The following is a 57,671-nucleotide window of genomic DNA, read 5'->3' on the forward strand; positions in this document are numbered from 1 at the left end:
CCGCAGAGGTCATGGAGTCGCTGTCGCCGGCGCAAAACGTCGTCAAGATCGTGCTCGACGAGCTCACCGAGATGCTCGGCTCCACCGAGAGCAAGCTCGTCTTTAGCAACCGTATTCCCAACGTCATTATGCTTGTGGGCCTGCAAGGCTCCGGTAAGACCACGGCGGCTGTTAAGCTGGCCTACCTGCTCAAGAAGCAGGGCCGCTCGCCGCTGCTCGCCGCGTGCGACGTCTACCGCCCTGCCGCTGCCGACCAGTTGGCAACGCTTGGCGGCGAGATTGGCGTGCCGGTCTTCCGCGGTGACGGTGCGCATCCGGTCGACATTGCCACAGGCGCCATCCAGGAGGCCGTCGACCACCTGCGCGACGTGGTCATCGTCGATACCGCCGGTCGCCTGCAGATCGATGAGCAGATGATGCAGGAGGCCGTGGACATCAAGAAAGCCGTCAAGCCCGATCAGGTGCTGATGGTCGTCGATGCCATGACCGGCCAGGATATCGTCAACGTGGTCTCGACCTTTGCCGAGCGCACCGACTTTGACGGTGTGATCATCTCCAAGCTCGACGGCGATGCCCGTGGCGGCGGCGCGCTTTCCGTGCGCCAGGTGACCGGCAAGCCCATCAAGTTTGTGAGCATGGGCGAGAAGCCCGATTCGCTGGAGCCGTTCTATCCCGATCGTATGGCCAAGCGTATTTTGGGCATGGGCGACGTCGTCGGCATCATCGAGAAGGCCCAGGAGGCAGCCGATGCCGAGCAGCTCGAGGCTGCCGAGCGCATGCTGCGCGAGGGCTTCACCATGAACGATATGCTCGACCAGATGAAGGCCGTTAAGAAGATGGGCGGCATGAAGGGCATTCTGGGCATGCTTCCCGGTGGCCAGCGCGCGCTCAACCAGATGGGCGGCAACCTGGACGAGGGCATCTTCGATAAGAACGAGGCCATCATCATGTCGATGACCAAGGAGGAGCGCCTGCGTCCCTCCATCATCAACGGTCAGCGCCGTGCCCGCATTGCCAAGGGAGCTGGCGTAACCCCAACCGAGGTCAATAGCCTTATGAAGCAGTGGGGCGAGATGAACAAGATGATGGGCCGCATGCGCACGATGGCCAATCAGGCACAGGCCGGCGGCAAGAAGGGCAAAAAGGGTAAGAAGGGCAAAAAGATGCGCATGCCCAATATTCCCGGCCTGGATGCCATGGGCCTGGGCGGCATGGGCGGCCTGGGAACGGGCGGCCCCAAGTCCGATATGGATCTGCTGCGCCAGATGGAAGCGCAGATGCGTAATAAAAAATAGCGACTGGCTGAGTCGTGTATGGCGAAGGCCGCCCGGATGGTATTCCAGGCGGCCTTCGTCGTTGGTGCGTTATTTGTTGTGTGAGCAGGCACGTGATGGCATCGATTGCCTGCCGCTAGTGGCAGCCGCAGCCCTCATGGCCCTCGTGCTCGTGATGGCCGTGGCAGCCACAGGACTCGCCATGCTCATGGGAATGCTCGTGGTCATGGCCGTGGCAGCCGCACGTGGCCTCGCCGTTCTGTGCGAGCGTGCCAGCGATAAGGGCTTCGACGCACGCATCGCAGCTGCCCTGGGCTCCCGCATAGACGGTGATGCCGGCTTGAGCAAGCGCGTTGATAGCGCCACCGCCGATGCCGCCGCAGATGAGCGTGTCGACGCCGCCGTTGGCGAGCAGACCCGCCAGCGCGCCATGACCGGTGCCACCGGTGCCCACGACCTGCTCGTCGATCACCTCGCCGTCCTGGATGTCGTAGATCTTGAACTGCTCGCTGCGGCCAAAGTGCATAAAGATGTTGCCGTTGTCGTACGTCGTTGCCACCCTCATAGTGTCAACCTCCTTTGCTGGCCATGCGGCCGTCGTCGTGGTAATGGGGGAGTACGCGATGTTGCCACCTTCGATACTCAGCGCGCGCCCGTTGACCAGCGCGTTTGCCACCTTGCGATGCGCGCGGCTGCCGATGGCCGCCACGGTGGCACGAGCGATGCCCATGTGCTGGGCGACAGCCTCCTGATTGAGGCCTTCCAGGTCGCACAGCCGCAGCACCTCGAGCTCGTCGACCGTCATGTCGATGGCGTCTCCGCTGGCAAGGCCATCGGGGGTAAAACCGCGATATTCGGGAATAATCCCAACACGGCGCAATTTTTTGCGTCTTCCTGCCATATACACTCCAAATCTGACATATGTCAAAAATAGGATAGCGCACCTGCGGACCAGCGCAAGGCATTTTTGGCATATGTCAGAAAAAGGCAAAGCCGTTGCGACTGAGAGTGAGCTGCCGTGCATTGCGTGTGCCGGCCCAAGTGTCCCATCCGATGCTGTGCGCCTGGGCTACAATAAAAATTGCTTATAGGCGACTGACAGGAGGGTCAATGAGCAAAGCTGATCAACAGTTTGTAGCCATGTGCCGCGATATCTTGGACCATGGCACCACCACCGAGGGCCAAAAGGTCCGTCCGGTGTGGGAGGACGGCACCCCTGCCTATACCATTAAAAACTTTGGCGTTACGGCGCGCTACGACCTGCGCGAGGAGTTCCCCGCGCTCACGCTGCGCCGCACGGCGCTTAAGTCTGCCATGGACGAGATCCTGTGGATCTATCAAAAGAAGTCCAATAACGTCCATGACCTCCACAGCCATATTTGGGACGAGTGGGCTGACGAGACCGGCTCCATCGGTAAGGCCTACGGATACCAGATTGGCCAGAAGAGCCATTATGCCGAGGGCGACTTTGACCAGATGGACCGCGTGCTGTACGACCTTAAGCATACGCCGTATAGCCGTCGCATCATGACGAACACCTATGTGTTCAGCGACCTGTCCGAGATGCACCTGTATCCGTGCGCCTACAGCGTGACATATAACGTGACGCAGCGCCCGCAGGATGACAAACCGACGCTCAACATGATTCTCAACCAGCGCAGCCAGGACATTTTGGCCGCGAACAACTGGAACGTGTGCCAGTACGCCATTCTGCTCATGATGGTTGCGCAGTCCGTCGATATGATTCCCGGCGAGCTGCTGCACGTGATTGCCGATGCTCACATTTACGACCGTCATGTCGATATTGTCCGCGAGCTTATCGAGCGTCCGCAGTTTGCGGCGCCTAAGGTAACGCTGAGCCCCGACGTGCATGATTTCTATGCGTTTACGACCGATGATCTGATCGTCGAGGGCTATGAGCACGGTCCGCAGGTCAAGAACATTCCTATTGCGGTGTAGGTGGCGCTTATGACGTGTAAGCTTTCTGTCATCGTCGCCGTGTGTGACGACTGGGGCATTGGCTGCGAGGGCGACATGGTAGTGTCCAATCGCGCCGACATGCGCCATTTTGTTGCGTGCACCAAAGGCTGTCCGGTCATCATGGGACGCAAGACGCTGCTGAGTTTTCCCGGGGGGCGTCCGCTCAAGAACCGCCGCAATATCGTGCTCACGCGCGACGTGGACTTTGCTCCCGAGGACGTCGATGTGGTGCATAGTATTGATGAGGCGCTCGCTGCGGTTGCCGATGAGCCCGTTGCGTGGGTGATTGGTGGCGGCGATGTCTATCGGCAGTTTTTGCCGTATTGCGTCGAGGCCGAGGTCACGCACAACCATTGCGTGCATGTCGTGGATACGTACTTTCCCGATTTGGGAACCGATCCTGCGTGGGAGATTGCGCAGCGTAGCGGGGTCGCAACGATTGCCGCCGGTGAGGGTGACGAGGGCGTCGATTATGAGTTCGTGACGTATCGTCGCATCGAGGCGTAAAACCGATTATCCCTTCGGTATTATCGGGATGAAATGAATGACGGGGCGGCGCATGGCGTTGCCCCGATATTTGTATAGGTGCTGCAAAGAAAGGTGCGGGCTGGCTACTATGACTGATGCCGTTGAGGTGCTGCGAATCGATTCGCTCGAGGACGAGCGGCTCGATGCCTACGTGCGACTGACGGAGCGTGAGCTACGTTGCGTGCTGGAGCCGCAAAAGGGCATCTTTATCGCAGAGAGCGCCAAGGTCATCGAGCGTGCGGTACGCGCCGGCTACGAGCCGGTGAGCTTTCTGTTGGGCGAGCGCTGGCTCGATCAGATGATGCCGCTGTTTGGGCGTCTGGCCGTTCGCGACGGTGAGGGCCCGGTTCCCGTGTTTGTTGCCTCGATGGAGCTCATGGAGCAGCTGACGGGCTTTAATGTGACGCGCGGCGCGCTGGCGGCTTTTCGTCGCCCGCGGCAGATTCCGGTCGATGAGTTTCTCGGCGGCGTCGCTGAGGCGGCAGGGGAGCGTCCGGTGCGCGTGTGCGTGCTTGAGGGCATTGTCGACCATACCAATGTGGGCGCGATTTTCCGCTCGGCTGCCGCATTGAATGTTGACGGTATTTTGGTCAGCCCTACGTGCTGCGATCCGCTGTATCGTCGTTCCGCCCGTGTGAGCATGGGCACGGTGTTTCAGGTGCCGTGGACTCGTATTGGCAGCGAGGCGCGCGTATGGCCGCATGATGGCCTGGCGGCGCTGCACAATGCCGGGTTTTCCTGTGCCGCCATGGCGCTGACGGACGACTCCGTTTCGCTGGACGACCCTGCGCTGCGCGAGATTGACCGTCTGGCGATCTTTATGGGCACCGAGGGTGCTGGCTTGGGCGCCAAGACCATTGCCGGCTGCGACCGAGCCGTGCGCATTCCGATGGCGCACGGGGTCGATTCGCTCAACGTTGCTGCGGCGAGCGCCGTCGCCTTTTGGCAGCTGTGCCCGCACGTGAGCAACGAGTATCACTACCAGCCGGGTTTGTATCACTAGGCAGATATTCCGCACCGCGCTCTGATTCGGGGCGTTTCGGTAGCCGCCAGTCGGTGCTAAGCTGGTTTTGACTTTGGTTTTAAATTGCTAATTTGTTGTTTGACGTATACGAGTGGGGAGGGCGTGTGGCTAAGAAATCTACGGCTATCGATGTAACGCAAGGTGTCATTTGGCAGCAATTGCTGTCGCTGTGCGTTCCCATCTTTTTTAGTTCGTTTTTCCAGCAGGCTTACACGCTTATCGGCACCTATATCGTCGGTCAGTTTGGCGGCAAGCTTGCGCTGGGCGGCATTCAAGCCACGATGGTGCTCACGGAGCTCTGCATTGGTTTTTGCGTTGGCGTTGGCGCCGGTTGCGCCGTTATCACGGGGCAGTTTTTTGGCCAGCACGATGACGAGCGCTTGAGCCGTTCGATCCATACAGCCATGACGCTTGCGCTCGTGGGCGGTATCGTCGTTTCCATTCTTGGCATAGTGCTTGTCGAGCCCATGCTCGTTTTGATGAATACGCCGCACGAGCTTCTCGCCGAGGGCGTAGCCTATGCTCGCTGCTATTTTGCCGCCATGTTTGCGGCGCTGCTGCTCAATATGGGTACCGCGCTGCTGCGTGCCGTGGGCGATACGCGTGGCCCTGCCGTGATTATTGCTTCCGGCTGCCTCGTGAACGTGGTGCTCGATATCATTTTTGTTGCCGTGCTGCATTTGGAGGCCTTGGGTTGCGGTATCGCGGTGGCACTGACCATTTGCTCTAATGCCACGATGATTGTGATTCGCATGATGCGTGCTCCGGGCGCATGGCGTTTGTCGATATCCAAGCTCGGCATCGATCGCGGTATTTGCAAGAGCATGCTTTCGTGCGGTTTGCCGCTGGGTTTTCAATCGGCGGCGTATTCGATTTCCAACGTTCTGATTCAGGTATCGGTCAACTCGTTTGGTGCCGATGTTACGACGGCGTGGGGTCTTTCGGGCCGTCTCGACGGCATCATCTGGATGGTGACCGAGGCGCTCGGCGTATCCATCACCACGTTCTCGGCGCAGAACTTTGGCGCGCGCAATTACGAGCGCATGCGCAAGGGCTACCACACGTCGCTCGTGCTGTCGTTTTTGCTCATCGGCGGTCTGTCCGGTGTACTGTTGGTGTTCTCGGGTCCCCTGTCGCGCCTGTTTGTCGATGATGCTTCGATTTCGGGTTACACCACGACCATCATCCATTTCATTGCACCGTTCTACGCGATCTTCTCGATTATCGAGAACGCGTCGGGCTCCATCCGCGGCGCCGGCGTGAGCTTCCAGCCCATGGTTCTCACCATCTTCGGTACCGTCGTCCTAAGGGTAATCTGGGTGTTTGCGATTATGCCCTTTGATCCGTCGCTCGAGCATCTACTGCTGGTCTACCCCGTAACCTGGCTCATCACCGCAACCATGTTCACCATCTACCACCACAGCGGCAACTGGCTAGGCCGCGCCACCGCCTAGCCGGCACTTGGGGACGTTCCTTTTCTGCCGGCACAAAGGGACGCTCCTTTTCTGCCGGCACTTTGGGACACTCCTTGTGAAGCAATTTCGCCTTTTTCGGAGACTCTGTTTGCCGTGCCCTTGTAAACTGTCAAAACGGGCTCAGCAAATTAGATCGTCCGCGCCTATCAGATGTTGCCCGGTGGGTTTTTGATGGGAGGGCGATATGCCAAGAACTGGTCGAGTCGTTTCGTTAACGGGCTATAACCACATTATCGCGCGTGGAAATGGCGGCATTTGCATCTTCGAAGACGATGAAGATCGCTATCGGATGCTTACACTGTTCGAGGGTAAACTTGTCGGTAATGGCGTTGGCGTTACCGCATGGTGTCTCATGTCGAATCATTTTCATCTTATGGTCGACGATCCTCATGGAAATATATCTTCGTGCATGAGTGGCGTTCTTACGTCGTATGCGATGTATTTCAATCGCAAAACAGACCGAGTTGGGCACTTGTTCCAAGATAGATTTACTAATATTCCGGTCGAGAATGACGTGCAAGCAATTTCGCTTGCTGACTATATTCATATGAACCCGGTCAAGGCGGGCATTTCCGCCGTTGATACATATCGTTGGTCCAGTTACCGAGCATACGCTTACGGCTATGATGGATTTGGATTTTGTGACCCCGGGATTGTTTTGGATCTCGTGGGTGGATCTCTTGAGTATCGGCACTATCTTGCCGATCGAATTGACCAAGCGCCCTACGATGCTGAGCCTCGACCGCGCATTCTGGATGATGAGGCTCTTGAGGTCGCCAAAAGCGTTGCCGCCCCTATATCACTTCCCGAGCTTGTTTCCTTGAAGCCATCTGAGCGAAAGCCCATTCTCTGCAAAATGAGAAGAGCGGGTCTCACGATTAATCAAATAGTGAGGGTCGTTGGCATCGGTCGTACGTCAGTTGTTTCTGGTACGGCAGGTTGGAAGAAGATTTAGGTTACTGGATTGGTGACGGCGCAGGAGCGTCTCCAACTGCCGGCAGAAAAGGAACGTCCCCAACTGCCGGCAGAAAGGGAACGTCCCTAAGTGCCGAATTAGTATTCGATGCCTTGGCGGGCTAGGAGGCCTTCGTCGAAGTAGTGTTTGACAGGGCGCATTTCGGTTACCAGATCGGCAAGGTCGGCGAGGGGCAGCAAGCCTCGGCCGGTCAGTACGAGCTCCGTGGTGTCGGGCTTCATCGCGATCAGCGCTTCGACATCTTTGCGCGTCACAAAGCCCCGCCGCATGGCTTCTCCCAGCTCATCCAAGATCAACACGTCGACCTGGCTAATCTGCTCGCGCGCCAGCTCCATGATTTGTGCGGCACAGGCTTCGGGCGTGTCGCGGTCGGCTTGTACGATGCGCAGACCCAAACGGGGCGCCGCATCATGCTCGGCGCAGTGCAGCTTCTTCGCAAACTGCAGCATAAGCACGTTAAGTCCGTAGCCCGTCGCGCGCAAGGCGAGCCCCAACGCAGCCGTTGTCTTGCCCTTGCCGTCGCCCGTATAGATTTGAACCTTGCCGACTTCCAGTGATGCCATCTCTGTCCTTTCGTGCCCGGCGTCGGTTTATCGCCGTTCGGGTTGGGTATTCTAAAAACATTATCAACCCCAGTAGATGGAGTTCAAGCAGATGGAGATGGATGACAACAAACGTAGACGGAATATGATCCTCTACGTGCTCATCGCCTTCGTCGTCTACCTCGTGCTCTCGACCGTTCTGTTCCCCAACATCGGTCACACGCAGCAGATTACGAAGACCGATTACTCGACGTTTGTCAAAGCGCTCGATAAGAAGAGCGTTGACAAGGTCGAGTACAACACGGACGATTACTCGATTTATTACACCAAGAAGGGCGAGGACGAGAACATTGCCTACAAGACGACCGGTGTGCCGAATGACGCGGGCTTTACCGATCGCGTGCTTGAATCTGGCGCCTCGCTTGAGTCGGTCGTTCCCGATAAAAACTCGGGTTTGATGACCTACTACCTGCTCACCCTCATTCTTCCCATGGTGATTTTCTTCCTGATTGGCTGGTGGCTCAACCGCCGCATGAAGAAGGCCATGGGCGATGACGGTCCGTCGATGAACTTTGGCGGCGGCGGTTTTGGCGGCGGCGGACTGGGTAAGTCCGGCGCGCGCGTGATCGCCTCCAAGGACGTGGGCGTGACCTTTAAGGACGTCGCCGGCCAGGAAGAGGCCAAGGAGTCCCTCAAGGAGGTCGTCGACTTTCTGGAGAAGCCGCAGCGCTACGAGGAGATCGGCGCCAAGCTGCCGCGCGGTGCTCTTCTTGTTGGCCCTCCGGGTACCGGTAAGACCCTGCTTGCCAAGGCTGTTGCCGGCGAGGCGGGCGTGCCGTTCTTTAGCATTTCGGGCTCTGAGTTCGTTGAGATGTTTGTTGGTCGCGGCGCTGCTAAGGTGCGTGACCTGTTTAAGCAGGCCAAGGAAAAGGCCCCGTGTATCGTCTTTATCGATGAAATCGATACCATCGGTAAGAAGCGCGATGGCGGCGGCTTTAGCGGCAACGACGAGCGCGAGCAGACGCTCAACCAGCTGCTGACCGAGATGGACGGCTTCGATAACCACAAGGGCATTGTCGTCCTTGCTGCCACCAACCGCCCCGACAGCCTCGATCCGGCCTTGCTGCGCCCCGGCCGTTTTGACCGCCGCATTCCCGTCGAGCTGCCCGACCTGACCGGCCGTAAGAACATCCTCGAGCTCCACGCCAAGAGTGTGAAGACCCAGCCACCGATTGATCTGACCGCGATTGCCCGCGCTACGCCCGGTGCCTCGGGCGCCGACCTGGCCAATATCATCAACGAGGGCGCCCTGCGCGCCGTTCGCGAGGGTCGAAAGCGTGCAACCCAGGACGACTTCGAGGAGTCGGTGGAGGTTGTTATCGCCGGCCAGCAGCGTAAGTCCACGGTGCTTTCCGACCACGAGAAGCAGGTTGTTTCCTACCACGAGATTGGCCATGCCATTGTCGCTGCCCGCCAAAAGGGCTCTGCTCCGGTCACCAAGATCACCATCGTGCCGCGCACGAGCGGTGCTCTTGGCTATACCATGCAGGTCGAGGAGGACGAGCGTTTTCTGACCACGCGCCAGGAGGTGCTCGACAAGCTCGCTGTCTACTGCGGCGGACGTGCTGCCGAGGAGCTCATCTTTGGTGAGATGACGACCGGCGCGGCCAACGATATCGAGCAGGCCACCAAGCTCGCCCGCAACATGGTGACGCGTTTTGGTATGTCCGATGAGTTTGGCATGATGGCGCTCGGTACCGTTCAGAACGCGTACCTCAACCAGGACACGTCGCTCACCTGCGCTCCCGGTACGGCCGAGCGCGTGGACGCGATTGTCGCCAAGCTGATCGAGGATGCGCACGATCGCGCCCTGCAGATCCTCAAGGAGAACAAGTTTAAGCTTCACGAGCTGGCTCGTTATCTGTACAAGAAGGAGACGATTACGGGTGAGGAGTTCATGAACCTCCTCATGCGTGAGAATCCGCTGATGCCAAAGCAGCAGTAAAGCCGCGGCCGAGCCAGTGATCGCCGACGCCCCATTTGAGCAGCTTTCTCAAATGGGGCGTTTTGCTTGAGAGGGATGGAAATGAAGATCGTGGTGAGCGCCTGCTTGATGGGCGAGAACTGTAAATATAACGGGCTTGACAATTACCATCGCAAGCTGGTCGAGGCTTGCGAGCGTACGGGGACCGAGGTCCTGCTGGTGTGCCCCGAGGTTTTTGGCGGTCTGCCTACGCCGCGCAAGCCGTCCGAGATTGTGGACGGTGAGGTCCGCACCTGCGAGGGCACCTCGGTCGATCGCGAGTTTCGCCTGGGTGCTCAACGCGCGCTCGATATGTGCGAGCACTTTGGCGGCCCGTCCGAGATCGCTACGTGCGTCCTTCAGGACCGTAGCCCCTCGTGCGGCGCGGGCCGCATCTACGATGGTACATTCAGCGGCGCACTCACTGCGGGTAACGGCGTTTTCGTCGACCTGCTCTTGCGTAATGGGTACCGTGTTATCCCAGCGAGTGAATTTGATCCCAGCATGCTGGAGCAATAAAAAACCACCACAAAGGTGCCTGTCCCCCTTGTGGTGGTTTTGGTAGGTTAGGCGAGGAGCGTGTGACCGTAGGCGTTGGCCGCCCGGTATTTTGCTCCAAGAGAAAATCCACAGCCGCGAGATTTTTCGAACGTATAAAACCAGTGTTGAGGGTTTTTTGCCGGCGTTGACCGTGCTACTATACAGCGCATAAGCGTTGATGGGGACGAGTAGTCGGCCATCCGCATGCTACAGAGAGCGGGGAGCGCTGAGAACCCGTGCATGCAACCGATGAAAATCACCCCGGAGCTGCGGTCCCAACGGACGCGCCGCACAGGCACGTCTTAGTAGACATCGCCGAGATGGTCGTCGATACAGGCCAGCCGAGTAACGGATGCGAGCGCGTGGCGACGCGGGCGAGGGCATCTAAGCTGGGTGGTTAAGCGAAGAGCTTTTACGGGCAGTCTGCCCGTTTTGTGGCGCTTCGTCCCAGCTTGTAGGGACGGGCGCTATTTTTGGTGCCCAGAGGGCGTGTGCGCCCACGACATGAAAGGGGTACCGTGGCAAACGAGTACAAGCAGACGATGAATCTGCCCAAAACCGGATTTCCCATGCGTGCCGGTCTTTCCAAGTCCGAGCCCAAGCGACTCAAGGACTGGCAGGACAACAAGGTCTACGAGCAGGTTTTGAAGAAGAACGAGGGTCACAAGAAATTCGTGCTGCACGACGGCCCTCCGTACGCCAACGGCCCGATCCACATCGGCCACGCCATGAACAAGATCTCTAAGGACATGATCAACCGTTACTGGATGATGCAGGGCTGCGAAGTTCCCTATGTCCCCGGTTGGGACTGCCACGGTCAGCCGATTGAGCACAAGGTCGAGGAGAAGCTCGGCACCGAGAAGTTCAACCAGACCTCCACGGCTAAGATTCGCGAGCTTTGCAACAAGTTCGCTGTCGAGAACATCGAGTTGCAGAAGGCCGGCTTCCGTCGCCTGGGCGTGCTCGGCGATTGGGACAACCCGTATCTGACGCTCTATCACCAGCATGACGCCGCCGACATCGAGGTCTTCAAGGCTATGTTCGACAAGGGCATGATCTATCGCGGCCACAAGCCGGTTCATTGGTGCAAGCACTGCCACACCGCACTCGCTGAGGCCGAGATTGAGTACTCCGACGAGACGAGCCCGTCCATCTTCGTGCGCTTTGAGATGACCTCCAAGCCCGCTGGCCTCGAGAGCTTCGATGGCCCGGTCGACTTTATCATCTGGACGACCACGCCGTGGACCATCCCCTCCGATCAGGCAGTTTCCCTAAAGCCCGGTGCCGCCTACGTCGCCGTTGAGCACGACGGCCGCGCCGAGGTCATGCTCGAGGACCTGGCTCCCAAGTGCTGCGAGGAGTTTGGCTGGGAGTACACCCCGGTCACGGTCGACGGCAAGCCCTATGTGGTTCCCGCCGAGACCTTCCACCACATCCACTACAAGCAGCCGATCTTTGACGGTGTTGAGGGCGTGGCGCTGCTGGCCGATTACGTCGGTGTCGATGACGGTACCGGTATTGTCCACAACTCGCCCGGCCACGGTGTCGACGACTACTTTGCCTGCCTCAAGGAGGGCATCACCGACATCTGCATGCCGGTCGACGACGACGGTAAGTTCTACACCGGCGAGGAGTTTGGCACCGGTGGTCCCTTCAGCGGTATGGACACCGACGAGGCTAACCCGCACATCATCGAGTTCCTGCGCGAGCGCGGCACCCTGGTCCTCGAGAAGAAGATCACGCACAGCTATCCGCACTGCTGGCGCTGCAAGCACCCGGTGCTCTTCCGTGCTACCGACCAGTGGTTTGTCTCGATGGACAAGACCGGTCTGCGCGAGCAGGCTGGCAAGGAGGTCCGCGAGAACGTCAAGTGGTATCCGGCCCACGCCGCCAACCGCATTGGCGCCATGGTCGAGCAACGCCCCGACTGGTGCATCAGCCGTCAGCGCAACTGGGGCGTGCCGATCCCCAGCTACACGTGCGCCGACTGCGGCGAGAAGGTCATGAACGACGCCACGCTCGACGCCGTCATCAAGCTCTTCCACGAGAAGGGCTCCGATGCTTGGTTCACCGACGCTCCCGAGAGCTATCTGGGCGAGGCCTGCGTCTGCCCCAAGTGCGGCGGCCATCACCTCAAGGCCGATAAAGACATCCTCGACGTATGGTGGGACTCCGGCGTGTCTTGGAAGGCCGTCTGCGAGTATCGTCCCGAGCTGGAGTACCCGGCGGACGTCTACCTCGAGGGTTCCGACCAACACCGCGGTTGGTTCCAGAGCTCGCTGCTCACCTCGGTGGGTGCCAACGGCCATGCTCCGTACAAGGCGGTCGTCTCGCAGGGCTTTACCCTCGACGGCCAGGGCCGCAAGATGTCCAAGTCGCTCGGCAACGTCATCGACCCCAACAAGGTCTGCGACGAGATGGGCGCCGACATCATCCGTCTGTGGGTTGCCTCCGTCGACACCAGCTCTGACGTCTCCATCGACCACGAGATTCTCGCTCGTACGTCCGATGCCTACCGTCGTTTCCGTAACACGCTGCGCTTCTTGCTCTCCGAGCTCGAGGGCCAGTTTGAGCCCGAGACCGACGGCGTCGCCTTTGCCGACCTGCTGCCGCTCGACAAGCTCATGGTCGCCCGTCTGACCCAGGTCCAGGCCGAGGTCGACGACGCCTACGCTAGCTACGAGTTCCCGCGCGCCTACCGTGCGCTCTACGACTTTGTGGTTACCGAGCTTTCCAACGTGTACCTTGACGCCCTGAAGGACCGTCTGTACTGCGACAAGCCCGGCTCGCTCGAGCGTCGCAGCGCCCAGACCGTGCTGGCCGAGCTCTTCTCGATGCTCATGCGCGACCTGCAGCCGATCCTGTCCTACACCGTCGACGAGGCCATGGCCTATGCGCCTGCTGGCTGCGTCGATCACCAGAAGTACGCTGCGCTGCTCGATTGGTACAAGTCGCCCATCACGGTCGACGAGGCCAACGAGTTTGAGGGCGTGCTTGAGGCTTCGCTCGAGCTCCGTGGCGCCGTGACCAAGGCCCTTGAGGATGCCCGCTCCGCCGGCACCTTCACCAAGAGCCAGCAGGTCCGCGTCAAGGCGGTCGTTCCCGCCGAGATGTATGCGCTGCTGACCGGTGATAAGGCCGTCGACTTGGCCGAGTTCTACATCGTCTCCGATGTTGAGCTGACCCAGGGCGAGGAGCTTTCCGTTGCCATCGAGGCTGCCGAAGGCGAGTGCTGCGACCGTTGCTGGAACTACCGCACCACCGTCGGCGAGTACAACGGCCACGCGCACATCTGCAAGCGCTGCGCAGAGGCCCTGTAGGTTACGGCGTTTTACCAAACGCCGTAACCGGCCGACGCTGCGCGGGCCGCATTTGGACAATCTGCCGTTCAATTTCAAGGGCGCGACCGAAAGGTCAGCGCCCTTTCATTTCGCGGCACCTTGTCTCAAATGCAGCCCGCTCGCTGATTTTTGTTCTACCTGCGGTGTTTTAATGATGTGACAAAGGGACTGTCCCTTTGTCACATTGGTGGATATGTCGTGCGGTTTGCGTATGGCAATATAAGATGGTTACTTGCACAGAACGTAACTTGAGCTTTTGAGGGTAGGGGATTGATTTGGGTCGTACTGCGGATATGACGCCGTCTTTGCGTTGGCGGCTGGGTATTGCTGGTGGGGTGGCGCTGGTTGTGCTACTTGTTGACCAGCTGACCAAGCTTGCGGTTCGTGCCGTGGGCGATGCCCTGCATATGACCGTTATCCCTGGCGTGATCGATTTTGTGTTTGTTCGCAATATCGGAGCTGCGTTTAGCATGGGCGAGGGCCATGGCGTTGCGTTCGCTATGCTGGCGCTTGCGGTCATTGCCGCCATTGCCGTGTACTTGGTTCGTGCGCCTCAGCTTGCTCGCCTGGAGGTCGTGGGTATGGCTATGGTCGCGGGCGGTGCTATCGGCAACGCGATCGACCGTCTCGCCTTTGGGTTCGTGACCGATTTTATTGCCACCACCTTCATCGATTTCCCCGTCTTTAACGTTGCCGATATCGGCATTACGGTCGGTGTCGTGCTGGCACTCATCGGCTACATGTTCTTGAGCCCCGCCGCTCGCGAGGTCGATGCGACCGCCGAGCTCAACGCTCGTGACGAGGCCCGCGCCAAACGCAAAGCCAAGCAGCGTGGGGAGCGTGCCCGCAAGATTCGCGATAGGAATGAGCGATAATGGCCGATATCCATATTCTTGTTGCCGACGATGCTACCGGTCAGCGTCTCGACGCCTATCTGGGTGCCAATGACGGCTGCCCTACGCGCTCTGCCTGCGCGCATCTGATCGAGGGCGGTGCCGTTGACGTCAACGGCGAGACCTGTCTCTCCAAAAAGTACGCCGTGCGAGCCGGCGACCGCATTTCGGTCGATTTGCTCGAGCCGCACGACCCGGCCGACGTGATTCCCGAGGCCATTCCCCTCGATATTCGCTACGAGGACGACTATCTCATTGTGCTCTCCAAGCAGCGCGGCCTGGTGTGCCATCCTGCGCATGGTCATGAGAGCGGTACGCTCGCGAATGCCCTGGTCTATCACTGCGGCATCGACCATCTGGGCACCGTGCAGGGCGAGGATCGCCCCGGCATCGTGCATCGCCTGGATCGCGACACTTCGGGCCTTATGCTTGCGGCGAAGGACGACGACACCCAGCGCGCGCTCCAAAATCTTATCCGTACGCGCACGCTCGACCGCCGCTATATTACGCTCGTTCACGGACATATCGCTATGGATGAGGGCACCATTAACACCGGCATTGCCCGTTCTACGCGTGACCGTGTCAAGATGGCGGTTTCGGACGATCCTTTCGCGCGTCAGGCCATTACGACCTTTAAGGTCCTCGAGCGCTTCGATTCCACGCGTTTTGACGACGGCTATACGCTCGTCGAGTGCCACCTGTTTACGGGCCGCACGCATCAGATTCGCGTGCATATGCGCCATATCAACCACGCCTGCGTGGGCGATCCGCTCTACGGCAAGTGCGATGCACACGCCGATCAGGGTTTGACCAGGCAATTCCTTCATTCCTGGCGCGTCGCATTCGACCATCCCGTGACGGGGGAGCGCATTGAGTGCCGCGACGAGCTGCCGTGGGATCTAGCTGCGGTTCTTGACGACCTGGCCCCGCGCTCGCTTGGTCGCACCGCTGCCGGCGACGAGATCGTTCCTCAGCTCGGTCTTCTCGAAGCCTAGTCGGTATTAGGTGGTTTCTTGAACGCCCCTAGCCTGCGGTATGATATACGGTTGTTTACGTAACGCGTTCCTGGGAGCCTGCATGCTCGCCTTTTTACAAACCAACACGCCCATCGTGATCTTTAACCAGATTGTGGTTACGCTGCTCACGGTCTGCTTTCTGTACCAGGTCGTCTTCTTTGTCATTGGCGCCCTGCGCGGTGAGGTTGCACCTCCCAAGGCCAAAAAGCTCCATCGCTATGCCTTCTTCATTGCGGCGCATAACGAGGAGGCGGTAATTGCCAATCTCGTGCGCTCCATCAAAGACCAGGACTATCCGTCCGAGCTTATCGAGGTCTTTGTGGTCGCCGATGCCTGCACCGATAACACGGCGCAGCTCGCTCGCGAGGCTGGCGCCATCGTCTATGAGCGTAACGACCTGGCCCGTAAGGGTAAGAGCTGGGTCATGGACTTTGGTTTTGACCGCATTCTTAACGAGTATCCCGATACCTTTGAGGGCTACTTTATTTTCGACGCCGACAACGTTATCTCCCGCGATTACGTCTCCAAGATGAATGACGCCTTTGACCAGGGCTTCCATGTGGTCACAAGCTACCGCAACTCCAAAAACTTTGGTAGCTCGTGGATCTCGGCTGCCAACGCCACTTGGTACCTGCGCGAGGCGCGTTTCCTCAATAACGCACGTAATATCTGCAAGACGTCCTGCGCCGTATCGGGTTCGGGCTACCTTATCTCGGCTAGCGTTATTGAGGGCATGCACGGCTGGCAGTTCCATACGCTGACCGAGGATATTCAGTTCACCACGTTCTGCGCTATTCACGGCATTCGTATTGGCTATGCGCCGGCGGAGTTCTTTGACGAGCAGCCCGTGACGTTTAAGGCGTCCTGGAAGCAACGTATGCGTTGGACCAAGGGCTTTTACCAGGTGTTCTTTACGTATGGTAAGCACCTGGTCAAGTCGACCTTCCGCTATCATCGCTTTGCCGCATATGACATGTTTATGACCATCGCTCCGGGCATGCTTCTGTCCCTGATTTCCATGCTAGCCAACGCGACGTTCCTTATCGTGGGCGGACTCTCGCACGGCTTCTTGGCTACCGAAGTCGAGATGCAGGCTTGTGCCGCCTCGCTCATTATGACCTTCGCGATGATGTACCAGACTTTCTTTATCCTGGCGCTGCTCACGACCATCTTTGAGTACAAGCACATTCACTGCGCTCAAAAGTGGCGCCTGGTGACCAACCTGTTTACCTTCCCGATCTTTATGTTCAGCTATATTCCCATCACGGTGGCCGCACTGTTCCTAAAGGTCGACTGGGTCCCGACGCAGCACGCCGTCAGCGTTACCCTCGACGAGGTCATGCAGGGCGCTAAATAACCACCACCAAAACCACCACAAAGGGGACAGGCACCTTTGTGGTGGTTTTTGCTTTTGAGCAGCTGTTCATGGAGGTGCATGATGTTCTATATCCCATTTTGGATCTGCGCCTTTGCCGGTGCGGTGGTTGATGCCCGCGAGCGGCGGTTCCCGAATGAGCTTGCCGGTGCGTGCGTGGTGGCGGCGTTTGCGGGCGTTTGGCTCGACGTCGGTTTGAGCACAGCGCTTGACTACGCGGGTCTAGCCGTCATCATGTATCTTGCTCTCGTGCTGACTGAGTCCCTCTGGCGTCGTCTTCGCCAAACCCCGGGCATCGGCATGGGAGATGCCAAGGCGCTCTTCGCGCTTTGCACGCTCGACCCCATGGGTGGCATCGTGGCATTTGCCGCCGCGCTCCTGGCCCTTGCCCTCTCCTGCCTCATCACAAAATCGCGCTCCCTGCCATTGCTCCCGTTTTTGGTGCCGATTTTTGCCATAATCGAGGTCGTGGGCTGTACATTGTAACCGATTGCGCATCCTTCTTAAGGAGCATGCCATGGCAACTAATCAAGAAACGGCCGTCATCAAGGCGCGCATGGACCGTATTCCCTCGGCGTTATCGCCCGAACTTGTCGAGCGCATTGCCGCCGATCGTGCTTCGGGCTATGTCAGTCCGTATCGTTGCAACGACGACCAGGTCATTCGTCGTGTTGATCGCGTCGCCGACAAAGGTACGCTTATGCGTCCAGCGTTTATGCGCGATACCGAAAAGATACTTCATCTTCCGGCGTACACCCGGTATGCAGGCAAAACGCAGGTCTTCAGTTTTCGCAGCAACGACGACCTGTCGCGCCGCGGTCTGCACGTGCAGCTTGTTTCGCGCATCGCACGCGATATCGGCCGCGCCTTGGGGCTCAACTGTGATCTGATCGAGGCGATTGGCCTGGGCCACGACTTGGGACACACGCCCTTTGGCCATGCCGGTGAGCGATTCCTCAACGATATTTACCACGAGCGTACCGGTCGCTTCTTTTTCCATAACGTGCAGTCGGTGCGCGTGCTCGATGCCCTGTATGGCCGCAACGTATCGCTTCAGACGCTCGACGGCGTGCTATGCCATAACGGCGAGTACGAGCAGCGCGTGTTTGAATTGTCGGATATGGGCTCCTTTGACCAGTTCGATCAGACGGTTGAGGACTGTATCGCCACGGGCTATGGCGCTATTGAGCACCTGCGTCCCATGACGCTCGAGGGCTGCGTCGTTCGCATTTCGGACATCCTCGCCTACGTCGGTCGTGACCGTCAGGATGCGATCGCGGCGGGCCTGCTTTTGCCCGACGCTTTTGATGATGGCCGGGGCGGTGCCTACAACAGTTGGATCCTCACGCACGCTTCCATCGATATCGTCGAGCACAGCTATGGCAAGCCGCGCATCGAGATGAGTGAGGACCTGTTTGAGGAAATCCGTCGGGCCAAGCGCGAGAACTACGAGAAGATCTATAGCAAGGGCGGCATCGAAGGCGACTCCGAAGCGGAGCTGCGCGAGGCGTTCGAAAAGCTCTACGACCGTTGCCTGCGGGATTTAAACGAAGGCGACGAGTCTTCGTACATCTTTAAGCATCATATTTCTCGCATTGAGCAGCAGCTTTCTTACTACGATCGCGTGTATGCCTGGCAGGACGACAAGGATCAAGCCGTGGTGGATTATATCGCGAGCATGACGGACGGTTATTTCTGCGAGCTTACGAGCAAGCTGTTCCCGGGTTTAAAGTTTCCGCACCGCACCTATATTAACGAACGGTAGTTCGTATCCTTTCGGTATACTGTTGGTCAACAACGATTTTGATTGATGCACGGGATGGCTATGGACGACCTTTTTTCTGCCTCGACGCGCGAGCGTTCCTTTAGAAATGCGCCGCTCGCGGTGCGCATGCGCCCCAATTCGCTCGATGATTACGTGGGCCAGCAAAAGGCCGTCGGTAAGGGCTCATGGCTGCGTGCCGCGATTGAGCACGACGTGCTGTCGAGTGTGATTCTGTACGGGCCGGCCGGTACGGGCAAGACGACGCTGGCCCACATTATCGCCAACCATACCAAGAGCGAGTTTGTCGAGGTCAGCGCCGTCACGGGTACTGTGAAGGATCTGCGCCGCGTGATTGACGAGGCAAAGACGCGCCTGAATACCTACGACCGTCGCACCATCCTGTTTATCGACGAGATTCATCGCTTTTCCAAGTCGCAGCAGGATGCCCTGTTGCATGCAGTCGAGAATCGTACCGTCATTATGATCGGCGCCACGACGGAGAATCCGTACTTTGAGGTCAACTCGGCATTGCTCTCGCGTGGTCGCGTGGTGGAGCTTGAGCACCTCAAAGACGAGGATATCGCCACGCTTATCGAGCGTGCGCTCGAGGCGCCGCAGGGTCTGAACGGCAAGTTCTCGGCCGATGAGGATACGGTTAAGACCATCTGCACGCTGGCCGCCGGCGACGCTCGCTCGGCGCTCACGACGCTCGAGCTTGCGAGCGAGATTGCCGTCACGCGTCCCGATACCGAGGGAACGCCAGCGCCTGCGGCGGGGGAGCGCTATCCCATTACCGTGGATGACGTGAAGATTGCCAATCCGCGTCGCGGTTTTTCGTATGACAAAAACGGCGACATGCACTATGACATTATCAGTGCGTTCATCAAGTCCATGCGCGGCAGCGACCCCGATGCCACCATTTATTGGCTCGCGCGCATGATCGATGCGGGCGAGGATCCTAAGTTCATCGCCCGCCGCATTATGATTCAGGCTTCTGAGGACGTTGGTAATGCCGATCCGCAGGCACTTTTGGTGGCGCATGCTGCCTTTAAATCTGCTGAAGTTATTGGCTATCCTGAATGTCGCATTAACCTGGCACAAGCTGCGCTCTATGTGTGCTTGGCGCCTAAGTCCAATGCGTGCGAGGCCTCGATCGATGCGGCGCTAGCCGATATCCACAGCAGTGGTCTTCGCGAGGTGCCCAGTTACCTACGCGATCGCCATCGCCCTGGTAGCGATGAGTACGGCGTTTACAAGTATCCGCACGATTATCCCGAAGGCTGGGTCGATCAGCGCTACTTGCCCGACGGCCTGGAACATGGTGCCTTTTGGCAGCCTGCCGGCCGCGGTTGGGAAGAGTGGCGTGTGGAGCAAAGCGAACGTGACCGTAGCGGTAACGCGCCCAAGTAGGTCATCGGCACCTCGCACATTCCCTTTGGGTATCTTTCCCCTTCTTTGGGGTACCATGAACAGCGTCTGTATTTCGATTTTTCCGGGAGGCTTGTATGAGTCCCATTCAAATTGCCCTGCTGGTGCTTGCCATTGCCGGCGTGTGGGCTATCGCTGAGCTCGCGCTCACGCTGCGCAAGACCCGCACCGTTGTCGACTCGCTCGATAAGACCGTAACCGACCTCAACAACACTATCGCCGAGGCGCAGCCGGTGGTGGCAAAACTCGACGGCGCTGTCGACGAGCTTGCACCGGCACTTGCCCAGATTGAGCCGCTGCTTAAGTCGAGCAAGACCGCCGTTGACGCCCTGACGTCCAACCTCGTTGAGGTTGAGGCCGTCGTTCGCGACATTTCCGAGGTCACGGGCAGTATGGCCGAGGCCAGCAACGCCGTGTCGAGCGTGACCGATTCTGCCGCCGGTGCCGTGCAGAAGCTGTTCGATAAGGTGAAGGCACCTGCAGCTGACGCCGAGCGCAAGCTCGCCGCTGCCGCTGCGGAGGCCGAGCAGCCCACCGAGCGCGTCCTAATTGGCGAGGACGAGGCCGCCGATGGCGCAGATGCGGCTCACAAGTCTGTAGCCAGGCCGGCTCAGTATTACACCTATACGCCCGCCGAGACCTCTGAGGAGTCCTGAGATGAGTAGCGAAGCAACCTGCCCCATCACGCTTACCGTTGCCGGCGACCCGCGTCTCGCTCGCCTTGTGCGCATGACGGCGGCCAACGTTGGTGCCCTGTGCTCCATGTCTGTCGATCGCATCGAGGACATCCGCATGGCTGCCGAGGAAGCCTTCATCTTTGGCTGCACGGCTGTTGATTCCGACGATATCTCGATCAAATTCGATGTCGACGAATCGCACGTGGGCATGACCTTTACCTTTGGCGATCAGGCGACTGTCGATGAAGACGACCAGGCTGCGGTGTATGCCGAGCTCATCCTTGCAAGCGTGTGCGACTCCTACGAAAAGACCGCGGCGCCCCTGACGCTTTCCCTCGACCTCAAGGCGGATATCTAATATGACCGAACGTTCCCGGAGCGGCAAGACCGCTTGGGATAAGGAGAAAACCCGCGAGCTGTTTCGCCGCTACAAGGAGACCGGTGATCCGGACGCCCGCGAGCAGCTCGTCATGTCCCATATGAACCTGGTAAGGTTTCTTGCCAACAAATTTAAGAATCGCGGCGAGCCACTCGATGACCTTTTGCAGGTCGGCTATCTGGGTTTGCTCAAGGCTATCGACCGCTTTGACCCTGAACGCGGACTTGAGTTCACGACGTTTGCGACACCCACTATCCTGGGTGAGATCAAACGCCATTTCCGCGACAAGGGCTGGAGCGTACGCGTGCCGCGTCGTCTGCAGGAGCTCTCGGCCAAGGTCAACCAGGCTACTGACAAACTTACCAACGAGCTGCAGCGTTCGCCCAAGGTTGAGGAGATCGCTGAGTATCTAGATGTGACTGTCGACGAGGTCCTCGAGGCTATGGAATCGTCTTCGGCCTATACCTCGGTGCCTATCGAGGCTCCCGGTACATCTGATTCCGACGATTCGCCTTCGATTCTCGACCGTTATGCCGACGAGGACAATGAACTCGACTTTACCGATGACCGCTTGGTGATTGAGGAGGCCATTCGCGATTTCTCGCCGCGCGAGCGCGAGGTGATCGAGCTGCGCTTCGTGAAGGGCATGACCCAGATCGAGATCGCCAAGAAGCTGGGTATTTCTCAGGTGCAGGTTTCGCGTCTGCTGCGCCGCACGCTTAAGAAGATGCAGGACAAGATCGACCCCGACGGAGTGATGATTCGTTCATGAGTGAGCGCCCCCAGCAAACCGATCGCGCGCTGCGCGGCACCCGCATTCTGACGCTGCGCATTTGGGCTGTTGTCGGCTGCATTGTTATTGCTGCTGTCATCTTTAACCTTATGGGCATCCTGGCACCGGTTATCGAGTTTCTCGCCGTCGGCTCCATTATTGCTTTTGTGATGTCCCCGATCACCAACTGGCTCGAGCATCACGGCGTCGGACGTGGCCTCGGTTCGCTCATCGCGCTCATTGTGGTTGTTGCCGTGCTCGTCGGCGTCGTCTGCATCCTCTCGCCTATTTTGCTCGGTCAAATCATGGAAGTCCTGAGCCGCCTGCCCGAGCAGCTTCGTGTTGCGGGTGGCGATCTCAACGAGATGCTCTCGCACGCCAAGACGCTCAACAACACTCCGCTCAAGGAGTATCTGGACGACAATCTTTCTTCGCTGGTTACCGTAGCGTCCAAGTACGTCTCGCAAATCGCTGCCGAGCTCGGCCGCGGTGTGTTTCCGCTCATTACCAACACGGCCTCGCAGCTGTTCGTCATCTTCCTGGGTCTGGTGCTTGCCTACTGGCTTGCCTGCGATTATCCCCGCATGCACCACGAGGTCTGCACCATCATCGGACAGGAAAAAGAGACCTCGTACCGCTTTATGGTTGCCATCCTTTCACGCTCGGTCGGCGGCTATATGCGCGGCATGGTCGTGACGTCCATCTGCGGTGGCTTCCTTGCCTTTATCGGTTTTATGATCATCGGCCATCCGTATGCGGCGCTCATGGCTATCTTTACCGGCATCATGCATTTGGTTCCGGTCGTCGGTCCCTGGGTGAGCGCAGCAATCGCTACGGTACTCGGCTTTATGTTCAGCCCCATGTTGGCGTTATGGACGCTCATCGTGACGATGGTCGCACAAAACGTCACCGATAACGTGATTTCGCCTAAGGTCATGCAGAGCTCGGTGCAGGTGCATCCCGTCATGAGCCTTACGGCCCTCGTTATCGGTTCGGCACTCATGGGTCCCATCGGCATGGTTATCGCTATTCCGCTGTGCGCGGCCCTCAAGGGTATCTTCGTGTACTACTTCGAGAATGAGACCGGCCGCCAGCTCGTGGCCTATGACGGCGCCGTGTTTAAGGGCACGCCGTACCGCGATGCCGATGGCAACCCGGTCGCCGCCTACGACGCGCTTGGCGACGATACGTTCATCTACGAGTCCGAACTCATCGGCAACGAGACCGCGCCCGAGGCCCAGGCAATGCCCAAGCCCGAGCTCGATAATCCCTGGATTAAGCTCTCAGGCCTGCAGCCCGACGCGACCGGTTTTTTCAAGAACCCCTTCGCCAGGGATGACGATTCCAATACGGACGACACCAAAACCGGCATCGACGGCTCCATGGACGATTCGGATGCTAAATAGGTCCCATTAACGTTTCTTGAAGTTGTAAATGACAAGAAACGCGATCAAAGCGATTGATAAGGGGCCAGCCACATAGAAAAAGATGGCGTCAATTGCGCTTAGGGTGTAATACGCTTTATCGCCAGATGTTACTGCGTACAATGCGTAGCCAAATCTCGGCTGGTTCACATACCAGCTCGAGTAAGCGAAGATTGCTAAAAGGGCTACTGAGGTTAGTGCATTCACGACAAACCGTTTGCTATTCATCGATCGCTCCTTCCGGACGATTCTTATATGAAATTTTACCGAAATCATTTTTTTTCAAAGTATTTGACAGACCTAAATAACGTGCACTTTCGCTGGAGGGTCGCTGTTTGGCGGCCCTCTTTTTTGCACAGGCGCGGTGGGATGGTAATATCGTTACGTTTGAACTGTTTCGATGTGAAACTGAGGAGATTCCCTCTATGAGTGCTGACTACCCGTCAATGACTACGGCCGAGATTCGCTCCAAGTTCCTCAACTTCTTTGAGGAGCGCGGTCTTAAGCTCTATCCTTCTTCGTCCCTCGTCCCCGACGATCCTTCGCTGCTGCTTGCCAACGCAGGCATGAACCAGTTTAAGGAGTACTACCAGGGCAAGAAGACCATGAAGGAGATCGGCGCGATCTCCTGCCAGAAGTGTGTCCGCACCAACGACATCGACTGCATCGGTGAGGACGGCCGTCACCTGTCCTTCTTTGAGATGCTCGGCGACTTCTCCTTTGGCGGCATCTCCAAGCAGCAGGCCTGCGCTTGGGCTTTTGAGCTCATCACCAAGGAGTTCAAGCTGCCGCTCGACCGCCTGTACTTCACCGTCTTTACCGAAGACGACGAGACCCACGATGTGTGGCGCTCTCTGGGCGTTGCCGAGGATCACATCTCCCGCCTGGGCGAGGACGACAACTTCTGGGCCGCTGGCCCCACCGGCCCCTGCGGTCCGTGCTCCGAGATCTACTTTGACATGGGCGAGGAGGTCGGTTGCGGCAGCCCCGACTGCAAGCCTGGCTGCGACTGTGACCGCTTCCTTGAGTTCTGGAACCTCGTGTTTACCCAGTACGACCGCCAGGAGGACGGCTCCATGCCGGAGCTGCCGCACCGCAACCTCGATACGGGCATGGGTCTGGAGCGCATGGCCGCTATCATGCAGCACAAGACCGCTAACTACGACGGCGATCTGATGCAGCACCTCATCAAGCTCGGTGAGAAGATCAGCGGCAAGACCTATGACGCCGACGATTACTCCGGTGCCAGCCGCTCCCTGCGCATCATCGCCGACCACTCCCGTGCCGTTGACTTTATGATCTCCGACGGCGTCCTGCCCGGTAACGAGGGTCGCGAGTACGTCCTGCGCCGCCTGCTCCGTCGTGCCGTGTTCCACGGTCGTCTGCTGGGCATCGAGGGCGCCTTCCTGACCAAGTTTATCGACGAGGTCAACGCTCAGATGGGCGAGGCTTATCCCGAGCTGCTCAAGAACGTCGCGCTCGTTAAGGGCATCGTCGCCTCCGAGGAGGAGCGTTTCTCAACGACGCTCGACAACGGCCGCGTTTACCTGGACGAGGCCCTGGCCGCGCTCGCCGACGGCGCTGTCCTTCCGGGCGATGTTGCCTTTAAGCTTCACGACACCTTTGGTTTCCCCATTGACCTGACTGTCGAGATCGCCGGCACCGCCGGTCACGACGTCGACATGGATGGCTTTACCGCTTGCATGGAGGACCAGAAGGCCCGCGCTCGCGCCAATGCCAAGGGCGACGCCTGGGGCAGCTTCAACGACGTGTGGGTCGAGCTTTCCGACAAGGTTGCCGCGACCGAGTTCGACGGTTACGACAACGATGTGATTGAGGGCGCCAAGGTTGTCGCCATCGTGCGCAACGGCGAGTCCGTCGAGTCCGCTGCCGCCGGCGAGGATGTTGAGGTCGTGCTCGACCGCACTCCGTTCTACGCCGAGATGGGTGGCCAGCAGGGCGACGCCGGCAAGCTTTCCGCCGAGGGCGTTGTTCTGACTGTTGCCGACACCAAGAACCACAATGGCCTGTATGCTCACGTCGCGCACGTTGCCGAGGGCACGCTGACCGTCGGTGCTACCGTGACCGCCGCGCTCGACGCCGAGCGCCGTGGTTTCCTGCGCCGTAACCACACCGCCACCCACCTGCTCGACGCCGCGCTTAAGCAGGTCCTAGGCGAGCATGTCTCCCAGGCCGGCTCGCTGGTGACGCCCGAGCACCTGCGCTTTGACTTCACGCACTTCGAGGCTCTGTCTTCCGAGCAGCTCAAGGCTGTCGAGGACCTGGTCAACCAGCAGATTTTCGCTTCCAAGCCGGTCGTGACCCGCGTCATGGGCATCGATGAGGCCAAGGCCGCCGGCGCTGTCGCCCTGTTTGGCGAGAAGTACGGAGACGTCGTCCGCGTCGTCTCCGTGGGCGCCGAGGATCAGCCGTTCTCCCGCGAGCTCTGCGGAGGTACGCATGCCGCCAATACCGCCGAGATCGGTCTGTTCAAGATCATTTCCGAGTCCTCCACGGGCTCGAACGTCCGCCGTATCGAGGCCGTGACCTCCAAGGGCGCTCTCGATTACATGGCCGACCGCCTGGCGCTCGTCGACGCTGCCGCCGCTGCGCTCAAGTGCCACGTCGACGAGGTTCCCGCCCGCGTGGAGAACCTGCAGGCCGAGCTGCGCGAGACTTCTAACAAGCTCAAGAAGGCTCTGACCGGTGGCTCCTCCGACGCCATTTCCAGCGCCATCGACGGCGCTGTCGAGCTGAATGGCTACAAGCTCGTCGTCGCTGAGCTCCAGGGTCTCGAGGCCGCAGACCTGCGCAACGTCTGGGATACCGTGCACCAGAAGGTTGCCGGCCCCGTCGCCTGCGTAGTTGCCAGCGTTACCGAGAAGGGCACCCCGGCCCTGCTCGCCGCCGGCTCCGATGACGCTGTGAAGGCCGGTTTCCACGCCGGCAACGTGATCAAGCAGATCGCGGGCCTGGTCGATGGTCGCGGTGGCGGTCGTCCCAACATGGCCCAGGCCGGTGGCAAGAACGCTGCCGGTATCGCCGATGCCCTCGCGGTCGCCAAGACCGCGCTCGGCGCCTAAGAACCTAAGTAGTCGCTGTGGTCGCGCTCGCGCTGGACATAGGGGAGACTAGGATCGGTATTGCCGTCTCAAGCCGTGATGGCAAGATGGCAATGCCTGTCAAGGTGCTTCCGGCTGCCGAGGTCACCGGTATGGCCAAGACGTTTCGCTACCTGGTCGAGGACTATGAGCCCGATATCCTGGTAAGCGGGCGTCCCTTGACTATGGCCGGTGAGCCCGGCCCTCAGGCCGAGCGCGTCGCCGCCGTAGCGCAAAAGATTGCCGACGAGCTCGAACTTCCGCTGGAGTTTGAGGACGAGCGTCTGTCCTCGCAAGAGGCCAAGCGCATCTTGCGCGAGCAGGGACTCAACGAAAAGCAGATGAGGGGCAAGATTGACATGATTGCCGCTAGCCTGTTTTTGCAGACGTGGCTTGATCGTAAAAACGAGGAGGTCTCGCATGCCTAGCGCTTCCGATCCGCGCCAGCCGATTCGTACACGACAGCCTGTGCCGCGCCCTACCCAACCTGGCCAGCGTCCGGCACAGCCGACACAGCGCGCAGCTCAGTCTGCCGCGCGCCCGGTGCAGTCCTCCTCTCGTTCGGCCCAACCTGCTCAGCGGACGGGTCAGCAGCCCACTGCTCGTACGGCCCAGCCTGCAGGCGGTACCCGCTTTAAGCAGCAGGCACCTATCCAGCGAACGCAGGCCCCCCAATCGCATTCGCATCACGCTCATGGCTCGCACGGCGTTGCTCCGGCCACGCGATCGAGCTATAACACGCACGCCCGCCGTGGTTCCCAAAAGAAAAGCTCCCCGGTGCCTATGATTATCGGTGGCGTCGTCGCCGTGCTTGCGCTTGTCGCGATCGTGTTCTTTGTCGTGCCAGCCGTCAAGGGCTTCTTTGCCGGCGAGGATTCGAAGGTCACGGCTGGTCAACAGGTTACGGTGACCATTCCCGACGGTGCTTCGGGCGATACGATCGCCTCGATTCTTTCCGAGAATCATATCGTCGAAAATCCCAAGGATTACTATGCGGCGGTAAAAAAGCTCAGCGCCGATATGTCGCTTAAGCCCGGCACTTATTCGTTCACCACGCTCATGGATACGACTAAGGTGGTGCAGCAACTCATGGAAGGCCCCAACGCGGGCTCCAATGCGCTGACGATTCCCGAGGGCTTGACGGTCGATCAAGTCGCCGGCCGTGTGGCCCAGGCCTACGACAGCATCTCTAAGGAAGACTTCCTCAACCAGGCCAAGGCCTCCAACTACGTGGACGATTATAGCTTCCTTAGGGGTGCTGCAAACGATTCGCTCGAGGGCTTCTTGTTCCCCAAGACCTATTCGCTGGGCGATTCGCCGACGGCCGATGAAGTGATTCGCGCCATGCTCGATCAGTTTAAGACCGAGTACAAGTCGCTTGACTTTGCCAGCTGCGAGGCCAAGATCAAGGAGCGCTACGGTGTGGAGATGTCCGATTACGACATCGTTAACCTTGCCTCTATCGTTGAGCGCGAGGGTCTCAACGCCGATCAACGGTCGCACGTGGCCTCGGTCTTCTACAACCGCCTTGCCGGTAAGCTTGACGGTCTGCGTTATCTCAACAGCGATGCGACCATGATGTATGTTACCGGCGGCGAGGTTACCGCCGACGACCTGCAGAGCGATAGCCCGTATAACACCTATAAGCACGAGGGCCTGCCGCCCACGCCCATCTGTTCTCCGTCGCTCGAGGCGCTCAAGGCCACCCTTGAGCCGACCGACTCCGATGACCTGTATTTCTACATTACACAGGACGAGGAGTATTTCTCGCAAACCTACGAAGAACATCAACAGTCTTGGAATTAGCATGAGGATTTTTAGCCCCAAACGATACGTTGCCTCGGTCGATCGCATCGACCTTGATACCCTGTGGGCCGACGGCAAACGCGCCATTCTGCTCGATCGCGATAACACCCTGGTGCCGCGCGATACCGAGCAGGTTCCCGCCGCGGTTTCCGCTTGGCTCGATGCCGCCCGTGCCAAAGGCTTTAAGCTGTGCATGGTGTCCAACAACTGGCATCGCGACCAGGTCATGAGCTCTGCACGCGAGTTGGGGCTCGAGGCCATCAGCCACGCTATGAAGCCGGCTCCGTTTGCCCTCAAGGCGGGTCTTAAGCGCCTCGGCGCCACTGCCGATGAGGCGGTGCTGATCGGTGATCAGCTCTACACGGACGTGTGGAGCGGCAACTTTGCCGGCGTCGATACCATCCTGGTCAAGCCGCAAGCAACCCAGGACCTGTGGTACACGCAGATCTTCCGTATCTTTGAGCGCCGGGCCCTGCGCGACCTTCCCTGCGAGGAATAGGTCTCTCTATGTCCCAGCACATCAAACACGGCTGCGACCATATCTTCTTTATCGGCTTTTTGGGCGCGGGCAAATCGACGCTCGCGCGCAACGTCGGCACCATGTTCAAGCGGCGTTTTATCGATACCGACCGCCTGGTCGTGCGTCGATGCGGCAAGTCGGTTACCGAGATTTTTGAGACCGAGGGCGAGGATCGTTTTCGCGAGCTCGAGACCTCGGCACTCCGTTCGCTTCAAAGCGAGCGCAGCCTGCTGGTATCGTGCGGGGGTGGCATCGTCGAGACGCCAGTGAACATTAAACTGATGCACGAAATGGGTACGTGCGTGTACCTCGAGGGCGACTTCGAGGACTCGTTGCGCCAGATTCGTCGGTGCGACACGCGCCCCGATTTCCGCTCGCCCGAGCATGCCGCGCGCCTGTTTGAGCATCGCCGTCCGCTGTATCGCCAGGCCGCCGACCTTACCCTTGATATTCGCAACAAGTCCTTCGAGGACGTTTCCTACCTTTGTGCCGAGATGCTTTTGGAGCGTGGACTGCTATGATTCGCCGTCAACTGATCAATTTCCAAAACCGCAGCGTCGATGTCCGTGTCGGATTGGGCGCGTTCGATGAGCTGTCGCGTATGTTTGCCTCGGCCGTGGGCAAGCCTAAGCGTGCGATGGTCGTTTGGAACACCGCCACGTCAGAGCGTTTTGGCGAGGTCGTTGAGCATGCGTTGGTCGACGCCGGCTTTGCCGTGTCGCTGCTCGTCCTCGAGGTTTCGCCTGCCGGTGCCACGCTGGCCGATGCCGATACCGTCTTTGGCGCCCTGTCGGCTAACGTCATTACCTGTGACGATCTCGTTGTCGCCGTCGGCGACACGGCGACCTGCTCGGTCGTTAGCTGGTGCGCCAACCAGTGGTGTGGCCGAACCGAGTGCGCGCTGCTGCCGACGACCTTCGACGCCATGCTCACGGTCGCGACGACCATGAAGCCGCTCGTCGCTTCGTCGGCGAATGCGCTTCCCGCTATCGCGTTTCGTCCCGAACCGGGCCTGGTCGTGTGCGACCTCGATCTTGTCCGCGATGTGGATCCTGAGGAGCTCAAGCGCGGTTATGCCGTGCTCGTGGGCACCATGCTCTCCAGCAGCAAGTCTCGCTGGAATCAGTTTACTGAGACCGTCCCCGAGATTCTCGCGGGTGAGGAGGTCGCGCTCGTCAATGCCGTTCAATGGTCTCAGACTGCCCGCAAGGACGTATTGATGGCCACGAACCCGAGCGCTCGCCATGCGCTCGATTTTGGCAAGACGGGGGAACGCACCCTGCGCGCCTGCTTGGGAGATGCCGCTTCGCGGATCCCTGCCTACCAGCTGTTGTCCGAGGGCATGCGCTTTGAGGCACGCCTAGCACATGATGCCTGCGACTTCGATATCGACTATGTGTTTGATGTCGATGACTGCCTGGAGGACTTTGACATCGAGGAACTTGCCTTCGACCTGGAGCCTACCGCGTTTGTCGAGGAGTTCCGCAGGCAGCAGTTTGCGCGCTCGAACCGTAGCATGCTGCCGTTGCCCGCGGCGCTTGGCGCTATACGTTTGACCAGCGTGGAGGACGAGGTTCTCGAGCGCCATGCCCAGGCGTATCTGGCTTCTCGTAAGGAACTTCTCTAAGATTTATTGACATCCATCGTCTTTCGTATCATGTTGAGGGACGGGTTTTCAATCGGTTACGAATCGCTTGCGTTTTCGTACGCTGATTGAGCCCGTCCCGTCTGTATGTGACGACAACAAGAAAGGAATCTGCATGTCTGAGTTTGCTGCCGGTCCTGCCGGTCGTATCGAGCGTGTCCGTGCCCTGATGGTCGAGCGTGGCTACGACGCCATCGTGGTACGCGACGAGGCAAATCTTCGTTGGCTTACGGGCGTGAAGGGCGTCTTCGATTACACCTTCGAGTTTCCGCACGCGGCGTTTATTACGGCTGACCAGTGCCTGTTCCATACCGATTCGCGCTATCTCAACAGCTTTGAGGAGAACACGCCCGCCGGCAGTCCCTGGGTCTACGACATGGACGAGGGCACCATCCCCGGTTGGGTCGCCGGCAAGATCGCGGCCAACAAGTGCCGCGTCTGCGCTGTCGAGGACGATATGCAGATTAACTTCTACCAGGGCATTCAGCGCGGCCTGGAGGACCGCTCCGTCGCTTGCATGCTGCCGCTGATGCACGACGATATCCGTAAGATGCGCGCCGTCAAGGATGCCGAGGAGATCGAGCTCATGCGCCACGCACAGTCGATCACCGACGCCGCCTTCCAGCATATGCTCGGCTTTATTAAGCCTGGTATGACCGAGAAGCAGGTTCGCAACGAGCTTGAGAACTTTATGTTCGCCAACGGCGCCGACAGCTTGGCCTTTGGTTCCATCGTCGCGAGCGGTCCCAACACTGCGAACCCGCACGCCGTCCCGAGTGACCGCGTGATCGAGAAGGGCGACTTCGTCCTCATGGATTACGGCGCGGGCTATTGCGACTACCGCTCCGATATGACGCGTACCGTCGTGATGGGCGAGCCTACCCAGGAGCAGCTCGACCTGTACGCGCTCGTGCGCCGTACGCACGAGGAGTGCGTCGCCGCCATCCATCCGGGCGTCGAGGGCAACGACATCTTCAAGCTTTCTAAGAAGATTATCGGGGATGCCGGTTATGGCGATTACTACAACCATGGCCTGGGCCACGGCGTCGGTATCGACATCCACGAGCTGCCCAACTTCAACCGTAGCAAGAACATCATCGAAGTTGGCTCGGTTATTACCATGGAGCCCGGCGTGTACCTGCCCGGTGTGGGCGGCGTGCGCTTGGAGGACTACGGCGTGGTCACCGAGAACGGCTACGAGCCCTTCACCAAGACCCCGCATGACCTCCACGTTATCGACTGCTAGTCTACTTCGTAGATAGTTTGGGGCGGGGCGTCCGAAATGATTCGGGCGCCCCGCGTTCTCTTTTTATGCGCTCGCTGCAGGCGCCGTCTGCAAGTGTATAATTTCGGTCGTATGTAATTTGGACGCTTGTGCGTTCTGCCTATAACAAGAAAGGTCGCTATGCCTACCATTTCTACCGCCGACTTCAAGAACGGCCTCGGTCTCCGCATTAAGGACAAGGTCTACACCATCGTCGAGTTCCAGCATGTCAAGCCGGGAAAGGGTGGCGCGTTTGTGCGCTACAAGACCCGCGACATCAAGAGCGGCCGCGTCGTCGAGAATACCTGCAACGCCGGCACCAAGTTCGAGAGCGTCATGCTCACCACCCGTGAGTTCCAGTACCTCTACAACGATGGCACCGACTACATCTTCATGGACAACGAGTCCTATGAACAGGTTCCCGTTCCCGAGGACATGGTGGGCGAGAACTCCAAGTGGCTGCGCGAGAACGACATCTGCCAGCTGCTCTTCGCCGACGATGAGCTCATGGGCGTGACCCCGCCGATGTTCATCGAGACCACCATTGTCCAGACCGACCCGGGCTTTAAGGGCGACACCGTTCAGGGTTCCACCAAGCCGGCCACGATCGACACCGGCGCTGTCATCCAGGTCCCCATGTACCTTAACGAGGGCGAGGTCATCAAGGTTGACACCCGCGACGGCAAGTTCGTCTCCCGCGTCTAGCAACCAACTCTTCTAGGAGGACTCATGCCCCAGGAAATCAAGATTGACGGCATCGGCATTTCACCCGATGTTCTGACCGCCATCGTCTCGCGCGCCGTGTCCGATGTCGAGGGCATCGCCTCCGTTGGCGTCAAGGACCTTGCCACCAACCTTGTCTCCATGATGCTCTCGTCCAAGGCCCCGGCTTCCGAGCCGGCGGTCGAGGCCGAGGTCGTCGGTGACAAGCTCGCACTCACCGTGCGTGTTGTGGTGTTCTTTGGCTATCCGTTCAAGAAACTCGCCGAGGCCGTTCGCGCCGCCGTGGTCGCCGCCATCGATGCCCAGGTGGGCGTTGAGGTCGAGCGCGTTGACGTTTGCATCGACGGCCTCGTTTTCCCCAAGGAGTAACCTTTGAGCCTTAAGGTTTATCGCGGGCGCACGCTTGCCCGCAGTCAGGCGCTGCAGCTGCTGTTCCAGGCCGAGGCCACGGACAGCCCGCTCGAGCGTGTCCTCGAGGGCGATTTCCTGATCTCGAAGGGTCCCCTCGACCCCTATGCGCTGGTGCTTTGCCGCGGTGCCTACGAGCATATTGATCGCATCGACTGTGCCCTGCGCGCCGTCGCCAAGAACTGGGATCTTATGCGCATGCCCGGTGCCGACCGCAATCTGCTGCGTATCGCTGTCTATGAGATGCGCTTCCTCACCGACGAAGAGGTTTCGGACGCTATCGTGATCAACGAGGCCGTAGAAATCGCTAAGGCTTATGGTACCGACCAGTCCGCATCGTTTGTCAACGGCGTGCTGGGCAAGATCGCTCGCAGCGAGGAGCTGCCGGGCGAGGACCTGTACCAGGAGCTGCTGGCCGAGGATCGCGCTCGCGAGGAGGCACAGGCTGCCGAGGCGGCCGCCAAGGTCGCTGCCGCTCAGGCTGCCGCCGGCGTATTAGCCGAGGATGCGGACGCTGCTGAGGCCGTCGAGGCCGACTCCGTCGAGGAGTAGTCATGCCAGAGGGTTCTGTCCGCAACTTTGACGAGATCTCGGACCGTCTAGACCAGATCATCGCTACCGTTCGCTCCAAGGATACGTCCTTGGAGCGTTCACTCGATCTGTTTGACGAGGCGATTGAGCTGGGCTCCCGCGCGGTCGATATGGTCGACAAGTTTGAGCTGACTCCGCGTGAGGCCGATAAGCTCGAGCAGGAATACGATGAGGACGCGGCAAACGAATCCCAGGATAGCTAGCCGCATCTCCGGATACGAATGGTTGATGGCATTCATGAAACGCGTGCGTCTTGATGACGAACTGATTTCACAGGGCATCTGCGCCGATCGCGCGGATGCCCTTCGCACTCTTATGGCCGGCTTGGTCTCGAGTGGCGGCGAGCGCTTGACTTCGCCGGGCCTTAAGGTGACCCCGGGTCTGCCGCTGCACGTGAAGGGGCGCATTCCCTATGTCGGCCGCGGCGGTCTTAAGCTCGAAGGCGCGCTTGATGCGTTTGACATCAATCCGACGGGCCTTGCCTGTCTGGATGTTGGCTGCTCTACCGGCGGCTTTACCGATTGCCTGCTCAAGCGCGGAGCTGCGACCGTTGTCTCGGTGGACGTGGGTCGCGCCCAGTTCGATTGGTCGTTGCGTCAGGACGATCGCGTGACACTGCATGAGCGCACAAACGTGACGCAGCTGCCCGAGCTTGGCTATGCGGGCGCCATCGACCTGGCTGTGTGTGATGTCTCGTTTACCAGCATTGCGAACATTATCGATGCGGTGCTGGCGTGCCTGGCACCTATGGGCGCATTCTGCACGCTCGTAAAGCCGCAGTTTGAGGCTCCGGCGGCGCTGGTGGGTGAGGGCGGCATTGTGACCGATCCCGCTGTGCGCCGCGATACACTCGCGGCGGCGATTGAGCTCTTTGCTGCCAAGGGCCTGTTCCCGGTCGATGTGTGCGTGTCACCCATTCATGGTGCCAAGGGCAACGTTGAGTTTTTCCTGTACGGCACGAGGTTTGCCCCCGGTGAACGCACCGACGATGAGCTGCAATCCCAGGTATCGGTTTTGAGCGAGAAAGCTGCAACGCTATGAAGGTCTTTCTGGTTCCCAATTACTACAAGCAAGAGGCGGTCGAGAGTGGCCTGATGCTCGAGCTTTGGCTTTCGCGCCAGGGCTACGAGGTGGCATGGGCTGCCGATCAGCGCTCCAAGATCCAGAGCGCGCCCGATGTTGACGATGCCGACCTGGTCATTACGCTCGGCGGCGACGGCACGCTGCTGCGCGCGGCTCGTATCCTCAACTATCGCGAGATTCCTATCCTCGGTCTTTCCTATGGCCACCTGGGCTTTTTAACTGCTGCGAGTCCGGAGGAGCGCGACATCCTGCAGGTCGTGAGCGATGCCCTGTCCGGCGAGCTGCACGTGAGCCGTCGCGCCACGATCGCCGCGGATATCGTGTCCGTGCGCGACGATGGCACGAAGGATGTTGTGCGCACGTTCGCCCTCAACGACATGGCGCTCACGCGCGGCCCCCTTTCCGATATGGTCGAGTTTGACATCACAGTGTCGGACCACCATATCGATCGCTTGCGTGGTGATGGCGTGGTCGTGTCCACGGCGACTGGTTCTACGGGGTACGCGCTGAGTGCCGGTGGCCCCATCGTGAGCCCCGACTATACGGGCATGGTCTGCGTACCCATTGCCCCGCACACCATTCAGGCCCGTGCCTTTTTGACTTCGCCGAGTGATGTCGTCGAAATCTTTATGTCTGATGACCGCCCGAGCGTTCCGGCGATCGCTATCGATGGACAGTTTATTACCTGCGATGGGACCGTCGAGAGCGTGGCGGCGCGTCGTGGGCCCGGAGATGTGCTGCTGCTCGATTACGGCCCCGAGAGCTTTTATAACTCGGTGAGCCGCGTATTCTACGGAGTCCGTCATGATCGATGAGCTGCAGGTTTCTAACATTGCACTCATTCGCGAGGCGACGTTGGTGCCGAGTGCCGGCCTGACTGTCCTGACCGGCGAGACCGGCGCCGGCAAGACCGCGCTGCTCTCGGCGCTCAAGCTCATTTTGGGCGAGCGCGCGGATTCGTCGATGGTGCGCGAGGGCGAGGCGCTGGCGAGCGTCGAGGCGCGCTTGTTCGACGGGCCGCACGACACGGAAGGCTTCACCGTGCAGCGCAGCCTTTCCGCCGAGGGCCGCAGTCGCGTAAAAATTGACGGCCGCATCGCCAGCGTGCGCGAGCTTTCGGAGCGCGTTGGCGTGATGATGGATTTGTGCGGGCAGCATGAGCATCAGCGCTTGCTCGACCCGGCGCATCACGTTGCGATGGTCGATGCCTGGGCGGGGCGCTCTGCGCTCGAGGCGCTGGATGCGTACCGCACCTGCTTTAAGGCATCGCGCGCTGCCGCCAAGGAAGTTCGACGTGTCGAAGAGGCCTCGCGTGCGCAGGGGAGCCGCGTCGAGGAGGCGCGCTTTGCCCTCGAGCGCATCGGCGAGGTCGACCCCAAGCCGGGCGAGTATGAGGAGCTCGAGGAACTGCTACCGCGCTCCGAACATGCCGAGGTACTGGTTGCCACAGCTAACGATGGCCATGCATCGCTTGCCGCCGAAGGGGGAGCGCTCGATGCCGTGAACAGTGCCGTGGCAGAGCTTTCCCGTATGGCTGCCGTCGATCGCAAACTGGGTGACATTGCCGATGCGCTTTCGGATGCCTGTATCTCCCTTGAGGATTGCGCGAACGAGCTTCGTGCCTATCGCGATGGCATCGCCTTCGACCCGCGCGAGCTCGCTCGCATGCGTGAGCGGTATTCCGACCTCAAGGGCCTGTTGCGTCAGTGGGGTCCCACCATGGACGATGTGTTTGCCATGCGCGATCGCTCGCAAGAGCTGCTGTCCCTGGTCGATGATGGCGATGAACAGATCAAACAGGCGCGTGAGGCGCTCGGGATCGCCGAGCGCGAGTTGTTTGCCGCTGCCAAGGCACTTAAGCGCGCTCGCAATACGGCGGCCCCGCGCTTCTGCCATGAGGTTGGCCGCCAGATGGCGCGCTTGGAGATGGGTAGTGCCGAGCTCGTCTGGGAGTCACGTGATCTTCCCCGTGCTGAGTGGACGCCCGTTGGTCCTTCGAGCTACGAGCTGCTATACCGCAGCGGTGCCGGTTTGACGCCGCGCCCCCTGCGCCGAATTGCGTCGGGCGGCGAGCTAAGCCGCGTCATGCTGGCAAGCAAGGTTGTCCTCGGTAACGCAGACGGTGTCGATACGCTGGTGTTTGACGAGGTTGATGCTGGTGTTGGTGGCTCCACGGCGCGTGCGCTTGCAGGCGTGCTGGCAGATCTCGCCGCTACGCATCAGGTGATTGTCGTAACCCACTTGGCACAGGTCGCCGTCATGGCCGACAAGCATTATGTTGTCAGCAAGGAACCGGGCGATGTTCCCCAGACGCATTTGGACGAGGTAACCGGCGAAGCGCGTACCGCCGAGATCGCCCGCATGCTCAGCGGCGATCAGTCCGAGGCAAGCTTGGCTCACGCAAAGCAGATGCTCGAAGAAGCTCGAGGTTAGGTCGTATCAGCGGTGTTGGTGGGACAAAATAGACTGTAATTTTTGTCCCACAACGCGTTTTACTCAACGACCTTGTCCGGCTGGATGAGCTCCTCGTAGTAGCTGATATGCTCGCGCGCGTCCTCGATTTCGGGCAGCAGGAAGTTGTAGATAACCTCGATGATCATCGTTGCGCTGATTTTAGAGAACGCAAAGTCGCCCGTCGTCAGCAGCGCTTCGTGGTTGACGGTATTAAAGGTGTAGTCTGCCAGGCGCGCGAGCGGGGATTTGCTGTCGCTGCTGATGACGACTATGGTTGCGCCGCAGTCGCGAGCCGCTTTTGCCATGCGATTCAGTCGGCGCGATTTGCCGGAGTTTGAGATAAGCACGATGACGTCACCCGGGCGCAACGTGAGCGCAAAGCCGATTGATGTCTCGCTAATGGTGCTTGCCATGCAGCGCAGGCCCAGCTGCGAAAACTTAAACGTCGCATCGAGCGCGACCGCGTTCGTATTGCCCACAGCCGCAAACTCAATAACCCCTGCATGCTTAAGGGCATGCACAACAGCCGCCAGCGTATCGTGGTCGATCCCGTCGATGGTCGCATTAAGCTCGCTTACCTTGGCAGCCAGTATGTTCTTGAGGCTCTGCTCCATATTGTCGAGCGAGACCTCGTCAGTCAGGCCCTCGTTGCGCTGGCTTTCCAAATCCCTTGCCAACGAAAACTGAAAGCTGCGGAAGCTACCAAAGCCAAGCTTGCGGCAGAAGCGAGAAACGGTCGCCTCGGACGTGGCGGCGGCGCGCGAGAGCTGAGCCGCCGTGAGGCGTGGCGCCTCGGACTGGTGCTCCAATATATAGTCGACAATGCGCTGCTCGGACTCGCTATATCCCTGATGGGTACTAATGAGGGAAAGCGCGCTCTTGCTACTATCGGTCATGGATGGCTCCTGGTTGGCATGAAAATCGGACTCGTTTTGTAATGTCATAGTATAGGGGGATTGTCAATTACAAGATACACCTTGCCGTTTCAAGTGTTGATGGTAAACTTTCACTTACCGTTTACGGTTATGAAAGAACCTTTCACCGGAGAATTGCGCCTTGTCTCTTCTCACGCGGACGGTAGGTTGGTATCTTTCAGTTGTGGAAAAGCGCGCAAGGACGCGCGTGTAGGGGAGCGCCTGCGGGCGCAAAACTTAAAAAGGAGGGACACATGGCTAAGTTTGACATCATTGCCGCGACCGGTTGCCCGACCGGCATTGCGCACACCTTCATGGCGAAGGAGGCGCTGGAGAAGGCAGCTGCCGAGCGCGGTCTGACCATTAAGGTCGAGACTCATGGCCAGGTCGGTGTCGAGAACGAGCTCACTAAGAGCGAGATCGCTGGCGCCAAGGCCGTCGTCGTCGCAGCTGACAAGGATGTCCAGGCCGAGCGTTTTGCCGGCAAGCCCATGGTTTCCGTTGGTGTATCCAAGGCCCTGTCCGTTGAGGCCGCCGGTAAGCTGATTGACCGCGCGCTCGCCGCCAAGGGCGACAGCACGGTTGCAGCCGCTGCCGATGTCGAGGACGAGGTCGAGGAGAAGGAGTCCATCGGCCACGTCATCTACAAGCACCTTATGAACGGCGTCAGCCATATGCTGGTCTTCGTCGTCGCCGGTGGTGTCCTGACCGCCGTTTCGTTCCTGTGGGGCATCACGTCCTTCGATTCGACGGCTGCCGACTACAACAGCTTCGCCGCTATGCTCAAGATCATCGGCGGCATTGCCATGAACCTCATGGTTCCCGTGCTTTCCGCCTACATCGCCGAATCCATCGGCAAGCGCCCGGCGCTCGTCCCCGGTTTTGTTGCCGGCATGATCGCCATCCAGGGCCTGCCTGTTAACGCCGAGACCGGCCTGATCGACGCTGGTGGCGCCGGCGTGGGCTTCGGCTTCCTCGGCGGCATCGTCGGTGGCTTCCTCGCCGGTTATGTCATCCTACTGCTCGAGAAGGTCTTTGCCGGTCTGCCCAAAAACCTGGACGGCCTCAAGGCAATCTTCCTGTACCCGCTGTTCTCGACGGCTATCGTCGGCCTGGTCATGCTCGGCATTTCCGGCCCCATGGCTGCCATCAACACCGCCATGATGGACTTCCTCAAGGGTCTGTCCGCCTCTGGCGCCGTTGTTCTGGGTCTTGCTATCGGCTGCATGTGCGCCTTTGACATGGGCGGCCCGGTCAACAAGGCTGCTTATGTCACCGGTACCGCTATGCTCACCGAGGCCCTGGCCGCCGGTGTTGGCACCGACACCTACAACTTCGGTACCAACTTCATGGCTGCCGTCTCCGCCGCTTGCATCGTTCCGCCGCTGATCACCACCTTCGCCGTCGTTGTCGGCAAGAAGTACTTCAGCCAGGAGGATCATGACGCCGGTATCGTCAACCTCATCCTTGGTTGCACCCACATCACCGAGGGCGCCATTCCGTTCATGACCAAGAACATCTGGCCCGTCATGCCCATCATGATGCTCGGTTCCTCTATCGCTTCGATCCTGACCATTATGTTCAACGTTCACGATCCGGCGCCTCACGGTGGCTTCCTGGTCCTGCCCGTTGTCGAGAACGGTCCGCTGTGGGTCCTCGCGATCCTCATCGGCGCCGTTGTCGGTGGCATCCTGTTCGTGGCCTTCAAGAAGCACGACTTCGAGAAGAATCAGAAGGCCGCTCCTGCTGCTCCCTCTAAGTCGGTCGAGGCTCCCAAGCCCGCTGTTGTCGAGGCCCCCAAGGCCGAGGCTGCCGACTTTGTGAAGGTCGAGAACGTTTTTGTCGCCGAGGACTTCACTTCTCGTGACGAGGCTCTGAGCTTCGTTTCCAACCAGGCTGTCAAGGCCGGTATCGCCAGTGACGCCGACGCCGTGATGAACGCCTTCCTGGCTCGCGAGGCCGAGGGCACCACGGGCATGATGGAGGGCTTCGCCATTCCGCATGCCAAGTCCGACGCCATTACCGAGGCTGCCGTCATCGTCGTCAAGGACGAGTCTGGCGTGACCGGTTGGGACACCATGGACGGCGCTCCCGTCAACGTGGCCATCGCTCTGCTCATCCCGGGTGCCCAGGCTGGCACCACGCACCTCAAGATCCTGTCCAAGGTCGCCGAGGCGCTCATGGACGAGGACTTCCGTGCCACCGTCAAGGGTTCCACCGACGCCGCCGAGATCGCAAAGACGATCAACGCCCGCCTGGTCTAATCCCACAGTTCGCGAATTACATCGCCCCCTGTAATAAAGGTGGAGACCCTCTCCAGGGCCTCCGCCTTTTTCGAAAATAGAGAACACACCGGTTGATCCCATCAGCCAGAATTCCTTTCAGCCGACATTGCTCTGGACCGACCGAGTTTCCGCAGCTTGCTCGCCGGGCGGGGCGATTAAGTTTGTCGCGAGTTCCGCACGCAAAGGAAAGCACTTAATGTGCTTTCCGTCTTACGCAGGACTGTAGAGCAGCAAACTTAACCGCCCCGCCCGGCGAGCAAGCGGACGACAAACACATCTGTCCAATAATTCGTCTGAAACACAATGAAAAACCGTTTGATGTGAGTTAATATAAACAACGTCGTGAATCTGACTCCTGCCACATGCATGACAGGGGTTAAACACAAAAAAGGAGTCAACTATGGTTTCTGAGAAGGCTACCCTCGTTAATCCTCAGGGTCTGCACATGCGTCCGGCTGGTCTGTTCGCCTCCACCATGGGCAAGTACGCCTGTGACGTGACGGTCGTCACCCCCGAGAAGGAGGTCAACGGCAAGTCCCCGATGGCCCTCATGGCTGCTGGTATCCCCTGCGGCACCGAGGTTGAGGTCAAGTGCGACGGCGCTGATGAGGCCGAGGCTCTGGCTGCTGCCATCGAGCTCATCAAGAGCGGTCTTGGCGAGTAGAACTCAAACGGGTCGCATGTTGAACAACTAAGTTCATGTTTGGGGGCGCAGTGACCTGTTTTAAGGTAGCTGCGCTCTTTTGTCATGGATATGGCAAAACGCTTTATCACATGACACGGAGAGAGGAATGGGAATGTATCAGGGAGTCAACGCTTCTGAGGGCATCGGTATCGGCACCGTCATGGTCGCCGTCGATCCCGACTTGACGTTTGAGCCGCACGAGGTTGCTGATTCGGCAGCAGAGAAGGAGCGCTATCAGACCGCTCTTTCGGTCTTCTGCGATAAGACCCAGGCTCAGGCCGACCACATGAAGGAGACGGTGGGCGAGGCCGAGGCCGAGATCATGAGCGGACACATTGTCCTGGCTCAGGACCCGGGCATGACCGACGCCATCAACGCCGCCATTGATGGCGGCACCTGCGCCGAGCAGGCGCTCATGGACACCTCGACCATGTTCGAGAACATGTTCCTGTCCATGGACGATGAGATGTTCCGTCTGCGCGCGGCCGACATCGCCGACATCCGCACCGGTATTCTGGCCGAGCTGCTGGGCAAGGAGGTCGTCGATCTCTCCGTCCTGCCCGAGAACACCGTCGTTGTCGTGCACGACCTCACGCCGTCGATGACCGCCACGATCGACAAAGCTCACGTTGCCGGTATCGTCACCGAGACCGGTGGCCGTACGTCGCACTCCGCGATCATCGCACGTGCCCTCGAGATTCCAGCCGTCCTTTCGGTTTCCAACAGCTGCACCGCACTGCGCAACGGCATGACCGTCGTCGTCGACGGTGGCAAGGGTGTTGTCGAGGCCGATCCCGACGAGGAGACGCTTGCCGCCTACACCGCCAAGGCCGAGGCCTTCGCTGCCGAGAAGGCAGCCCTCGAGTCCTTCCGCGGCAAGCCTTCTGTGACTGCCGATGGCATCAAGAAGATCATCGCCTGCAACATCGGCAACCCCGATGACGTGCCCAACGCGCTCGATCACGACGCCGAGGCTATCGGCCTGTTCCGCTCCGAGTTTCTGTTCATGGACTCCGCCGAGCTTCCTTCCGAGGAGGAGCAGTTCAACGCCTACCGCAAGGTCGCCAGTGCGCTTAAGGGCGCTCCGGTCATCATCCGCACGCTCGATGTGGGTGGCGACAAGGAGATTCCGTACCTGCACATGGTCAAGGAAGAGAACCCCTTCATGGGCTTCCGCGCCGTGCGTTACTGCCTGGCCAACCCCGACCAGTACAAGGTGCAGCTCCGCGCCCTGCTGCGCGCCAGCGCCTTTGGCGACGTCAAGATCATGATCCCGCTCGTCACCTGCGTCGAGGAAGTCGTGGCCGTTAAGGAGCTCGTCGAGCAGTGCAAGGCTGAGCTGACCGAAGAGGGCCGCAAGTTCAACGAGAACATCGAGGTCGGCATTATGGTCGAGACGCCTGCCGCCTCGCTGCTCGCTGACCGCCTGGCCGAGGTCGCCGACTTCTTCTCCATCGGCACCAACGACCTGATTGGCTACACCATGTGCGCCGACCGTGGCAACGACACCATCTCCAACCTGTACCAGGTGTACTATCCCGCCGTGCTCCGCTCTCTCAAGAACATCATCGAGAGCGGCGTGAAGGCAGGCATCATGGTCGGCATGTGCGGCGAGGCCGCTGCCGATCCGCTGCTTGAGCCGCTGTTGATCAGCTGGGGCCTGGAGGAGTTCTCGATGAGCGCTCCGTCGATCCTGCGCGCCCGCAAGACCATCAGCCAGTGGACCAGGGCCGAGTGCGACGAGCTCGCCGAGAAGGCGCTCGCCTGCAACACCGCCGCCGAGGTCAAGGCGCTGCTCGAGTCCGCGGCTCGCTAATTTGGTATCAGAGGTAACCGCGTGGCTGGAATGGGCCGGCCACGCGGCCCTCACGTATACAGGGGGTACTGTAAATGTTCTACACGCTAACTGCTAACCCGGCTGTCGACATGACGGTTTCGAGCTCTCCGCTTGAGCCCGATGAGAACGTCCGCACCGGTTCGGCCAGCTACACGGCCAACGGCAAGGGCCTCGACGTGTCCTTCGCCTTCAAGAAGATGGGGGTCGACACCGTCGCGCTCGGCTTCTTCGCTGGCTTCACCGGCAAGTTTATCGTCGAGGAGGTCATGAACCTCGGTTGCCTGTGCCGCCCGGTCTGGACCGACGGTATCACGCGCATCAACACCTACGTCAACGATGGCCAGCACGAGTACGGCATCCTGAACCCCGGCGCTCCGATTACGCCGCAGCACCAGGAGGAGCTCTACAACATCCTGGACACCGCGGGCGATCTTGAGTGCCTGATCGTCTCCGGCTCCGTGCCTCCCAAAGCCACGCCCGACTTCCTGGCTCAGGTCATGGAGCACGCTCAGGCTCGTGGCGCCGACGTCGTCCTGGACCTGTCCTCCGACAAGCTCAAGGAGCTCGCTCACAAGAAGCCGCTGCTCATCAAGCCGAACCATCACGAGATGAAGGCTATCTTCGGTGTGCCGGTCGATACCGACGACGAGGTCCGCATTGCCATGAAGCTGGCTCACGAGGCCGGCGTTCAGAACGTGCTGCTCACCCGTGGTAGCCGCGGCGACGCCTACTTCTCTAACGGCGAGGACATCTGGTACGCGAAGCGTGAGTTCAACATCAAGTTGGTCTCTTCCGTCTGCGCCGGCGACTGCACCCTCGCTGCGTTCCTGCACAAGTGGTACAAGAACCGCGACAACGTCGAGGAGGCCATGAAGCTCGCTATGGCCACCGGTGCCAACGTTGCCGAGTCCGTCGGCATTGGCGACTTTGGTCACGTCGACGAGTACAGCAAGCGCATTGCTGTCCGCAAGCTCGATCGTCAGTAATCGAAACGCGACATATTCGTGCGCATGCGGCGCCCCGGTTTCGCCCGGGGCGCCTTTTTTGTTCGCCCATGGGGGAGACATGTTCTGCCGTACTTCATCGCTTTCACACCGTTTACCGAGTTGTCCTAGCCTTTTTCCGATGTGTGGAATATACTTTCATTAACACGTTGCCTTGTGAAAGGAACATTCATGATTTACACGCTCACTGCAAATCCCGCCATCGACTACAATATCGCCTGTGACGGTCTTGACGCCAACACCGTCACGCGTACCCGCAACGCCGTTTACACGCCCAACGGCAAGGGTCTCAACGTCTCGTTCACCCTCGATCACTACGGCGTCGACACCACGATCCTGGGCTTCTTCGCCGGCTTTTCTGGCGAGTTTATCGTCAAGGGCGCCGAGGCCCTGGGCGTACCCGTCAAGCCCGTGTGGACCGATGGCATCACGCGCGTCAACGTGTTCCTCAACGCGGGCCCCGATACCGAGTACAACATGGTCAACGCCGGTGCCGCCATCAACGAGGCCAACGAGCAGGAGATGTTCGAGCTCATCGATTCGCTCGACGACATGACCTGCCTGGTCATTAGCGGCTCACTGCCCCCCAACACTTCCGAGGGTTTCCTGTCCGAGGTGCTTCGCCGCGTCAAGGCCAAGGGTGCCGAGTTCGTGCTCGATATCTCGAGCCATCAGCTGGCAGACCTCATTGCCATGGAGCCTCTGCTGATTAAGCCTAATGACGACGAGCTGCTCGATATCTTTGGCATTAAGGTAAGCGGCGGCGACGATGAGTCCGTCAAGGGTGCCATGGCCGAGCTGCACGCCAAGGGCGCTAAGAACGTGCTGCTGACGCTCGGCGGCAACGGCGCGTACTTCTCCAACGGCGAGCACATCTGGTTTGCCAACCGTACTTTTGAGGTTAAGCTGCTGTCGACCGTCTGCGCGGGCGACTCCTCCCTGGCCGCTTTCCTGTCCGTGTGGCACGACGCCCCCGAGCGCGTCGAGGACGCCCTGCGCCTGTCGATGGCAACCGGCGCCAACGTGGTCGAGTGCCCGGGTCTGGGTGACTTTGCCAAGGTGGAGGAGTACAAGAAGGGTATTGCCATCCGTCAGGTTTGCTAGCGCGGCACACGGTTACATTCTTTGCTTGTCGATCACCCGTCTCGGCTTTTCGAGACGGGTGTTTTTTTAAGATTGCTGTCGAGCCCTTGGGGCTCAATCGTGCGCGAAGTGGGTTCGTGTGTGCGCCTTCTTCTGTTTCTTGCTAGACTTCTTGAGAACCAACAATCAATACACTCGCAATTGCAGGAGGCCACAGGAATGTGCACAGTTTCGCTTAACGCTACGCAGCCGTCAGCCGCCTCCCTGCGCGTCCTACGCGCGCTCGAGTCAGCTGGTCTTGAGGCTTGGTACGTAGGCGGTTGGGTACGTGATGCCCTTATGGGATGCCCCAGCCACGATGTTGATATGTGCTGCAGCGGCCTGTGGCAGGAGTCCAAGACAGCACTCGAGGCTGCCGGCATTGCGGTGGTTGAATCGGGCATTAAATTTGGCGGCATCACCGCCATTAGTGATGGCGAGCGCATCGAGGTCACTACGTACCGCCTGGACGGCTTTTACACCGATGGCCGCCATCCGCAAAGCGTGGAGCGTGCGGCGTCGCTTGAGGACGATCTGGCGCGCCGCGACTTTACCGTCAACGCCATGGCCTGGCATCCCGAGCGCGGGCTTGTCGACCGCTACGACGGCCAGGGTGATTTGGAGCGAAAGCTGATCCGTGCCGTCGGCGATCCCAAGCGTCGCTTTAACGAGGATGCCCTGCGCATGCTGCGTGCGGTGCGTTTTGCCTGCCGCCTGGACTTTGTGATTGAGCCCGAGACTAAGCGTGCCCTTGCCGAGTGCGCGCCGCTGCTCGATGCCGTGACGCGCGAGCGTGTGGGCATTGAGCTCGAGGGCATCCTTTCGACCGGCCACGGGGGAGACGCCATGCTGCGCTACCCCGAGCTTGTTTGCGCCGCCGTGCCCGAGTTGGCAGCGGGTCGCGGGTTTGATCAGCGCAGCGTCTACCATGCCTTTAACGTTTACGAGCATATTGCCCGCGTGCTGACGGTGGCAGGGGAGCTGGCGCTGTGTGACGGCGTCGCGCCCTCGTCGAGCCTGATGTGGGCGGCGTTTTTGCACGACGTTTCCAAGCCCGAGTGTTTTACGGTCGACCATGCGGGCAGCGGCCACTTTTACGGTCATCCCGAGCTCGGGGCCAAGAAGGCGCGCGTCATTATGGATCGCCTGGCGCTTTCGCATGACCTGATCCGTGACGTGTGTCTGCTCATCAAGTATCACGATAAACCGTTGCGCCCCGAGCGTTCCTGTCTGCTCAATATGATGCGCTTGCTTTCGGGCGAGGGCGTCGACACCGCCCGCCTGATGGACGAGCTCATGGATCTCAAGCGTGCCGATACGCTCGGCAAGGCCCCGTCGTGCTTCTATTACGTCGAGACCATCGAGGAGATGCGCGCGCTGGCGCACGAGCTACTGGAGGCAGGGGAGCCCTATACGCTCAAGATGCTCGCCATCAACGGCGGCGATCTGATCCGCGCCGGTGTGAAGCCGGGGCCCGAGCTAGGTCAGCTTCTCAACGCAGCGCTCGACGCCCTGATCGAGGACAACATCCCCAACGACCGCGAAGCTCTTTTGGTCCATCTCAACCTAGGGTAGTTAAATTGGGACGGGGCTTTTTTAGCTACCCCTGCTGGCAGCACCGGCGGTTCGGTCGATTGACGGCTAGGGCAGCTAAAAAAGCCCCGTCCCAAATTAACTACCTTGCTGACCTGCGCGTTCCATAACCTGCCGACAAATTTTCGGCAATTTGTAATTTTTTCTTGCGCTCGCGTTTTTTGTCCCGTAATATATTTCCTCGCAGCACGGCAGTGCAGATGTCATGTGGCCCGTTCGTCTAGCGGTTTAGGACGCCGCCCTCTCAAGGCGGAGATCACCAGTTCGAATCTGGTACGGGCTACCATTTCTTTTCTGCCGAGATTTATGGCCCGTTCGTCTAGCGGTTTAGGACGCCGCCCTCTCAAGGCGGAGATCACCAGTTCGAATCTGGTACGGGCTACCACGCATCTGATACCCGGACTTCCCACGGAAGGCCGGGTTTTTTATTATCAAACAACCGTCTGCAATTCCCGTTTGAACAAGAGCTTTGCGTTCTGCTTATGGCCCTTACGGGTACAATAACCAAGTTATTTTGACTGTTAGAAGGAGTCTCATGACGGAGTCCTCTCAGCATACGTCCAAGCCCCTGGTCGAGGTTGAGGCCTCGGGCGGCGATGACAATAAGAGCGCACGCCGCGGCGCCATCTTTATCGGCGTTGTGCTGGTGGGTTATATCCTCTATCTGGTGGTAACCGGGCAGATGGGGCAGTTCTGGGCTGCTATGTCGAGCGTCCAGGCGCCCTGGCTCGTTGTCGCGTGTCTATGCATGTTCATGTATCTGTTCTTTGGCATTGTGGCCTATGCGATCGCCGTCTGGCTCGACCCCAATTCACCCGTCGGCATTCGCGACCTGATCTCTGTCGAGGCTAGCGGCATCTTTTTTGGTAACCTGACGCCCATGATGATGGGCTCGACTCCTGCCCAGATTTACCGCCTGACCAAAGCGGGCCAAAATGTCGGCGAGGCCGGCGCCACGCAGTTCACGCGTTTTATCGTGTATCAGTTTGGCCTTGTTGCCTGGGGTGCTATCCTGCTACTTGCTCGCATGCCGTTTTTCGCCGAGCGCTATGGCGACATGACACTGCTGTGCGTCTTTAGCTTTGGCGGACACTGCTGCATCTTGCTAGGTATCTTTGCCGTCGCGCTCATGCCTAAGACCGTCACGCGCGTCGCCCATTGCATCATTAATTGGCTCGAGCGCATAGGTGTCTCGTCCACTAAGATCGAGGGATGGCGCACGTTTGTCGATGGCGAGGTCTATTCGTTCTCCGAGAAGTTCAAGCTTTCGGCTGGCCATTTTTCGTCCATGCTGCTCACCGTGTTTATCACCATGCTGCAGCTCGCGTTTTTCTATCTGGTGCCGTATTTTCTGATGCTTGCCTTTGGCCACCACGAGGTCGACTTTTTCTCGGTCATGGCCGCGAGCGCCTTTGTTCAGCTCCTCAGCTCTGCTGTTCCCCTGCCCGGTGGCACCGGCGGTGCCGAGGGTGGCTTCGCGCTTTTCCTGGGTCATTTTTTTGGATCGGCTTCGACCGCCGGCTATCTGCTGTGGCGCCTCATTACGTTTATTGCGCCGACCATTTTGGCTGCGCCCCTGCTGGGCCTTAAGAGCGCCCACAACGAGAGCATCCATGCGCGCTGGGATCGCGTGATGTGCAAGCTCGGCCGCACGCCTCAGACGCCCTCTGCGCCCACTAAGCCGCACCCCACGAATGCTGTTACCGTTGATCCCAAGAAGCACGCTCAGAAGGCTTCTGGGACCGCTAAGCCGGCTCATAAAGCCTATGTGCGCCAGACAGGCGATGGTATTCGCGTATCTCCGTCGGCACTCAATAAGAAGAAGCACCTTAAGTCGCAGTAGGGCAGTCGTGCGTTCTTCATGATGCGGGGCATATTTGTGCTGTATGGGGGATAATCCTCTTACGTAGATTATCTCTCATCTGTTGATGAGTGCCCGTATATCGAAGGGACACGCCCATGGCCACCAGCAAACCGCGTATTGATCGCCGCATCGTTCGCAGCCGCACTGCCATCCTTTCCGCTTTCGAGCGCCTGCTCATGGAAAAGCCGCTGGCAGACATTACGGTGAGTGCCATCGCGCGCGAGGCCAATGTCGACCGCAAGACCTTTTACGTTCACTTTGGTACGGTTGATGGCTTGCTCGATGCCATTGCCGTCGATGTGGTGGAGATGATTGTCGACTCGGTCGAGAAAACGCTTGCTTCCATGGACGGTGACACCAACGAGCGCGCCCTGGGCGCGGCGGCGACCTTCTTTAAAACCGTTAACGAGGCACTGTGCAACAACCTGCTGCTCAATCGCCAGCTCATCGAAAACATTCCGCTTGACGACTTTATGGCTCGCCTGCGTGTGCCGCTCGAGCACGAGATTGCCGAGCGCGGCCTGCTGCCCGAGGGCATTAAGGACGAAATGTTCGAATACTACCTGGCGTTCTTGCTGTCCGGTATTATCGGCATCTATCGCACGTGGGCATTGTCCGATGGCTCGGTCGCCATTGAGCGCGTCTCGGCAGTCGCCAACGACCTGACTCTGAACGGTCTTTCGAGCTTGGAGACCCGTTTGTCCTAGCGCGGGCGCCCCTCCCGAGGCGCCCGCGTCTTTGCTGCCTGCTCCGTTATCAAGCGCTAGCAGTTGCTCTTGAGCTTGCGGCCCTGCTGTTCAAACTTATGCATGTCGCTGTCGGCCATGCCCTGCGTCTCGTCCTCATGGCGTTTGATGTAGAGCGGATCGTCGGGATCGTTCCAAATGCGTTCTGCCACGGGCGCCCAGGCCTCGGCTGCGGCGCGGGTCTTTTCGCGCAGTTGCTCGGGCGATTCCTTCTCGACCAGGTCGGTGCTCTTGGCACCGGTCTCGGCCACCATCTTGGGCAGCACGTCGGGGTTCTCGAGCATGGGGCAGGGCTTGAGATAGTTGTCGTTGAACGGCTGGCCCTCGTAGTATTTCATAAAGAGGGGAGAGCGCAGCGCATCGAGCAGGCTCACATCGTGGATGTTGGCGTTGGAATAGTGGATGAACACGCAGGGCTCCACGTCGCCCGCTGCATTGATGTGCAGGTAGCGGCGACCACCGGCGATGCAGCCGCCCACGAACTCACCGTCATTTTGGAAGTCGAGCGTAAAGAGCGGCTTTTTCTCGCGCATCTCGCGTATAAAACGATACATGTGCTCACGCTGTTCGGGCGTGGGCATGAGCTCTGAGGTGGCGTTGCGCCCGACAGGCATAAAGTGGAAGTACCAGCAGAAGAGCGCTCCCTCGCGGATCATCCAATCCATGTTTTCCTCGGTGGCGACGGTATCGGCGTTGGCGCTCGTCCAGCAGGTCGATATTCCAAAGGGCAGATTGCGCTCGCGCAGGAGCTTCATGGCATGCTCGATCTTGACGTAGGTGCCCTCGCCGCGGCGGGCATCGGTGGTGTGCTCGTTGCCCTCGGCGCTGATGGCAGGGACAAAGTTTGCCACGCGGATCATGTCATCGCAAAACGCCTCGTCGATCAGGGTGGAGTTGGTGAAGCAAAGGAACACACAATCTTGGTGCTTTTCACAGATCTTGATGAGGTCGTGCTTGCGGACGAGCGGCTCGCCGCCCGTATAGATGTAGATATGCGTGCCGAGCTCTTTGCCCTGCGTGATGATAGAGTCGATGTCTTCAAATGAGAGATTCTGCTTATAGCCGTACTCGGCTGCCCAGCAGCCCGTGCAATGCAGGTTACAGGCGCTCGTGGGGTCGAGCAGGATGGCCCACGGAATATTGCACTGGTACTTTTCGCGGCTTTTTTCCTGCTGCGGCCACGCGAGCAGGTTGCCGTCGACAATCAGTGCCTTGAGCAACTTGGTGCGCATATCGGGATTGAGGGTGAAGACGCGCATGATCAGGTCATACCAGTTGCCGCGGCTCTTGATGACGTTGGTGAACGCCTCGCGCTGCGCGGGAAATACGCGATCGGGGACCAGCTTGTTCACAAGGTCCATGATTTTGTCGATGTTTTCCTGCGGGTTGTCGTCGAGATAATCGATGAGTTTGTTGAGCGCTGCGCGCTCCGCTGACTGTGTAAGCGACATGAGCATATCCTTTCACGTGTACTTCGTGTGAGATAATACCCATATGTGGAATTAAATGCGTCTAAAGAATCCGTAATGTGTCTATTCAACGAATCAATTTGATTTGGGGCGAAGTGTCATGCCCCGACACCTTCTAAGTTACGTTGAAATAGTGTCTAATATGCGCTTTTAAACGCATAAACAGTCAGTATTTCACCGCAACGTATGGGTGGTTGCTTACTGATAGCGGAGACACTCGACCGGGTCGAGCTTTGCGGCGCGGCGGGCGGGGTAGAAGCCAAAGATTACGCCGATGCCGACTGAAACCGCAAAGGCGAGCAACACCGTCGTAAGGGAAAAGCTCGGCGTAATCGTCCCGCTGGCTCCAAACTCGCTCATAATGCTCGAGTTGGCGGCAAAAAACGCGAGCCCCCATGCCAGCAGATAGCCGATCGCAACACCGAGAATGCCGCCGGTGATGCACAGTGCCGAGGATTCGGCCAAAAACTGAGAGGTGATATCACGTCGGCTTGCACCAAGCGCGCGACGGATGCCGATCTTGCGGATGCGCTCAGTCACGCTGGTGAGCATCATGTTCATAATGCCGATACCGCCGACAAGCAGCGAGATACTGGCGACAGCACCCATGATGAGCGAGAATGCGCCCATAAAGGAGTTGAGTGCATCGATGGCGCTTTTCATGGAGGTCGCCGATACACTGTCATACTCATCATCCTCCGCGATGCCTTTCATCGCGCGCACCTTGGACTCGATGGTCTTGCAGAGCTCATCCATGTCCGTGCCCTCGGCGGCAAGTGCCGTCACGCTGGGGAATGAAGGATTCTCGTCGCCAAATAGGCCGGAGATGGTTTCACGTGGCATATACAAAGTGAGCGAGCCCATGGAGTCGCTGCCGCCATCAATCACGCCTACAATCTGCACCTCGCCGTTGGACACCTTGATGGTTTTTCCCAGCGCATCTCGTTCGTTGCCGCAAAGCTGATCGGCGCCGCCGCGGCTGATGAGCGCCACGCGCGAGCCTGCCTTTGACTCGACATCGGTGTAGGTGCGCCCCGCAACGAGCTTACTGGCACCCACGGCGTCGAGCATGTCGCTATCGACACCCTGTGCCATGACGGTATAGCTTTTATCGCCGGTCTTGTACTCGGTGTACGCGCTGTTGACAATGCCGATCTGTTCTATCTGCGGCACCAGTTTTTGAAGCTTCTGGACGTCAGAATCAGAGAGTTCTTGGGACGAATAGATCTGAACCATGCGAGCTGCGTTGAGGCCCAGGCTGTTTACCAAGCTGTTTTGGATGCCACCGATGAGCGAAGTCATGGCAATGACCGAGGCGATGCCGATGACAATGCCCAGGATGGTGAGCAGGCTGCGCCCCATGTTGGCCTCGAGCGAGTGAAGGGCTTCCTGGATGAGATCGCGGGCGCTCATGCCATCACTCCTTTCGGCGGGTTGGCGGAGGCGGAAATCATGGGCAGGCTATCTACGGCGCTGCGCAGGGTCCGCGGTGCATGCGGAATATACGCGCCGTCGTGAATGCGACCGTCGCGGATGGTCACGGCACGGTCGGCCTCGGCGGCGATGCCGGGGTCGTGTGTGATAAGCACGATGGTTTTGCCGCGCTCCTGGAGCTTGCGGAAGGTTTCCATGACAAGCGCCCCGGTTGTCGAGTCCAGGTTTCCCGTCGGCTCGTCAGCCAAAATGATGGGCGGATCGTTGACGAGGGCACGTGCGATGGCGACACGCTGCATCTGGCCGCCCGAGAGCTCGGATATGCGGTGGTCCCAGTGGTCGACGGGCAGCGTGACGGCCTGCAGCGCGTGCACGGCGCGCATTTCTCGCTGGCTACGGGGCACGTTAGTGTATGCCAGCGGCAGCATGACGTTTTCGATAACCGACAGGCGCGGCAGCAGGTTGAAGCTCTGAAAGACAAAGCCGATGCTCAGGGCGCGGACTTCGGTGAGCTCGTCATCATCGAGCTCGGCCACGTTGAGGCCCTGCAGGTAATAATCGCCTGCCGTCGGTTTGTCCAGGCAGCCCAGGATGTTCATGAGCGTTGACTTGCCCGAGCCCGATGGGCCGGTGATGGCGACGAACTCGCCGGGATCTACTGCCAGGCTCACGTTGTGCAAGATATGGGCGCAACCCGCCTCGCTCTCAAAGATGCGATGCACGTTGCGAATGTCGATGACGGGACGCATTACATGCCCTCGTCGGCAGACATGCTGCCCGAATCCGCGCTGTAGCCGTCGTCAGCCGTTGCGTCCGCTCCGGTGTCCATGACGAGGGTGTCGCCATCGCGCAGCTTGGTAACCGGCACGTTAGTGTTGATCTCGTTGCCCTGGTCGTCGCGCTTGACCTGCGTCTTACCGACTACAGCCTCGTTGTCGTTTTGCGCCACGACGGTCACCTTCACGCGGCGCGTCTTTTTGCCCTCCGAATCGGTGGCCAGATTGACGTAATATTGCTCGCCATCTTCGGTCATCAGCGCCATGGTCGGCACCATCACCACGTCGTGGAGCTTCTCGGTCACTACCGAGACCTCGGCAGTCATACCCGGCTTAAGGCGACTGTCGGGTGCTTCGATGAGGATGTCGACGTTAAAGGTCACGCTGCCGCCGCTCCCGGAGGAGAAGTCGGAGGTTGCCACCGAGGCGATAGCCGTGACGGTGCCCTGGCTCACGATATCGGGAAACGCGGGATAGGTCACGTTGGCGCTTTGGCCCACGGCAATTTTGGCGATATCCTTTTCGCCCACCTGAACCGTCACCTTCATCTTGGACAGGTCGGCGATCTGCATGCACTGCTTGCCGCCGCTCGTATCGCTTTCGCCCATGATCATGCCGCCTGTTACCGTGGCGCCCACCTTGGCGTTGAGCTCCACGATGCTGCCCGAGCTCGGGGCCGTGATCGTACGGCTGGCGGCCTTGGCGTTCGCCTGATCGAGGTTTGCCTGGGCCGATGCGAGGCTGCGCTGCGCGGCCGATACGGCGTTCGTGTCCGCTGATGCGGCGGAGATGCCAGCCGCTGCGGAAGCTTCGTCGACGTCCGTCGTTGGGGTGGCCTGCGCGGCAGTTGCGGCTTTCTGCGCGTTGGCGAGGTCTTCCTGAGCTGCTGCAACTGCGCGCTGCGCCTCGGCAACGTTGCGATCGAGCTCGTCGTTTTTAATGGTCATAAGCACGTCGCCCTCGTTGACGGATTGGCCTGCCTGCACGTTTATCGAATCGACCGTGCCGTCGACAGAAGGGGAGACCACTGAGGACGAAATGGGTTTGAGCTGGCCTTTCGCTTCGACCGTTGTGCTAAACGTGCCCTCGGTCACCATGTCGGTCGCAGGCCCGCTATCGCCCTGTGGCTGCGCATTGATAACCAGGGTTGCGACAATGGCAATGAGCGCGATGACACCCACGATGCCGGCGGCAATGCCGCGTCGAATCAGTTTTTTGCGTCGACGTTCGGCACGTTTTGCCTTGAGCTTGGCATATGCCTCTTCATCGGAAATCTCGGCCGTGTCGTTCGTGCGTCCGCTCTCCTTGTCGGCATGTACGTCTGTGATCAGAGGAAGCGTTTCGGTGATACCTTCGGGCGTGTGCTCGGTATTATCCGGGCCCGGGGTGATCGTGGAGACATTCGGCATAGCGTCTCCTTTATAGAAAGAACCTCGATAAGTATATGCGCCCACCGGTTGGGGCAGGCGCATAGGACGGTTTCTTTCGGAACTGTTAGATTGGTCGCAGCGGTTCCACGCTGTATGAATGCGCGCGTTGCACTACGAGTGGACAACCACGCACAGGCCGACTTTGATGCAGTCGTGAAGTGCCTTGGCGTCGGCCAGGCGCAGGTTGATGCAACCGTGGCTGCCGCACCACTTGTACGACTCGGCGTTATCGAAGCTCTTGTCGTTTTGCCAGGTGGCATCGTGGAAGCCGATCATGTTGCCCTCAAACGGCATCCAGTAGCTCACCGGGCTCTCGTATTTGGGCTTGCCCGTCTCGGGGTCCTTGGCGCCAATCAGCGTGCTCGCGCCGTCGTTGCTGTTGATCTGCCAGACGCCTTCGGGAGTGGCGTCCTCACCCGGCTTTCCTGAGATAAAGTTGGCCTCCCACACGATATTGCCGCTCTCGTCGTAGTAGCGCGCGTGCTGCTCGGACAGATCGACATCGACGTATGCCTTCCAGTCGGGCTCTCCCTTTGCGGTAAAGGTGTCGGCCTTCTGGGAGTACTTGATCTCGATTTCGCCGGTCTGCTTGTTGTTAATGGCGTCCTCGACCTGCTTGGCGAGCGAGCCGCTGTCGATGGACCAACCAAAGTCGCCGCCTTCAACTGCGCATTGCTTGCCATCGGCGCGCGTCCACCAGCGAGTGGAGCCCACGGTGTTAAAGCCGTTGGCGAGCTCGGTTGCCCAGCTGCTGATCTGTGACGTATCGAGTGTGGGGTTGGCCGGATCGGCAAAGCTGATCCACTGCAACACGGAGCTGCCATCAACCTTGCCGGCATCCTCGCCGTTGAGCTTGAGGGTCACGTTGACGCCCAGGAAGTTGTTGGCGGCATCGCATGCGGCCTGAATCTGATCATCGGTAAGCGTTCCATTGAGCGGCTCATAGGCATCGTTGCCGAGCTTGGAAAGGTCTACGGTCTCGGACAGCGAGGAAAGCTCGAGCTCGGCATACTTAATAACATGCTTGCGGTCGAGTTTTTCGTTGGAGCGCGCCTTCTCGACGGTAAACTTGCCGGCCTGCTCGTCATAGGAGCTATTGGCCTCGAACGTGCCCGAACGCCCCTCGTTAAACTCGTCGATGGCGGCGCCCAGATCCTCCTCAAACTTCTTTTGGTTAAAAGTGTCGGAGAGCATGGACAGGTCGACGTCTTGATCAAGATCGACTTCGTTGGAGGTAGCGGTTGTTTTGGTCTTTCCGCTTAAGGATTCCACAAGGCGGACCGGCCATACAAAGGCTTCGTTGTGGCTGATAATCTCTTTTGCGGCAGTTTCGCCGTCGACGATGGGCTCATCGGACTCGGGCTGATAGGTCCAGCTAAAGTCATCGCCTGTCACGGTGAGCTTATAGTGCTTCCATGCCGAGTTGACCTTGGTGGCGGCAGACGAAGCGTTGGAAAACGAGACGTCGACGCCGGCGATGGTGGTATTGGGGTAGGCTACCTGCGAAAACGCTACGACGCCTACGATATAGACAATGACGATAAGACCCAGGACGACAAAGAGCGTCGTCTTTTTGCCCGACTTATTGTTCTCGGCGGGTTTGCGCGCGGGGCCGCGATCGCCTCGACCGTGCGCGGGGGGCTGCTTGGGCGCATTGCCGTTTGCCTGGCGCTGCTGACGTCGATGGTTCGGGCGTTGGGAAGCGTTTGCCGCACCACGCTGCTGACCGTGACTCGGCGCGATAGGACGCGGCGACTGAACGCCACCGGTGTGCCTGCTCGGCTGCTGCGGATCGGGAATCAGTTGAGTTCGATCGTTTTGCGACATCGTATGCATATCCTTCGAATTTCGCCTTGCGGCTCATCGTGTTTTTACTGGGCTTGCATTATAGCGATTACCTAGTTGTTTGTGGTACGGAAACGGTGGCATTCAAAAGAGGTGGGACAGTTGTCCCACTATCGAGTCGTTCTTGGTCACTACCCGCACACACCGCATTTTGCACAGGCCGAAAGCGCGGCCGGAGCCTGCGCGATGCCGCCCTTTGCCGTCTCGCGCAGCGTGGCCGGCAACGCGTGGCCCACCGAGAGCATGACATGTGCCATCTGGTCAAACGGCACCAGGCTCTTAATGCCGGCGAGGGCGAGTTGTGCCGAGCTAAAGGCCGCTGCCACGCCGATGGCATTGCGGTTTTGGCAGGGCACCTCGACCAGGCCTCCGACGGGGTCACAAACGAGGCCCAGCAGGTTACTCAGCGCGATGGAGCTGGCGTCAAGCGCCTGCTCGGGCGTGCCGCCGAGCATCTGCACCAGCGCGGCGGCAGCCATGGCGGCGGCGCTTCCCACCTCGGCCTGGCATCCGCCTTCGGCGCCGGCAACGCAGGCGCTCGTGGTGAGGTTGAGGCCGATGGCGGCTGCGCAGTAGAGCGCGTCCATCACCTGCTCGTCGTCGAGCTGAAGGTGATCGGCGAGCGCCAGCACGCAGCCGGGCACGACGCCTGCGGAGCCTGCCGTGGGGGCAGCGACGATCACACCCATGGTGGCGGAGCGCTCCAGGACGGCCATGGCGCGGGCCACGGCATCGGTCTGGACGGGGCCCATTAAGTTGGAGCCAAGGTCGTTGCGGCCGGTGGCATCGACAAGCTTGGCCTCGCCGCCGATAAGCCCGCCGAGCGAGCGCTGCGGATTGACGATGGGGGCCGTGGTCTCCTCGCGCATGACGTCGAGCACGCGGCGCATGGCGGCGACGGCGTGGGCCTCGCCGGTCAGACGCGCCTCGCGCAGGGCCATGACGGCGCCGATGCTGAGTCCCAGTTCCTCGCACGCATCGAGCAGCTGCTCGCCGTCGTCGAAGATTTCCTTTGCTGAGACGCCGGGGGAGAGCGACGAGGCAGAACCTGGGAGCTCGATAAAGGTCGCGTAATCGACATTGTCGAGCTTGCGCAGCATAGGGACGACGGTGTCGTCGGGCGCGCCGTCGGTCTCAAAGACGGAGTAGGCCTGGCCGCCCACCTCGGTGCGGTAGGTGCGGCAGAAGGCGATGTTCACGTGGGCGTAGGCGAGCAGGTTCGTGAGCGCGGCGAGCACGCCGGGAACATCCTGGTGCGCCACGAAGAGCGTGGAGTACATACCCGAGATGTCAACGCCGACGCCGTTAATGCGGCTGATGCGCATCTTGCCACCGCCCAGGCTCTCGCCGCGGACCTGTGCCGTAGCGCCCGTGTCGTCGACCATGTCGATGTCGACGGTGTTGGGGTGGATGGAGGCGTCATCGCCCTTGATGTCAAAGTTATATTCGAGGCCCTGCTCGCGTGCGAGGTCGAAGGCCTGCTTGATGTTCTCGTCATCGGTGTCGAGGCCCAGGATGCCCGCGACGAGCGCACGATCGGTGCCGTGGCCGCGGTAGGTGTGGGCGAAGGAGTTCCACAGGCCAAAGGTGACTTTGGTGATGCGGCCTTCCAGCAGGCTGGCGGCAACTTGGGCGCAGCG

General features: G+C 59.5%; 50 protein-coding genes and 2 tRNA genes (2 of these 52 cut by a window edge). 43 read left to right on the forward strand and 9 right to left on the reverse strand.

Annotated features, from left to right (window positions below; translation table 11 throughout):
• On the forward strand, positions 1-1,295 hold the 3' portion of the coding sequence (gene ffh / locus DXD49_RS03860; RefSeq protein ID WP_117794255.1) for a signal recognition particle protein. 181 nt of this gene lie to the left of the window's left edge; 1,295 of the gene's 1,476 nt are visible here — the last part of the coding sequence; the start codon falls outside the window, past its left edge; it ends in the stop codon at positions 1,293-1,295.
• A 115-nt stretch (positions 1,296-1,410) separates the two neighbouring features.
• On the opposite strand, the gene DXD49_RS03865 is transcribed toward ffh, so the two are convergent.
• On the reverse strand, positions 1,411-2,175 hold the full coding sequence (locus tag DXD49_RS03865) for a NifB/NifX family molybdenum-iron cluster-binding protein (protein WP_117735046.1): 765 nt from the start codon (positions 2,173-2,175) through the stop codon (positions 1,411-1,413).
• 209 nt (positions 2,176-2,384) lie between these two features.
• Here DXD49_RS03865 and thyA point away from each other — a divergent pair, with 209 nt between their 5' ends.
• The 5 genes from thyA (at position 2,385) to DXD49_RS03890 (ending at position 7,236) form a co-directional block, all read left to right on the forward strand.
• Complete coding sequence (gene thyA, locus DXD49_RS03870) at positions 2,385-3,233, forward strand: thymidylate synthase (protein ID WP_117794256.1); 849 nt, start codon at positions 2,385-2,387, stop codon at positions 3,231-3,233.
• 9 nt (positions 3,234-3,242) lie between these two features.
• Positions 3,243-3,761: a dihydrofolate reductase gene (locus DXD49_RS03875; protein WP_117794257.1), complete on the forward strand. Its 519-nt coding sequence runs from the start codon at positions 3,243-3,245 to the stop codon at positions 3,759-3,761.
• A gap of 109 nt (positions 3,762-3,870) precedes the next feature.
• Positions 3,871-4,785 carry an RNA methyltransferase gene (locus DXD49_RS03880; RefSeq protein ID WP_117794258.1) on the forward strand — a complete coding sequence of 305 codons (915 nt, stop codon included), beginning with the start codon at positions 3,871-3,873 and terminating at the stop codon, positions 4,783-4,785.
• A 125-nt stretch (positions 4,786-4,910) separates the two neighbouring features.
• Positions 4,911-6,260: an MATE family efflux transporter gene (locus DXD49_RS03885; RefSeq protein ID WP_117742827.1), complete on the forward strand. Its 1,350-nt coding sequence runs from the start codon at positions 4,911-4,913 to the stop codon at positions 6,258-6,260.
• Between the two features lie 205 nt (positions 6,261-6,465).
• Positions 6,466-7,236, forward strand: coding sequence for a transposase (locus DXD49_RS03890; RefSeq protein ID WP_117742828.1), 771 nt, complete (start codon positions 6,466-6,468; stop codon positions 7,234-7,236).
• 98 nt (positions 7,237-7,334) lie between these two features.
• Here the strand turns inward: DXD49_RS03890 and DXD49_RS03895 are convergent, their stop codons facing one another.
• Complete coding sequence (locus tag DXD49_RS03895; protein ID WP_117735051.1) at positions 7,335-7,820, reverse strand: cob(I)yrinic acid a,c-diamide adenosyltransferase; 486 nt, start codon at positions 7,818-7,820, stop codon at positions 7,335-7,337.
• Between the two features lie 91 nt (positions 7,821-7,911).
• Here DXD49_RS03895 and ftsH point away from each other — a divergent pair, with 91 nt between their 5' ends.
• The 27 genes from ftsH (at position 7,912) to DXD49_RS04035 (ending at position 37,006) form a co-directional block, all read left to right on the forward strand.
• Positions 7,912-9,804 carry an ATP-dependent zinc metalloprotease FtsH gene (gene ftsH / locus DXD49_RS03900; RefSeq protein ID WP_199568954.1) on the forward strand — a complete coding sequence of 631 codons (1,893 nt, stop codon included), beginning with the start codon at positions 7,912-7,914 and terminating at the stop codon, positions 9,802-9,804.
• Between the two features lie 81 nt (positions 9,805-9,885).
• A complete protein-coding gene (locus DXD49_RS03905; protein ID WP_117794260.1) occupies positions 9,886-10,341 on the forward strand; it encodes a DUF523 domain-containing protein in 456 nt (151 codons plus the stop codon).
• A 563-nt stretch (positions 10,342-10,904) separates the two neighbouring features.
• Complete coding sequence (ileS, locus tag DXD49_RS03910; protein WP_369831600.1) at positions 10,905-13,682, forward strand: isoleucine--tRNA ligase; 2,778 nt, start codon at positions 10,905-10,907, stop codon at positions 13,680-13,682.
• 296 nt (positions 13,683-13,978) lie between these two features.
• Entirely contained in the window at positions 13,979-14,578 is a 600-nt protein-coding gene (gene lspA, locus DXD49_RS03915) for a signal peptidase II (protein ID WP_233541740.1), read from the forward strand.
• Positions 14,578-15,591, forward strand: coding sequence for an RluA family pseudouridine synthase (locus tag DXD49_RS03920; RefSeq protein ID WP_199568956.1), 1,014 nt, complete (start codon positions 14,578-14,580; stop codon positions 15,589-15,591). Before lspA ends, DXD49_RS03920 begins: the two co-directional genes overlap by 1 nt.
• A gap of 82 nt (positions 15,592-15,673) precedes the next feature.
• The gene (locus DXD49_RS03925; protein WP_089571721.1) at positions 15,674-16,969 is read left to right on the forward strand and encodes a glycosyltransferase family 2 protein; all 1,296 of its coding nucleotides are present in this window, start codon (positions 15,674-15,676) and stop codon (positions 16,967-16,969) included.
• A gap of 78 nt (positions 16,970-17,047) precedes the next feature.
• Positions 17,048-17,473 (forward strand): prepilin peptidase, encoded by a 426-nt coding sequence (locus tag DXD49_RS03930; RefSeq protein ID WP_117794263.1) that lies wholly within the window; start codon positions 17,048-17,050, stop codon positions 17,471-17,473.
• A 31-nt stretch (positions 17,474-17,504) separates the two neighbouring features.
• Positions 17,505-18,752, forward strand: coding sequence for a deoxyguanosinetriphosphate triphosphohydrolase family protein (locus DXD49_RS03935; protein WP_117794264.1), 1,248 nt, complete (start codon positions 17,505-17,507; stop codon positions 18,750-18,752).
• 60 nt (positions 18,753-18,812) lie between these two features.
• A complete protein-coding gene (locus tag DXD49_RS03940; protein ID WP_199406626.1) occupies positions 18,813-20,162 on the forward strand; it encodes a replication-associated recombination protein A in 1,350 nt (449 codons plus the stop codon).
• A 95-nt stretch (positions 20,163-20,257) separates the two neighbouring features.
• Positions 20,258-20,836 carry a hypothetical protein gene (locus DXD49_RS03945; RefSeq protein ID WP_117794265.1) on the forward strand — a complete coding sequence of 193 codons (579 nt, stop codon included), beginning with the start codon at positions 20,258-20,260 and terminating at the stop codon, positions 20,834-20,836.
• 1 nt (position 20,837) lies between these two features.
• Positions 20,838-21,215, forward strand: coding sequence for a hypothetical protein (locus DXD49_RS03950; RefSeq protein WP_022094590.1), 378 nt, complete (start codon positions 20,838-20,840; stop codon positions 21,213-21,215).
• 1 nt (position 21,216) lies between these two features.
• Complete coding sequence (locus tag DXD49_RS03955) at positions 21,217-22,008, forward strand: RNA polymerase sigma factor SigF (protein WP_117794266.1); 792 nt, start codon at positions 21,217-21,219, stop codon at positions 22,006-22,008.
• Entirely contained in the window at positions 22,005-23,414 is a 1,410-nt protein-coding gene (locus DXD49_RS03960; protein ID WP_117794267.1) for an AI-2E family transporter, read from the forward strand. The genes DXD49_RS03955 and DXD49_RS03960 overlap by 4 nt, the downstream gene beginning before the upstream one ends.
• A 443-nt stretch (positions 23,415-23,857) precedes the next feature.
• Positions 23,858-26,515, forward strand: a complete 2,658-nt coding sequence (alaS, locus tag DXD49_RS03970; protein ID WP_117794268.1) for an alanine--tRNA ligase — start codon at positions 23,858-23,860, stop codon at positions 26,513-26,515.
• A gap of 17 nt (positions 26,516-26,532) precedes the next feature.
• A complete protein-coding gene (gene ruvX, locus DXD49_RS03975) occupies positions 26,533-26,961 on the forward strand; it encodes a Holliday junction resolvase RuvX (RefSeq protein ID WP_089571740.1) in 429 nt (142 codons plus the stop codon).
• Positions 26,962-27,316: 355 nt separating this feature from the next.
• A complete protein-coding gene (gene mltG, locus DXD49_RS03980) occupies positions 27,317-28,339 on the forward strand; it encodes an endolytic transglycosylase MltG (protein WP_117762921.1) in 1,023 nt (340 codons plus the stop codon).
• 1 nt (position 28,340) lies between these two features.
• Complete coding sequence (locus DXD49_RS03985; protein ID WP_117646451.1) at positions 28,341-28,838, forward strand: YqeG family HAD IIIA-type phosphatase; 498 nt, start codon at positions 28,341-28,343, stop codon at positions 28,836-28,838.
• Between the two features lie 8 nt (positions 28,839-28,846).
• Entirely contained in the window at positions 28,847-29,380 is a 534-nt protein-coding gene (locus tag DXD49_RS03990) for a shikimate kinase (RefSeq protein ID WP_117735064.1), read from the forward strand.
• Positions 29,377-30,486, forward strand: coding sequence for a hypothetical protein (locus DXD49_RS03995; protein WP_117762922.1), 1,110 nt, complete (start codon positions 29,377-29,379; stop codon positions 30,484-30,486). Before DXD49_RS03990 ends, DXD49_RS03995 begins: the two co-directional genes overlap by 4 nt.
• Positions 30,487-30,619: 133 nt before the next feature.
• Positions 30,620-31,750, forward strand: a complete 1,131-nt coding sequence (locus DXD49_RS04000; protein WP_117762923.1) for a Xaa-Pro peptidase family protein — start codon at positions 30,620-30,622, stop codon at positions 31,748-31,750.
• Between the two features lie 159 nt (positions 31,751-31,909).
• On the forward strand, positions 31,910-32,473 hold the full coding sequence (efp, locus tag DXD49_RS04005) for an elongation factor P (RefSeq protein ID WP_006233983.1): 564 nt from the start codon (positions 31,910-31,912) through the stop codon (positions 32,471-32,473).
• Positions 32,474-32,497: 24 nt separating this feature from the next.
• Entirely contained in the window at positions 32,498-32,860 is a 363-nt protein-coding gene (locus tag DXD49_RS04010) for an Asp23/Gls24 family envelope stress response protein (RefSeq protein WP_006233982.1), read from the forward strand.
• Positions 32,861-32,863: 3 nt separating this feature from the next.
• Positions 32,864-33,451 carry a transcription antitermination factor NusB gene (gene nusB / locus DXD49_RS04015; protein WP_147326609.1) on the forward strand — a complete coding sequence of 196 codons (588 nt, stop codon included), beginning with the start codon at positions 32,864-32,866 and terminating at the stop codon, positions 33,449-33,451.
• A 2-nt stretch (positions 33,452-33,453) separates the two neighbouring features.
• Positions 33,454-33,693: an exodeoxyribonuclease VII small subunit gene (locus DXD49_RS04020; protein ID WP_006233978.1), complete on the forward strand. Its 240-nt coding sequence runs from the start codon at positions 33,454-33,456 to the stop codon at positions 33,691-33,693.
• A gap of 34 nt (positions 33,694-33,727) precedes the next feature.
• Positions 33,728-34,531, forward strand: a complete 804-nt coding sequence (locus DXD49_RS04025; RefSeq protein WP_233539338.1) for a TlyA family RNA methyltransferase — start codon at positions 33,728-33,730, stop codon at positions 34,529-34,531.
• Positions 34,528-35,388: an NAD(+)/NADH kinase gene (locus tag DXD49_RS04030; RefSeq protein WP_117762925.1), complete on the forward strand. Its 861-nt coding sequence runs from the start codon at positions 34,528-34,530 to the stop codon at positions 35,386-35,388. The genes DXD49_RS04025 and DXD49_RS04030 overlap by 4 nt, the downstream gene beginning before the upstream one ends.
• A complete protein-coding gene (locus DXD49_RS04035; RefSeq protein WP_117762926.1) occupies positions 35,378-37,006 on the forward strand; it encodes a DNA repair protein RecN in 1,629 nt (542 codons plus the stop codon). The genes DXD49_RS04030 and DXD49_RS04035 overlap by 11 nt, the downstream gene beginning before the upstream one ends.
• 59 nt (positions 37,007-37,065) lie before the next feature.
• Here the strand turns inward: DXD49_RS04035 and DXD49_RS04040 are convergent, their stop codons facing one another.
• On the reverse strand, positions 37,066-37,923 hold the full coding sequence (locus tag DXD49_RS04040) for a MurR/RpiR family transcriptional regulator (protein WP_118273438.1): 858 nt from the start codon (positions 37,921-37,923) through the stop codon (positions 37,066-37,068).
• Positions 37,924-38,195: 272 nt separating this feature from the next.
• On the opposite strand from DXD49_RS04040, the gene DXD49_RS04045 reads away from it, so the two are divergent.
• The 10 genes from DXD49_RS04045 to DXD49_RS04090 all read left to right on the forward strand — a co-directional run bounded on the left by DXD49_RS04045 (position 38,196) and on the right by DXD49_RS04090 (position 49,038).
• The gene (locus DXD49_RS04045) at positions 38,196-40,205 is read left to right on the forward strand and encodes a fructose-specific PTS transporter subunit EIIC (RefSeq protein ID WP_117794269.1); all 2,010 of its coding nucleotides are present in this window, start codon (positions 38,196-38,198) and stop codon (positions 40,203-40,205) included.
• Between the two features lie 421 nt (positions 40,206-40,626).
• Positions 40,627-40,890, forward strand: coding sequence for an HPr family phosphocarrier protein (locus DXD49_RS04050; protein ID WP_022094575.1), 264 nt, complete (start codon positions 40,627-40,629; stop codon positions 40,888-40,890).
• 133 nt (positions 40,891-41,023) lie between these two features.
• Positions 41,024-42,727 carry a phosphoenolpyruvate--protein phosphotransferase gene (ptsP, locus tag DXD49_RS04055; RefSeq protein WP_117735073.1) on the forward strand — a complete coding sequence of 568 codons (1,704 nt, stop codon included), beginning with the start codon at positions 41,024-41,026 and terminating at the stop codon, positions 42,725-42,727.
• Between the two features lie 74 nt (positions 42,728-42,801).
• Positions 42,802-43,734 carry a 1-phosphofructokinase family hexose kinase gene (locus DXD49_RS04060; RefSeq protein WP_117735074.1) on the forward strand — a complete coding sequence of 311 codons (933 nt, stop codon included), beginning with the start codon at positions 42,802-42,804 and terminating at the stop codon, positions 43,732-43,734.
• A 189-nt stretch (positions 43,735-43,923) separates the two neighbouring features.
• Positions 43,924-44,856 (forward strand): 1-phosphofructokinase family hexose kinase, encoded by a 933-nt coding sequence (locus tag DXD49_RS04065; RefSeq protein WP_117735075.1) that lies wholly within the window; start codon positions 43,924-43,926, stop codon positions 44,854-44,856.
• A gap of 198 nt (positions 44,857-45,054) precedes the next feature.
• Positions 45,055-46,449, forward strand: a complete 1,395-nt coding sequence (locus DXD49_RS04070; RefSeq protein ID WP_117794270.1) for a CCA tRNA nucleotidyltransferase — start codon at positions 45,055-45,057, stop codon at positions 46,447-46,449.
• A gap of 227 nt (positions 46,450-46,676) precedes the next feature.
• Positions 46,677-46,753: transfer RNA gene (locus tag DXD49_RS04075), tRNA-Glu, on the forward strand.
• Positions 46,754-46,775: 22 nt separating this feature from the next.
• Positions 46,776-46,852, forward strand: a tRNA-Glu gene (locus DXD49_RS04080).
• 150 nt (positions 46,853-47,002) lie between these two features.
• A complete protein-coding gene (locus tag DXD49_RS04085; protein ID WP_117762929.1) occupies positions 47,003-48,310 on the forward strand; it encodes a lysylphosphatidylglycerol synthase transmembrane domain-containing protein in 1,308 nt (435 codons plus the stop codon).
• 116 nt (positions 48,311-48,426) lie between these two features.
• Positions 48,427-49,038 carry a TetR/AcrR family transcriptional regulator gene (locus tag DXD49_RS04090; protein ID WP_117762930.1) on the forward strand — a complete coding sequence of 204 codons (612 nt, stop codon included), beginning with the start codon at positions 48,427-48,429 and terminating at the stop codon, positions 49,036-49,038.
• Positions 49,039-49,094: 56 nt separating this feature from the next.
• On the opposite strand, the gene DXD49_RS04095 is transcribed toward DXD49_RS04090, so the two are convergent.
• From DXD49_RS04095 to sdaAA, 6 genes are all read right to left on the reverse strand, one after another.
• Complete coding sequence (locus DXD49_RS04095; protein WP_117794271.1) at positions 49,095-50,528, reverse strand: radical SAM protein; 1,434 nt, start codon at positions 50,526-50,528, stop codon at positions 49,095-49,097.
• A 216-nt stretch (positions 50,529-50,744) separates the two neighbouring features.
• Positions 50,745-51,959, reverse strand: a complete 1,215-nt coding sequence (locus DXD49_RS04100) for an ABC transporter permease (RefSeq protein WP_117794272.1) — start codon at positions 51,957-51,959, stop codon at positions 50,745-50,747.
• Positions 51,956-52,729 carry an ABC transporter ATP-binding protein gene (locus DXD49_RS04105; RefSeq protein WP_117762933.1) on the reverse strand — a complete coding sequence of 258 codons (774 nt, stop codon included), beginning with the start codon at positions 52,727-52,729 and terminating at the stop codon, positions 51,956-51,958. The genes DXD49_RS04100 and DXD49_RS04105 overlap by 4 nt, the downstream gene beginning before the upstream one ends.
• On the reverse strand, positions 52,729-54,165 hold the full coding sequence (locus DXD49_RS04110) for an efflux RND transporter periplasmic adaptor subunit (RefSeq protein WP_158564853.1): 1,437 nt from the start codon (positions 54,163-54,165) through the stop codon (positions 52,729-52,731). Before DXD49_RS04110 ends, DXD49_RS04105 begins: the two co-directional genes overlap by 1 nt.
• Positions 54,166-54,297: 132 nt before the next feature.
• A complete protein-coding gene (locus DXD49_RS04115; protein WP_158564854.1) occupies positions 54,298-56,013 on the reverse strand; it encodes a L,D-transpeptidase in 1,716 nt (571 codons plus the stop codon).
• Positions 56,014-56,162: 149 nt separating this feature from the next.
• Positions 56,163-57,671 carry the 3' portion of an L-serine ammonia-lyase, iron-sulfur-dependent, subunit alpha gene (gene sdaAA / locus DXD49_RS04120; RefSeq protein WP_117794275.1) on the reverse strand. Its footprint extends 99 nt past the window's final position, so only the last 1,509 of its 1,608 coding nucleotides appear in the window; its start codon lies off the right edge, out of view — the gene reads right to left on this strand; it ends in the stop codon at positions 56,163-56,165.

The sequence above is a fragment of the Collinsella sp. TM05-38 genome (assembly GCF_003466445.1).
In the GTDB taxonomy this organism is placed as follows: Bacteria; Actinomycetota; Coriobacteriia; order Coriobacteriales; family Coriobacteriaceae; genus Collinsella.

Bases quoted from the DNA above. Each gene is read 5' to 3' on its own strand.
- DXD49_RS03865 (WP_117735046.1), bottom strand. From the start codon at position 2,175: ATGGCAGGAAGACGCAAAAAATTGCGCCGTGTTGGGATTATTCCCGAA.
- thyA (WP_117794256.1), top strand. From the start codon at position 2,385: ATGAGCAAAGCTGATCAACAGTTTGTAGCCATGTGCCGCGATATCTTG.
- DXD49_RS03875 (WP_117794257.1), top strand. From the start codon at position 3,243: ATGACGTGTAAGCTTTCTGTCATCGTCGCCGTGTGTGACGACTGGGGC.
- DXD49_RS03880 (WP_117794258.1), top strand. From the start codon at position 3,871: ATGACTGATGCCGTTGAGGTGCTGCGAATCGATTCGCTCGAGGACGAG.
- DXD49_RS03890 (WP_117742828.1), top strand. From the start codon at position 6,466: ATGCCAAGAACTGGTCGAGTCGTTTCGTTAACGGGCTATAACCACATT.
- DXD49_RS03895 (WP_117735051.1), bottom strand. From the start codon at position 7,820: ATGGCATCACTGGAAGTCGGCAAGGTTCAAATCTATACGGGCGACGGC.
- ftsH (WP_199568954.1), top strand. From the start codon at position 7,912: ATGGAGATGGATGACAACAAACGTAGACGGAATATGATCCTCTACGTG.
- DXD49_RS03905 (WP_117794260.1), top strand. From the start codon at position 9,886: ATGAAGATCGTGGTGAGCGCCTGCTTGATGGGCGAGAACTGTAAATAT.
- ileS (WP_369831600.1), top strand. From the start codon at position 10,905: ATGAATCTGCCCAAAACCGGATTTCCCATGCGTGCCGGTCTTTCCAAG.
- DXD49_RS03920 (WP_199568956.1), top strand. From the start codon at position 14,578: ATGGCCGATATCCATATTCTTGTTGCCGACGATGCTACCGGTCAGCGT.
- DXD49_RS03925 (WP_089571721.1), top strand. From the start codon at position 15,674: ATGCTCGCCTTTTTACAAACCAACACGCCCATCGTGATCTTTAACCAG.
- DXD49_RS03930 (WP_117794263.1), top strand. From the start codon at position 17,048: ATGATGTTCTATATCCCATTTTGGATCTGCGCCTTTGCCGGTGCGGTG.
- DXD49_RS03935 (WP_117794264.1), top strand. From the start codon at position 17,505: ATGGCAACTAATCAAGAAACGGCCGTCATCAAGGCGCGCATGGACCGT.
- DXD49_RS03940 (WP_199406626.1), top strand. From the start codon at position 18,813: ATGGACGACCTTTTTTCTGCCTCGACGCGCGAGCGTTCCTTTAGAAAT.
- DXD49_RS03945 (WP_117794265.1), top strand. From the start codon at position 20,258: ATGAGTCCCATTCAAATTGCCCTGCTGGTGCTTGCCATTGCCGGCGTG.
- DXD49_RS03950 (WP_022094590.1), top strand. From the start codon at position 20,838: ATGAGTAGCGAAGCAACCTGCCCCATCACGCTTACCGTTGCCGGCGAC.
- DXD49_RS03955 (WP_117794266.1), top strand. From the start codon at position 21,217: ATGACCGAACGTTCCCGGAGCGGCAAGACCGCTTGGGATAAGGAGAAA.
- DXD49_RS03960 (WP_117794267.1), top strand. From the start codon at position 22,005: ATGAGTGAGCGCCCCCAGCAAACCGATCGCGCGCTGCGCGGCACCCGC.
- alaS (WP_117794268.1), top strand. From the start codon at position 23,858: ATGAGTGCTGACTACCCGTCAATGACTACGGCCGAGATTCGCTCCAAG.
- mltG (WP_117762921.1), top strand. From the start codon at position 27,317: ATGATTATCGGTGGCGTCGTCGCCGTGCTTGCGCTTGTCGCGATCGTG.
- DXD49_RS03985 (WP_117646451.1), top strand. From the start codon at position 28,341: ATGAGGATTTTTAGCCCCAAACGATACGTTGCCTCGGTCGATCGCATC.
- DXD49_RS03990 (WP_117735064.1), top strand. From the start codon at position 28,847: ATGTCCCAGCACATCAAACACGGCTGCGACCATATCTTCTTTATCGGC.
- DXD49_RS03995 (WP_117762922.1), top strand. From the start codon at position 29,377: ATGATTCGCCGTCAACTGATCAATTTCCAAAACCGCAGCGTCGATGTC.
- DXD49_RS04000 (WP_117762923.1), top strand. From the start codon at position 30,620: ATGTCTGAGTTTGCTGCCGGTCCTGCCGGTCGTATCGAGCGTGTCCGT.
- efp (WP_006233983.1), top strand. From the start codon at position 31,910: ATGCCTACCATTTCTACCGCCGACTTCAAGAACGGCCTCGGTCTCCGC.
- DXD49_RS04010 (WP_006233982.1), top strand. From the start codon at position 32,498: ATGCCCCAGGAAATCAAGATTGACGGCATCGGCATTTCACCCGATGTT.
- DXD49_RS04020 (WP_006233978.1), top strand. From the start codon at position 33,454: ATGCCAGAGGGTTCTGTCCGCAACTTTGACGAGATCTCGGACCGTCTA.
- DXD49_RS04025 (WP_233539338.1), top strand. From the start codon at position 33,728: ATGAAACGCGTGCGTCTTGATGACGAACTGATTTCACAGGGCATCTGC.
- DXD49_RS04030 (WP_117762925.1), top strand. From the start codon at position 34,528: ATGAAGGTCTTTCTGGTTCCCAATTACTACAAGCAAGAGGCGGTCGAG.
- DXD49_RS04035 (WP_117762926.1), top strand. From the start codon at position 35,378: ATGATCGATGAGCTGCAGGTTTCTAACATTGCACTCATTCGCGAGGCG.
- DXD49_RS04040 (WP_118273438.1), bottom strand. From the start codon at position 37,923: ATGACCGATAGTAGCAAGAGCGCGCTTTCCCTCATTAGTACCCATCAG.
- DXD49_RS04045 (WP_117794269.1), top strand. From the start codon at position 38,196: ATGGCTAAGTTTGACATCATTGCCGCGACCGGTTGCCCGACCGGCATT.
- DXD49_RS04050 (WP_022094575.1), top strand. From the start codon at position 40,627: ATGGTTTCTGAGAAGGCTACCCTCGTTAATCCTCAGGGTCTGCACATG.
- ptsP (WP_117735073.1), top strand. From the start codon at position 41,024: ATGTATCAGGGAGTCAACGCTTCTGAGGGCATCGGTATCGGCACCGTC.
- DXD49_RS04060 (WP_117735074.1), top strand. From the start codon at position 42,802: ATGTTCTACACGCTAACTGCTAACCCGGCTGTCGACATGACGGTTTCG.
- DXD49_RS04065 (WP_117735075.1), top strand. From the start codon at position 43,924: ATGATTTACACGCTCACTGCAAATCCCGCCATCGACTACAATATCGCC.
- DXD49_RS04070 (WP_117794270.1), top strand. From the start codon at position 45,055: ATGTGCACAGTTTCGCTTAACGCTACGCAGCCGTCAGCCGCCTCCCTG.
- DXD49_RS04085 (WP_117762929.1), top strand. From the start codon at position 47,003: ATGACGGAGTCCTCTCAGCATACGTCCAAGCCCCTGGTCGAGGTTGAG.
- DXD49_RS04090 (WP_117762930.1), top strand. From the start codon at position 48,427: ATGGCCACCAGCAAACCGCGTATTGATCGCCGCATCGTTCGCAGCCGC.
- DXD49_RS04095 (WP_117794271.1), bottom strand. From the start codon at position 50,528: ATGTCGCTTACACAGTCAGCGGAGCGCGCAGCGCTCAACAAACTCATC.
- DXD49_RS04100 (WP_117794272.1), bottom strand. From the start codon at position 51,959: ATGAGCGCCCGCGATCTCATCCAGGAAGCCCTTCACTCGCTCGAGGCC.
- DXD49_RS04105 (WP_117762933.1), bottom strand. From the start codon at position 52,729: ATGCGTCCCGTCATCGACATTCGCAACGTGCATCGCATCTTTGAGAGC.
- DXD49_RS04110 (WP_158564853.1), bottom strand. From the start codon at position 54,165: ATGCCGAATGTCTCCACGATCACCCCGGGCCCGGATAATACCGAGCAC.
- DXD49_RS04115 (WP_158564854.1), bottom strand. From the start codon at position 56,013: ATGTCGCAAAACGATCGAACTCAACTGATTCCCGATCCGCAGCAGCCG.